Annotated in this window: 61 protein-coding genes (1 of these 61 cut by a window edge); 24 read left to right on the top strand and 37 right to left on the bottom strand. The window is 57.2% G+C overall.

Going from position 1 to position 56,200, the window contains the following annotated elements:
• The 20 genes from LQ231_RS26670 to LQ231_RS26575 form a co-directional block, all read right to left on the bottom strand.
• Positions 1–988, bottom strand: the beginning of a protein-coding gene (locus LQ231_RS26670; RefSeq protein ID WP_230175320.1) for a hypothetical protein. Its footprint begins 1,622 nt before the window's first position; 988 of the gene's 2,610 nt are visible here — the first part of the coding sequence; its start codon is at positions 986–988; the stop codon falls past the left edge of the window.
• A gap of 4 nt (positions 989–992) precedes the next feature.
• On the bottom strand, positions 993–3,377 hold the full coding sequence (locus tag LQ231_RS26665) for a DotA/TraY family protein (protein WP_230175318.1): 2,385 nt from the start codon (positions 3,375–3,377) through the stop codon (positions 993–995).
• Between the two features lie 19 nt (positions 3,378–3,396).
• The gene (locus LQ231_RS26660) at positions 3,397–4,548 is read right to left on the bottom strand and encodes a hypothetical protein (protein ID WP_230175316.1); all 1,152 of its coding nucleotides are present in this window, start codon (positions 4,546–4,548) and stop codon (positions 3,397–3,399) included.
• A gap of 355 nt (positions 4,549–4,903) precedes the next feature.
• The gene (locus tag LQ231_RS26655) at positions 4,904–5,593 is read right to left on the bottom strand and encodes a hypothetical protein (RefSeq protein ID WP_230175314.1); all 690 of its coding nucleotides are present in this window, start codon (positions 5,591–5,593) and stop codon (positions 4,904–4,906) included.
• A complete protein-coding gene (locus tag LQ231_RS26650; protein WP_230175312.1) occupies positions 5,583–6,008 on the bottom strand; it encodes a hypothetical protein in 426 nt (141 codons plus the stop codon). Before LQ231_RS26650 ends, LQ231_RS26655 begins: the two co-directional genes overlap by 11 nt.
• Complete coding sequence (locus tag LQ231_RS26645) at positions 6,005–7,006, bottom strand: hypothetical protein (RefSeq protein ID WP_230175310.1); 1,002 nt, start codon at positions 7,004–7,006, stop codon at positions 6,005–6,007. Before LQ231_RS26645 ends, LQ231_RS26650 begins: the two co-directional genes overlap by 4 nt.
• Before the next feature lie 12 nt (positions 7,007–7,018).
• On the bottom strand, positions 7,019–8,032 hold the full coding sequence (locus LQ231_RS26640; protein ID WP_230175308.1) for a hypothetical protein: 1,014 nt from the start codon (positions 8,030–8,032) through the stop codon (positions 7,019–7,021).
• A complete protein-coding gene (locus LQ231_RS26635; RefSeq protein WP_230175306.1) occupies positions 8,029–8,781 on the bottom strand; it encodes a hypothetical protein in 753 nt (250 codons plus the stop codon). Before LQ231_RS26635 ends, LQ231_RS26640 begins: the two co-directional genes overlap by 4 nt.
• Before the next feature lie 14 nt (positions 8,782–8,795).
• Positions 8,796–9,434 carry a hypothetical protein gene (locus LQ231_RS26630; RefSeq protein ID WP_230175304.1) on the bottom strand — a complete coding sequence of 213 codons (639 nt, stop codon included), beginning with the start codon at positions 9,432–9,434 and terminating at the stop codon, positions 8,796–8,798.
• Between the two features lie 16 nt (positions 9,435–9,450).
• The gene (locus tag LQ231_RS26625) at positions 9,451–9,672 is read right to left on the bottom strand and encodes a hypothetical protein (protein WP_230175302.1); all 222 of its coding nucleotides are present in this window, start codon (positions 9,670–9,672) and stop codon (positions 9,451–9,453) included.
• A gap of 138 nt (positions 9,673–9,810) precedes the next feature.
• The gene (locus tag LQ231_RS26620) at positions 9,811–10,794 is read right to left on the bottom strand and encodes a helix-turn-helix domain-containing protein (protein ID WP_230175300.1); all 984 of its coding nucleotides are present in this window, start codon (positions 10,792–10,794) and stop codon (positions 9,811–9,813) included.
• Between the two features lie 271 nt (positions 10,795–11,065).
• On the bottom strand, positions 11,066–17,083 hold the full coding sequence (locus LQ231_RS26615) for a strawberry notch-like NTP hydrolase domain-containing protein (protein WP_230175298.1): 6,018 nt from the start codon (positions 17,081–17,083) through the stop codon (positions 11,066–11,068).
• An 87-nt stretch (positions 17,084–17,170) separates the two neighbouring features.
• Positions 17,171–18,379, bottom strand: a complete 1,209-nt coding sequence (locus tag LQ231_RS26610; RefSeq protein WP_230175296.1) for a hypothetical protein — start codon at positions 18,377–18,379, stop codon at positions 17,171–17,173.
• Positions 18,380–18,518: 139 nt separating this feature from the next.
• Positions 18,519–19,052, bottom strand: coding sequence for a hypothetical protein (locus LQ231_RS26605; protein ID WP_230175294.1), 534 nt, complete (start codon positions 19,050–19,052; stop codon positions 18,519–18,521).
• The gene (locus LQ231_RS26600; RefSeq protein ID WP_230175292.1) at positions 19,049–19,339 is read right to left on the bottom strand and encodes a hypothetical protein; all 291 of its coding nucleotides are present in this window, start codon (positions 19,337–19,339) and stop codon (positions 19,049–19,051) included. The genes LQ231_RS26605 and LQ231_RS26600 overlap by 4 nt, the downstream gene beginning before the upstream one ends.
• Positions 19,332–20,012 (bottom strand): DUF882 domain-containing protein, encoded by a 681-nt coding sequence (locus tag LQ231_RS26595; RefSeq protein WP_230175290.1) that lies wholly within the window; start codon positions 20,010–20,012, stop codon positions 19,332–19,334. The genes LQ231_RS26600 and LQ231_RS26595 overlap by 8 nt, the downstream gene beginning before the upstream one ends.
• Before the next feature lies 1 nt (position 20,013).
• Complete coding sequence (locus tag LQ231_RS26590; RefSeq protein WP_230175288.1) at positions 20,014–21,231, bottom strand: ATPase, T2SS/T4P/T4SS family; 1,218 nt, start codon at positions 21,229–21,231, stop codon at positions 20,014–20,016.
• On the bottom strand, positions 21,228–22,400 hold the full coding sequence (locus LQ231_RS26585) for a type IV secretory system conjugative DNA transfer family protein (protein WP_230175287.1): 1,173 nt from the start codon (positions 22,398–22,400) through the stop codon (positions 21,228–21,230). The genes LQ231_RS26590 and LQ231_RS26585 overlap by 4 nt, the downstream gene beginning before the upstream one ends.
• Positions 22,388–22,627: a hypothetical protein gene (locus LQ231_RS26580; protein WP_230175286.1), complete on the bottom strand. Its 240-nt coding sequence runs from the start codon at positions 22,625–22,627 to the stop codon at positions 22,388–22,390. Before LQ231_RS26580 ends, LQ231_RS26585 begins: the two co-directional genes overlap by 13 nt.
• An 8-nt stretch (positions 22,628–22,635) precedes the next feature.
• Entirely contained in the window at positions 22,636–23,616 is a 981-nt protein-coding gene (locus tag LQ231_RS26575) for a hypothetical protein (protein WP_230175285.1), read from the bottom strand.
• Between the two features lie 383 nt (positions 23,617–23,999).
• Here LQ231_RS26575 and LQ231_RS26570 point away from each other — a divergent pair, with 383 nt between their 5' ends.
• The 3 genes from LQ231_RS26570 (at position 24,000) to LQ231_RS26560 (ending at position 25,868) form a co-directional block, all read left to right on the top strand.
• On the top strand, positions 24,000–25,016 hold the full coding sequence (locus LQ231_RS26570) for a hypothetical protein (RefSeq protein ID WP_230175284.1): 1,017 nt from the start codon (positions 24,000–24,002) through the stop codon (positions 25,014–25,016).
• Positions 25,017–25,086: 70 nt separating this feature from the next.
• Complete coding sequence (locus LQ231_RS26565) at positions 25,087–25,431, top strand: hypothetical protein (protein WP_230175283.1); 345 nt, start codon at positions 25,087–25,089, stop codon at positions 25,429–25,431.
• Positions 25,432–25,439: 8 nt separating this feature from the next.
• Positions 25,440–25,868, top strand: a complete 429-nt coding sequence (locus LQ231_RS26560) for a hypothetical protein (RefSeq protein WP_230175282.1) — start codon at positions 25,440–25,442, stop codon at positions 25,866–25,868.
• A 112-nt stretch (positions 25,869–25,980) separates the two neighbouring features.
• On the opposite strand, the gene LQ231_RS26555 is transcribed toward LQ231_RS26560, so the two are convergent.
• The gene (locus LQ231_RS26555) at positions 25,981–26,418 is read right to left on the bottom strand and encodes a hypothetical protein (RefSeq protein WP_230175280.1); all 438 of its coding nucleotides are present in this window, start codon (positions 26,416–26,418) and stop codon (positions 25,981–25,983) included.
• Positions 26,419–26,755: 337 nt separating this feature from the next.
• On the opposite strand from LQ231_RS26555, the gene LQ231_RS26550 reads away from it, so the two are divergent.
• From LQ231_RS26550 to LQ231_RS26530, 5 genes are all read left to right on the top strand, one after another.
• A complete protein-coding gene (locus LQ231_RS26550) occupies positions 26,756–27,136 on the top strand; it encodes a hypothetical protein (protein WP_230175279.1) in 381 nt (126 codons plus the stop codon).
• Positions 27,137–27,164: 28 nt separating this feature from the next.
• Positions 27,165–27,770, top strand: a complete 606-nt coding sequence (locus tag LQ231_RS26545) for a hypothetical protein (RefSeq protein WP_230175278.1) — start codon at positions 27,165–27,167, stop codon at positions 27,768–27,770.
• Positions 27,771–27,959: 189 nt separating this feature from the next.
• A complete protein-coding gene (locus LQ231_RS26540) occupies positions 27,960–28,544 on the top strand; it encodes a MucR family transcriptional regulator (protein ID WP_230175276.1) in 585 nt (194 codons plus the stop codon).
• Positions 28,545–28,944: 400 nt separating this feature from the next.
• On the top strand, positions 28,945–29,622 hold the full coding sequence (locus tag LQ231_RS26535; protein WP_230175274.1) for a ParA family protein: 678 nt from the start codon (positions 28,945–28,947) through the stop codon (positions 29,620–29,622).
• Entirely contained in the window at positions 29,619–29,984 is a 366-nt protein-coding gene (locus LQ231_RS26530) for a hypothetical protein (protein WP_230175272.1), read from the top strand. The genes LQ231_RS26535 and LQ231_RS26530 overlap by 4 nt, the downstream gene beginning before the upstream one ends.
• 29 nt (positions 29,985–30,013) lie before the next feature.
• On the opposite strand, the gene LQ231_RS26525 is transcribed toward LQ231_RS26530, so the two are convergent.
• Positions 30,014–30,592, bottom strand: a complete 579-nt coding sequence (locus tag LQ231_RS26525; protein ID WP_230175270.1) for a hypothetical protein — start codon at positions 30,590–30,592, stop codon at positions 30,014–30,016.
• 3 nt (positions 30,593–30,595) lie between these two features.
• The gene (locus LQ231_RS26520; RefSeq protein ID WP_230175268.1) at positions 30,596–30,958 is read right to left on the bottom strand and encodes a hypothetical protein; all 363 of its coding nucleotides are present in this window, start codon (positions 30,956–30,958) and stop codon (positions 30,596–30,598) included.
• Between LQ231_RS26520 and LQ231_RS26515 the strand changes: the two genes are divergently transcribed.
• The 7 genes from LQ231_RS26515 to LQ231_RS26485 all read left to right on the top strand — a co-directional run bounded on the left by LQ231_RS26515 (position 30,941) and on the right by LQ231_RS26485 (position 38,497).
• Entirely contained in the window at positions 30,941–31,489 is a 549-nt protein-coding gene (locus tag LQ231_RS26515; protein WP_230175266.1) for a hypothetical protein, read from the top strand. The two genes, LQ231_RS26520 and LQ231_RS26515, sit on opposite strands and share 18 nt — an antisense overlap.
• A complete protein-coding gene (locus tag LQ231_RS26510) occupies positions 31,486–32,934 on the top strand; it encodes a transglycosylase family protein (protein ID WP_230175264.1) in 1,449 nt (482 codons plus the stop codon). Before LQ231_RS26515 ends, LQ231_RS26510 begins: the two co-directional genes overlap by 4 nt.
• Positions 32,935–32,953: 19 nt before the next feature.
• A complete protein-coding gene (locus LQ231_RS26505) occupies positions 32,954–33,391 on the top strand; it encodes a hypothetical protein (protein WP_230175262.1) in 438 nt (145 codons plus the stop codon).
• A gap of 3 nt (positions 33,392–33,394) precedes the next feature.
• Positions 33,395–34,372 carry a type IV secretion system DNA-binding domain-containing protein gene (locus LQ231_RS26500; RefSeq protein ID WP_230175260.1) on the top strand — a complete coding sequence of 326 codons (978 nt, stop codon included), beginning with the start codon at positions 33,395–33,397 and terminating at the stop codon, positions 34,370–34,372.
• A gap of 54 nt (positions 34,373–34,426) precedes the next feature.
• Positions 34,427–35,782: an IS1380-like element IS1247 family transposase gene (locus LQ231_RS26495; RefSeq protein WP_006473457.1), complete on the top strand. Its 1,356-nt coding sequence runs from the start codon at positions 34,427–34,429 to the stop codon at positions 35,780–35,782.
• Between the two features lie 337 nt (positions 35,783–36,119).
• Entirely contained in the window at positions 36,120–36,950 is an 831-nt protein-coding gene (locus LQ231_RS26490) for an alpha/beta hydrolase (protein WP_230175258.1), read from the top strand.
• A 92-nt stretch (positions 36,951–37,042) separates the two neighbouring features.
• A complete protein-coding gene (locus tag LQ231_RS26485) occupies positions 37,043–38,497 on the top strand; it encodes a catalase (protein ID WP_230175256.1) in 1,455 nt (484 codons plus the stop codon).
• 118 nt (positions 38,498–38,615) lie between these two features.
• On the opposite strand, the gene LQ231_RS26480 is transcribed toward LQ231_RS26485, so the two are convergent.
• A complete protein-coding gene (locus LQ231_RS26480) occupies positions 38,616–38,921 on the bottom strand; it encodes a hypothetical protein (protein WP_230175391.1) in 306 nt (101 codons plus the stop codon).
• Here LQ231_RS26480 and LQ231_RS26475 point away from each other — a divergent pair.
• Positions 38,809–39,273: a type IV secretion system DNA-binding domain-containing protein gene (locus tag LQ231_RS26475; protein ID WP_356637737.1), complete on the top strand. Its 465-nt coding sequence runs from the start codon at positions 38,809–38,811 to the stop codon at positions 39,271–39,273. The genes LQ231_RS26480 and LQ231_RS26475 overlap by 113 nt on opposite strands.
• A 14-nt stretch (positions 39,274–39,287) precedes the next feature.
• Here LQ231_RS26475 and LQ231_RS26470 read toward each other — a convergent pair whose 3' ends face one another.
• Together LQ231_RS26470 and LQ231_RS26465 are read right to left on the bottom strand one after the other, a co-directional pair.
• Positions 39,288–39,614 (bottom strand): hypothetical protein, encoded by a 327-nt coding sequence (locus tag LQ231_RS26470; RefSeq protein WP_230175254.1) that lies wholly within the window; start codon positions 39,612–39,614, stop codon positions 39,288–39,290.
• A 9-nt stretch (positions 39,615–39,623) separates the two neighbouring features.
• Positions 39,624–41,360, bottom strand: a complete 1,737-nt coding sequence (locus LQ231_RS26465) for a hypothetical protein (protein ID WP_230175253.1) — start codon at positions 41,358–41,360, stop codon at positions 39,624–39,626.
• On the opposite strand from LQ231_RS26465, the gene LQ231_RS26460 reads away from it, so the two are divergent.
• Together LQ231_RS26460 and LQ231_RS26455 are read left to right on the top strand one after the other, a co-directional pair.
• On the top strand, positions 41,308–43,410 hold the full coding sequence (locus LQ231_RS26460) for a DNA topoisomerase (protein ID WP_230175389.1): 2,103 nt from the start codon (positions 41,308–41,310) through the stop codon (positions 43,408–43,410). The genes LQ231_RS26465 and LQ231_RS26460 overlap by 53 nt on opposite strands.
• Before the next feature lie 29 nt (positions 43,411–43,439).
• Entirely contained in the window at positions 43,440–43,844 is a 405-nt protein-coding gene (locus LQ231_RS26455; protein WP_230175388.1) for a helix-turn-helix transcriptional regulator, read from the top strand.
• Positions 43,845–43,857: 13 nt separating this feature from the next.
• Here the strand turns inward: LQ231_RS26455 and LQ231_RS26450 are convergent, their stop codons facing one another.
• The 3 genes from LQ231_RS26450 to LQ231_RS26440 form a co-directional block, all read right to left on the bottom strand.
• Complete coding sequence (locus tag LQ231_RS26450; RefSeq protein WP_230175252.1) at positions 43,858–44,385, bottom strand: PH domain-containing protein; 528 nt, start codon at positions 44,383–44,385, stop codon at positions 43,858–43,860.
• Between the two features lie 70 nt (positions 44,386–44,455).
• Positions 44,456–45,490 (bottom strand): hypothetical protein, encoded by a 1,035-nt coding sequence (locus LQ231_RS26445; RefSeq protein ID WP_230175251.1) that lies wholly within the window; start codon positions 45,488–45,490, stop codon positions 44,456–44,458.
• Between the two features lie 68 nt (positions 45,491–45,558).
• Positions 45,559–46,752 (bottom strand): ISAs1 family transposase, encoded by a 1,194-nt coding sequence (locus tag LQ231_RS26440; protein ID WP_230175250.1) that lies wholly within the window; start codon positions 46,750–46,752, stop codon positions 45,559–45,561.
• A 306-nt stretch (positions 46,753–47,058) separates the two neighbouring features.
• Between LQ231_RS26440 and LQ231_RS26435 the strand changes: the two genes are divergently transcribed.
• Positions 47,059–48,534, top strand: a complete 1,476-nt coding sequence (locus LQ231_RS26435) for a catalase (RefSeq protein ID WP_015740141.1) — start codon at positions 47,059–47,061, stop codon at positions 48,532–48,534.
• Between the two features lie 629 nt (positions 48,535–49,163).
• Positions 49,164–50,258: an ISAs1 family transposase gene (locus LQ231_RS26430; RefSeq protein ID WP_044098972.1), complete on the top strand. Its 1,095-nt coding sequence runs from the start codon at positions 49,164–49,166 to the stop codon at positions 50,256–50,258.
• On the opposite strand, the gene LQ231_RS26425 is transcribed toward LQ231_RS26430, so the two are convergent.
• Genes LQ231_RS26425 through LQ231_RS26410 form a run of 4 tightly spaced genes read right to left on the bottom strand, consistent with a single transcriptional unit; the run spans position 50,247 to position 51,420 of the window.
• Complete coding sequence (locus LQ231_RS26425) at positions 50,247–50,657, bottom strand: thermonuclease family protein (protein WP_230175249.1); 411 nt, start codon at positions 50,655–50,657, stop codon at positions 50,247–50,249. The genes LQ231_RS26430 and LQ231_RS26425 overlap by 12 nt on opposite strands.
• A gap of 34 nt (positions 50,658–50,691) precedes the next feature.
• A complete protein-coding gene (locus tag LQ231_RS26420) occupies positions 50,692–51,006 on the bottom strand; it encodes a theronine dehydrogenase (RefSeq protein WP_230175248.1) in 315 nt (104 codons plus the stop codon).
• A 23-nt stretch (positions 51,007–51,029) separates the two neighbouring features.
• Positions 51,030–51,227, bottom strand: coding sequence for a hypothetical protein (locus LQ231_RS26415; RefSeq protein WP_230175246.1), 198 nt, complete (start codon positions 51,225–51,227; stop codon positions 51,030–51,032).
• Positions 51,228–51,237: 10 nt separating this feature from the next.
• Complete coding sequence (locus LQ231_RS26410) at positions 51,238–51,420, bottom strand: hypothetical protein (RefSeq protein ID WP_230175244.1); 183 nt, start codon at positions 51,418–51,420, stop codon at positions 51,238–51,240.
• 323 nt (positions 51,421–51,743) lie between these two features.
• Here LQ231_RS26410 and LQ231_RS26405 point away from each other — a divergent pair, with 323 nt between their 5' ends.
• Positions 51,744–52,133, top strand: coding sequence for a hypothetical protein (locus tag LQ231_RS26405; protein WP_230175242.1), 390 nt, complete (start codon positions 51,744–51,746; stop codon positions 52,131–52,133).
• Positions 52,134–52,157: 24 nt separating this feature from the next.
• Here LQ231_RS26405 and LQ231_RS26400 read toward each other — a convergent pair whose 3' ends face one another.
• From LQ231_RS26400 to LQ231_RS26390, 3 genes are read right to left on the bottom strand one after another with little or no spacing between them, the layout of a single operon-like run.
• Complete coding sequence (locus LQ231_RS26400) at positions 52,158–52,412, bottom strand: hypothetical protein (protein WP_230175240.1); 255 nt, start codon at positions 52,410–52,412, stop codon at positions 52,158–52,160.
• Between the two features lie 18 nt (positions 52,413–52,430).
• Positions 52,431–52,655, bottom strand: coding sequence for a hypothetical protein (locus LQ231_RS26395; RefSeq protein ID WP_230175238.1), 225 nt, complete (start codon positions 52,653–52,655; stop codon positions 52,431–52,433).
• Positions 52,656–52,664: 9 nt separating this feature from the next.
• Positions 52,665–54,140 (bottom strand): protelomerase family protein, encoded by a 1,476-nt coding sequence (locus tag LQ231_RS26390; protein ID WP_230175236.1) that lies wholly within the window; start codon positions 54,138–54,140, stop codon positions 52,665–52,667.
• Between the two features lie 161 nt (positions 54,141–54,301).
• On the opposite strand from LQ231_RS26390, the gene LQ231_RS26385 reads away from it, so the two are divergent.
• Genes LQ231_RS26385 through LQ231_RS26375 form a run of 3 tightly spaced genes read left to right on the top strand, consistent with a single transcriptional unit; the run spans position 54,302 to position 55,334 of the window.
• Positions 54,302–54,580, top strand: a complete 279-nt coding sequence (locus LQ231_RS26385) for a type II toxin-antitoxin system RelE/ParE family toxin (RefSeq protein ID WP_230175234.1) — start codon at positions 54,302–54,304, stop codon at positions 54,578–54,580.
• A 14-nt stretch (positions 54,581–54,594) separates the two neighbouring features.
• The gene (locus tag LQ231_RS26380) at positions 54,595–54,882 is read left to right on the top strand and encodes a HigA family addiction module antitoxin (protein ID WP_230175232.1); all 288 of its coding nucleotides are present in this window, start codon (positions 54,595–54,597) and stop codon (positions 54,880–54,882) included.
• Between the two features lie 59 nt (positions 54,883–54,941).
• Entirely contained in the window at positions 54,942–55,334 is a 393-nt protein-coding gene (locus LQ231_RS26375; RefSeq protein WP_230175230.1) for a hypothetical protein, read from the top strand.
• A gap of 264 nt (positions 55,335–55,598) precedes the next feature.
• Here LQ231_RS26375 and LQ231_RS26370 read toward each other — a convergent pair whose 3' ends face one another.
• Positions 55,599–55,775: a hypothetical protein gene (locus LQ231_RS26370; protein ID WP_230175228.1), complete on the bottom strand. Its 177-nt coding sequence runs from the start codon at positions 55,773–55,775 to the stop codon at positions 55,599–55,601.
• Positions 55,776–56,200 lie beyond the last annotated feature (425 nt).

Genomic DNA, 56,200 nt, shown 5'->3' with positions numbered 1-56,200 from the left:
GAACCTGTTCCAAGCTCTGGCAAGCCTGCTTCAGCCGAAGGAAATCCTCATGCTTGCCCTCATCCGGCAAGCTCACGACGCGGCCATGCTTATCTCTGAAGCGGCCGAACCAGACGAGATTTTCAACGTTATTGAGCTGGAAGAACTCGGTCAGGAGACGGGGATTGTAGTCAACGTATCCTTTCTCCTGAAGAAAGGTCAGCGGGCGGGGAAGCGCCTTATTGAGCTGCATAGCTCTTTGCGCAAATACGCTATTGGAGCCTTCCGCTGGCGGAATGAATGTTTCCATCAACGTGCTTTTTTGGTCCGACGATCCCATCGAAAAGGGATTGAAGGTGTTGGTCAGCTTGACCTCGGAATGACCATAGAAATCCTTCGCTCCCATCATGAAATTGAGAGTCAGGAAGTCCTCATCTCGGCCGAATAGACGGGTGGTTTTTTTCAAGGAGTTGAGGGTATCGGCAGACGCCTTACCATCAACCATGATCGCACCGCTATTGAGGCAGAGAGCATTGAACACAAGTCCGAAAATCTCTTCAGACTTACCGGAACCAGTGCCACCCAACACCATTCTATGCGTCTGGATATCCTTGGCGGCCGACCAGACTTCCTGCCCGGCATAAGCCCCTCGCCCAACCCCATGGTAGATGACGCCAGCGCCGAGATCGCCGGTTGACTTGTCTTTGAATCCTTTCCGGCCAAGGTCCATAGGTACGCGGTATGGGGCGTCCCAAAGCTTCCGCGCATAGCTCCCCTGTGACAGAGCGAGGAAAACCGCTCCGATAGCCAGAAGCTCTGGCCAGAACGGTGCCCATGACAGGATCAATGCTATTACTGCCAAACCAAGGTAGGGCTTGAGAACGTCAGCCGGATCGTTATGGCAGTCCTTCACCCATTCGGTCAGGCTTTTCCTGCGTTCGCGTCGGGAGGCAAGACGAACAACGTCTGTATGCTCGACGCCTTCAAACTCTCTCGTGCGTTTCGCCATTCACCTACTTCCCTGTGCCACCAAGACGACGAGGCGGATTCTTCCCGCCGTTGCCGCCACCGAGGCCCCCGCGAGGCTGGTTCCGCATACGAGCAATCTGACTGCCGGTTCCGGCCAAGGACCCACGACCACCAATGGCAATCTGTGATGCCGCCGCTGCGGCAGGGTTTCCGAGCATCCCTTCGCCGCGCTGCGCCTGCGATCCGAGGAAACGGCTCATGCCAGCCTCAACGCCGTCCATGACCGCATCACCAACGCCGTCGATCAGCCCGCAGCAGATCGAGACGAGCGCAACTGCGGCCGAGGCATAGATCATGAAGCCACCAATCGCCAAAGCGATATTGCCCAACTGCCCCCCGGCGCTGATCGGCCCGGCATAAGCCATGGCTGCATAAGCGTTCCGGGTGAGAATGTTGAGGAAGTCCAATCCCACGCGCATGAGGATCATGCAGAAGATCAGACCGATGATGATGAGCGCCGGGCGCACCAGCAAGGCCAGCAGCACCATCAAGGCCCGCGCGATGCTGGTGCCCTGTAGGCCACCTTGGCGGTTCGGATAGAACATCTGCATCAGCCAGAACGGCGCAGTGATGATCGTTTGAACGGCCAATATCAGCCACGAGAGCGCGGCCAAAAAGAAGTAGATCAGCGGCATGTAAGGTACGACCACGGCCAGCAGAAAGCCGATGGCGACAAGAAGCCATCCCAAAGGCCCGACCATTTCGAGCAGCTTACCACCGATGAATGTCAATGGGTTCACCGCTCCCACCGCTGACTCTGAGGCAATTTCACCAGCCTTCGCGGCGGCGACAAGAGCGCCGCCGGCGCCGAGCATCGCGCCGCCGGTCGTCTGCAATTGCGGGATCGGATCGGCCCAACCTTCCCCGTTAAGGGAGTTGCCCTCATTGTTCTGGCCCATCATGCCAAGAATCCAGTCGGTCAGGCGACCCCAACCCATGCCTGCGCCACGAATAGCCGCAATATCAGACGAGTTCGTACCCAACCCGCTGTCGCGGTTCGCGTTGTTCAAAAACGTGCCCGACATCTGATCGAGGTTAGCCATATCCGAGGAATATTGCTTGAAGAACACTTCCAGCTCATTCGAGCATGTAGACCTCCAGAATGCCCATGAGCTGGACACCACACAGCCCCATGCAGCCGCGAGATCGCGCGAGGCAGGTGTCGCCGAGACGGATATTCCCTTTCGGATACCATCGCGGGCCGAGGTCGCATTCACCAAAATGCGCTGATACAGCACCGCATAGAACCAGCCGTTCCGGTTTGAAGCGGACATCGCCTGCGCTGTCGTCTGGCGCAGCTCAGGTTCCGATTGCTGGAATTGTGTGTTGATGGCTTGCTTCGCCGCCGCCACGACCGCTGCTATCGATTTACCGATAGCATCTACTTCGGTCGGGCCGCGCTTGCGCAAGCCGTCTGCTGGATAGAGGATATCCGTCAGCTTCTGCGCTTCCGTATCGAGCGCCGTCAGGATCGCGTCGGCACCGGCCTTGCCCGTCCGGGCGGCGTACTTGCTGATCGTGTTCGCGATCTGGTTCTGGATCGCCATATTCGCCGGATCAGCGTTCGCGTTCGCCTGCGCATTCGGCACCGACTTTTCAATGGAATAGGTAGCGGTCACGCCACCGCAAAGCCCGATACTGTCGTTGAGGGATGCAGGCGCTTTGAAATAGATGCTTCGCTGCGCAAATCCCTCCTGTGTATCCTTCACTTCAGTTCCCGAAACCGGCGTAATCTGCCCGTTTGTCGTCGCCATCGTCGCAAGGCTTTTGTTCAGAGAGCGCTTGCAAAGCTCGCCGCCAACACGCGCTTGCAAAGCTTGCGTAATTGCCGTTCGTAAATCGGACTCTGTGCCGTCCCCGCCATCGCTCCACCAGCCGCTATCATTCAGGTTCGTGAAGGTCTTATTGACGGCGTTGGAACTCGCCATCTTGTCACCAGCGATCCGCCACATCGAATCCCCTAGACCCGATGACCATACTGCAACCTGCATCGTCCCGATTTGCAGAGCGCTGTAGCCGTTGAAGGCAGGAAAGCAGAGGATCGCGCCGAGACCGGCCAGAACGAGCGTCCAGCTCGGGTTCATCGAACGCCCGCCCGCCTCACCATCATTCGCCGTATCTTTTAGGGCTGCGAAAATGAGGTAAGTCGCCACAACTGCGATCACTGCCAGCATCGCCCAATTCAGCGTGGTCACGAGCTGCGCGAGAATATCGTTCGTATTGTCACATGACCCACCAGCGGCAGCAGCCTGCCCGCCCGGCACCCATAGGTAATCGAACGTGCAACCGAGAATTCGGCGCAGGAATACGAGTCCCGCGCTATAGTCTTCGGGAGTGAAAAGCTCAGTGATATCCGGCCGATCAGCCATTAATGCCCCCTCAAGACCGTTAAATTCCTATCGCCGGCATCGATGCCTGCCGGTGCGGCGACCGGCGAGCATCGTCGGTAATAATGGCCTTTGACCTGTTCTCGAGAACGACGGTCTTCATGTCAGCCATAAATGCCGCAAGCTCCTCACCAGTCGGCGTAAGGCTTGGGACGCCCACGCTCGACAACGACCCTCCCGTCTGCGCAGGCGATTGCAGCGCCGTGACGCTCGCGTCGAAAGCTCGCGCAAAAATCTCCGCTGGATGGGTGAGATAGTCCGCATACTGCGGCGGGATGATCCCCTTCGCCTCTAATTCCGAGACGATGCGCCGCGTCGATTGCGCGAATTTGTGCTCGCCGACTGCTAGCAGGATCGCATCCCTGTCGCCTGCATTGTGAACCTGATGCCCAATCTCGTGCAGCAGCGCACCGGGACGGGTTGGGACAATGTGAATGGCGAACAGCTTCACATCGTCGCCGGCCCGATAGAGAGTTGCAGATCCTCTATCCGCGAAACCGGCACGCCCCATGTCAGGAGCGAAGAAGAATTTCACCGAATCCTCGCCGAAAAGACGATCCCGGCCGATGCCGAAACCTTTGGCGGCGGCCGACAACGCCAAGGTCAATCGAGCCTTGGCGTCTGTCGCCAGATCGAGAGAAACCCCCTGCTGAACGGAGAAGGTATTCGATCCGAGATCAGGCGCTCCCTTCGGTTGGAAGCTCGCCCCATCATAGGCCCGATAGTTGATCCGCTCGCCAGCAGCTTCAACAAGTCGCCCACGCAACGCTGTTGCAAGATCAATGCTCGCGAGGCCCGTGCCATTTACGATACCGACTTCGTTCGCGATGGCAGCAACCAGCCTTTTTATCGAGCCATCAGCTTCTATATCCGGCTCTCGACCACCTGCATCTGCCTCCATCAGGAAGTCGAGCTTTTCTTGCCAGCCCCGTGTGCTCATTGAGACTGCAAGCAGGACCGTGCCCCATATTTCAGCGGCACGAACCGGCTCTACTCTTCCGACGAGGCGGTCAAACACCCCGAATGCATCTCCCTCGAACGGCAGTTGTTTCGCCACAGCCATTCGCGCGCCCATCACTGCATAGGCATGATCGATAGACCGGGCGATGTGCTGCATCAAAGGAAGGGGGGCATCAGCCGAAAAGACCGACAACACAGCTTCCGAGACATCCGGGGCCGAACGGGAGGGCGGCGCTATATCAACCGGCGTCCGCGATGTTTCTCGAATGGCGGATGTAATCCGTCCCTTATCGAAAAACGCTTCCAGTCGTGTCGCCACGTCGCTCAGCGAACGAACATCATTCATATGCTCGTAGACCGCTGGCTGACCATCTTGGCCGCTCTGGATGACAGCCCATCTGGCTGCGAATGCCCGCTCCGCAATGGCAGGCGCTGGCTTATTCGCCAGCTCCAACCGAACGAGGTAACGCCCGCCACTCTGCCTCAAGGAAAGCGAGATGCCGGGGCCGAAGTCGAACCACTTCTTTGCATTTTGCTCCATTGCCCTCTCACCTTTCATCGAAACTGAACGGATTGACGCCGAATTCTATGTCGCTCACACGCCCGACAAGCTCTTGCTCATTGATGACGCCGGCAGGCGAAAACTTCGTTCCATCGTGCGTCACGAGGCAGCATTTATCGAATTTCAGCTTCTCCCCGTTTCTGTCTTGCGCCTGCAACAAGGCGCACGCCTCCATCTGGATTTCACCGGCCTTTTCTTTGCCAAAGGCGAGTGTCACGCGATAACCTGACTGTACCGCCCCCTTCTGTTTGGGTGCGATGATAAACAGCCATCGGCCAGAATCTGGCCCATCACCTTTGAACCAAAGTGCGCTGCGGCCCGGTGGAACCGCGTCACAGCCGATCCTCGCTACATACTCGCCAACCGGCATCCCGCCCGGCTCGCCATTGATGAACGCTTCTTTTTCGGCTGCATACGCAGCGTTTTTGAGGGTAACATTCAGAGCCGTCGATTCCTCGATGGAGAGGCTTTTCACCTCCGCGTGCGAGGTCTTTGACGACTGCCGCTCTTTCAGGTCAGAAGATTGCGGGCGAGGCTTTTCCGGCTCCGATCGATCGAATTCACCAATCTCGTCCTCGTCTGAGTAACCCACCTGATCTTGCGCTTGCTTCTCGATCACGGCAGCGCTCGGTGCGTCGTCGTCGTCATCCAGACTGGTATATGCATCAGCCGTCATAGTCGCTCTCCGCTCGATTTGGTCCACCAGTGGAAAGCCGCTCGTCAGCCTGTCTTTCGACGGCCTCCTGAATTTTTTTTGCGGCAATAAGCATCTTCGGCATCCGACCTATCCGGCCTTGCGCCTCTTCGATTGCCGTCCGCATCCTATCGAGGTCGAGCCTCACATCAGAGTGGCGGCGTGCTTCCTCATGCTTCGCAGCACTGGCAAGCTCTGTTACGTAGATATCCCGTGCAGCGGAGGGCCGTGAAGGATCGTCAACCTCATAGGTTATTTCGATATCGCCTTCGCCGACTTCAAAACCCTCATCATCGAAATAGCCATCGCTTTCAGGGACAGCCACATCTACGTCAACCGTCGCAACCTCGTGCGTTTCTAGGTGATCCGCCTGATCGGCTGACTTCTTCCCGTTCAATTCGATCCCTGTGCCTCTGCTGCGAGCATCCCTGCAACGACCGCGGCCTTGCGAGCTTCTGACTCTGAGTGGTAGGTGCGGAGCCGCATCGAGAGTGCGCGCAGGCGATTCAGTTCAATCATCAGACCACGCTCTGACTGCATTTGCAGAGCGTTGGTCCATTTCTCATATGCCGGGCCACCGCCATAGTTGTTGATCAGCGCATCCATCGCTTGAAGAACGCTACCAGCACCATCGCCGTCGCCGCTGGCCTTATTCGACATGGCCGCGACCGCAGCCAAAGATACGAGCGCTGGAGAACGCCATGCCTCAGCCTCTCGCGCCCGCAACATGGAGAATTCGCCGCCGGCAGTGCCTGTTTCCGTACCAGTTGGTTTTGCGACCGCAAAACCCGCAAGCTGCTGGATGACCTTCCGTTTGTCTTCTTCGGATGCGCTCACGTCCAGCAACACCGAGGCATCGGTAGAGCGCGGATCGCGCCGGTCAGCCGCCTGCTGCGTCACACTCGGCACCGATCCCGGCGACACGTCGATCTGTTTGTAGACCCGTGATGTTGAACTGCCGGTGCCATCGATAGCGCCGGTCACTTTTTGCAAGAATGCCACCTGCGCGCACGCATTCGGCCCCTGCCCCGTTTCATACGAGTAGTTCTCTTTGATCGCGACCAACCTCTCGCGGCGCATCTGCTCCGTGACCGTATTCGCGTAAGCCTCTTGGCTTTTCTTGGTTGATTGCTGCAACCTCTGGCCTTCGCCAGAGGTCTGCCGATTGAAGACTTTCAGTGCCGCCAGAACCTGTTCAAGCGTCTCCGATCCTTCCTTCGCGACATCATTTTCCAGAATCTGCGTCTCTTCGATCAGATGCTTTTCCACCTGCTCGTGTGTCGCAATCCATCCCGTGCTGACGACGCAGTAAGCAGCGAACGCGCTATTCGAGCCGATGAGAATGCTGCCGCTAAGAACCACTGTCCCGAGGGCGAGGCGCATATGCTTTTTCATCGTCGCGGCTCCTTACCGAAGATCGGCGCGGCGTTGGCCCGCGCCCACTGATACGATGCCCTCATTTCCGTTGAAAACGGCCCGGTTCACCCGAGACAAGGCATAGGACGCCAACGCGAGTTCAGTTCTCGCGTTGTCTTTCACCTGAAAAGCCATCAGAGCGATGTTCGCAGCTTCGATCCGCACGGCATCGAGCAGCGTGGCGCGCAACGGCTTGTCGGCGCTGGCCTGCGCCCACTTGATACCGCCGTCGTCGCCGGTCCAGTGCTTCGTCAGCTCCGCAAGCTTCTCGCGCGCGCCACCCGGCTCGTTCTCGGCAGCGATTGACGACAGCACGTTGACCACGACTGATCGGCGAACATCGTTCCGGTTCTTTTCGAACGTCTGCAACTCCGCAGCCATGCCGCCCCCGGCCTGCTTCTCAATCGGTGGACCAGCCACGAAATTGATATATTCCGCCGCCGCCGACGAATCGCCGCTGAAGATCGATTCAGCGTCGAAGTTCGACCCGCCCTGCGCCAAAGCCGCCCATTCCCTCGGCGATCCGTACTCCCCCGGCTTGAAATACGTGCCATTGCGGTAGGATGCGGCTTTACCCTCCATCGCCATGTTGGCCGAATAGAACGACTGCCCCTTCGTCTGTAACCCGCAACTGTCATAACCGGTGACGCCATAGCGCTCTTTCGCATCGGCAATCTGATAGGCTTGCCGCTGTGCGACATTCGTGCTGGCAGCGGCTTCAGCAGACTTTTTGACTACGGTCGCGGTCTGTTGACCGGAACCAGATTCCTGCTTTGTAAGAACCTTGAGCGCCGCAAGAAGTAGCTGGCGCTGCCTCATCTCCTCCGTGATGAGTAGGGTTTTCGATTTTACGATCTGCGCCGTCACGGCAACATCGAGCTGCAACGTCCGCTGGATTACATGGCCCTCCACCGCGCATGTGATCGCATACGCTGGCGACGATGCGCCGGCAGCTCCCACGGCTGCAAGGTAGAGGGCGAGCCTCTTCTTCGATATAATCGTCATTGCAAATCGCCTCCCATCCCCGATACCGCGACACCCATCATGGTCGAGCGTAACGCGGATAGCGCCGCGCCGCGCATGCGGGCATTCATGAGTTCGAGCTGATCCCCAATTACTTCCGCCTCTGGCGTAATCGTCGGCAACGGAGCGAGCACGTCGATATAATCCGCAGCGGTAACGACTTCCGCCCCGCCATAATTCCGGTTCACCAGAAACGGCGCTGCATTAGAATCGCCCGCGTTCCGCTCGCTTCGAACCGTCGATTGGCAATACGTGGGGCCGAGGGCTCCACGCTCCTGATCGGTGCAGTAGTGTCCGATCCGCTTGAGCAGCGAGTTTTTGATCGTTGCTGCCGCATTGCCGCCGCTGGCAAGATATTTTTTGTCCGAAGCTCGATAGGCCGAGAGCATCTTTTTTTCAGAATTATCCACTCCAGACAGGCCAGAGCGCGCATCAACAACCGCACAGGATGTCTCACCCTGTCCGGTTTCGTATGAATACCGGTTCTTGATATCCGCCAAGCGCAACGCCTGTTCTTGCGCCAGCTCCGCATTCACCGCAGCCTCTTCAGACTTTTTGATCACTTGCTGAGTCTGCGAGGCCGAACTGGAGACCTGCCGGTCTACCGTTTTCAGGCCAGCCATGAAACGTTCAAAGCTGGTCGCCCATTCCATAATCGTCGCGTTGGCCGCGACCGGCCCTATGACGACGAGGCCGACACCGATCAACAATCCTGTTGCACGTTTCCGCATCCGTGATGATCCCTCTACTGCTGGAAGAGATTCCCGAACGGGTTGTTTGTCGTGCCATTGCCCCCGGTGCTGTTGCCCACGGCATTGTCGCCGGCCTGTACGCCCGGAGGCGTGAAGATCGGCCCATCAATACCGGTGCCGGTGCTCACCGAGGCTAGCGTGAAATCGTACTGGCCGATGCCCGGAATGTTCGGCATCTTGAGTTCGGTTACGCTGTTGCCCGATCCGCCGAGCAATTCGTTCAACTGTCCGCCCATGACGGAATCGAACTGGAACATATTGTTGTTGATCTTGCCGACGACCTTCTGCAGTTGGTCGTTCAGCACTTGGCAAACCTGCTGCTGCGCCTTCTGCATCAGCCCGTTGATCAGCTGATCAGCAGCGCCGCCCAAGAAATCGAAGCTGGTCGGGATAAGGTTGGATAGATCGAGAGAATCCAGCAGGTTCGCGCCGAGGCAACTGTTAGCTCCGTTGAAAAACTCTGAGCTATCGACTTTTGCGGCATCCAACAGCGCGATTTGCCGCTGAACAGCCGCGTCGGCCGCTTGAGTGATCCCGCATCCGCTCGCCCCTTGCGCGGAAGCCGGAGAAGCCGCGAAAACCGCAGCCCAAACTACCAGCCCTGCAAACGTCGCCTTCGTTGTGGCACGCATGTCCGTCTCTCTCCTCTTAGCCTCTTTCCCACGCGGCTACCGCCGCCAATGCTATTTTCAAATTCTTGACTGACAGAACTGCCGCCAGATGATCAGCTCCATAGGCAGCGGTCTTCTCGAAACCTTGTCCCGTGCGGTCTTCGGCAGCGAGCGGCTTATAAAGGTCAACGAGGACGGCACCTTTCAGCGGGTTTACCGCTAGTTGCGCTCCGCTTTCGGTGTTGGCGTTCTCTGACAAATCGCTCGACCTCTGAATTTCACTGTGAAATCAAAAAAAGATTTACTGCATAATACGAAAATATCCAACCCCCCGCAGGCTCGCAATGCACACGATCCCGCAGAGTTGAACGCCGCGCAGTTTCTGACGAAATTCCCGCTAAATCCGGAATTTCTGAACGATTTTAATAAACCGATCCTCGATTTTGGGAGCATCAAGCGGGATGTTCTTGTCCTTGCAGAACTTTCGGAAGGCATTCGCCACAATATCAGCGTCGGGCGTTACCCCTGTCGAATGCTCTTTCACCAGATCGCGCCACCGGCTGAAATAGATAGAGCCGGTCGCGGGAAAGGCGATGGTCTCCGTATCCCGAACAGCGCCGCTGTTCGGTTCTTTCCCCCCCAATCTTTTATTTAAAAAATATGAATCTGATTTCTGCCTGACTTTTTGTGTACCCCCCGGAGCGGAAATCGAGCCATCCGATTGAGCCGTTTTTTTCTGCGCCCGTTCCAGCCGCTCCCGGCACCAGTTGATGACTTTGACCAAGCATGACAACGCTGGACGGATGATGGATGTCATCCCCGACGCCTTGCCGCTTTCGATAGAGATGAAACCCGAGGCTTTCAGTTGCGCCAGCGCCTGTTCAACCGCTGACCGGCTGCATCCAGCCTTATGCGCGATTGTTGCGATGGCAGCGTCACAGCGCCCACGCGACAACGCGCAAAGCTCGCAGATCGTATGAAGAACCGCGCGAACGCTGGCGCGAGGAAGCTTTTCGTAGATCTCGGCTACACTCGCACCGGCCTTTTCGAGCTTCGCTGAGAACCAACCTGCGCAAATGTTGCGCGTTCGCGCGTTCGCTCGCCTTTCTGTCAAGGATAGCTTGGTGCCGGCGGTTAAGGGAGTGCCCCATTTTTCCGGGCGACGCGCCGCCGATTTTTCTGCCACAGCGAGCACCGCGCGGCGCTCGTTGACCGCATCGTAGACGGATTCAACGAACCCATCACCAAACAGGCCACGGGCATGCGCCCCGAGAACATTCTGAATGCACTTATCCAGCGCCGAATTGGACCATGTGTTTTTGACGCTGGATAGTATGTTTCTTTCACCGAGTTGGCTCAATGCCAACGCTGAAACGCTCATCTTTCTCTCTTTCCGGTTAGCCGGAAATGCCGAGAAAAAAGACAAAAAGACTTGCATTTCGCCTCGAAGGAATTTACCTTCTGAGGAGAACGACGCCCGACCAAAAGCGTTCTTTTCTATCTTAGTTTTCGACCCCGGACGGGAGACCGTCTGGGGTTCGGCATTTCTGGGGTTAGCTTTCTAGTTCTTCGCTGATTCCCTTTTCTAAATATTTCACAATGAAACCCGGTTGAAAAAGTATGTCAAACTTTTTAACGCCGGGTAACTCGACCTACATGGCTGCAACCGCTGGTGCCGTTGCTCTGTCCGAGCGCACCGACGCTGTTACTTCCTTATTCGCTCCCAAGTGCTGATTGATCAGCTCGCGAGAGAGATTCGTCATCACCTCATTGTACACGACCAGCGCTCCTTTGAGGCCAATCATGCCGTCGAGGGATTTGTCGTTCGCGGCTGCGCAAAGAACCTCTGCGGTGTCGATTGCGGAGCTGATCTCCTTTGCAACCGTAGAATTGCGGACCACCGCCGAGCCGAGCTTGTTGCTCCATTCCGCGCAGAGTGCGTTCTTCTCCTTATCGCAAACATCGTTCTTGGCTTTGACGATCACTCCGAAGGTTTTGCCGCCGAATGCGGCCAGCGCTCCCTTTTCGCTCAATGACGCCGAGCACCTGGCTATCTCCTTTTGATCCCAATGCACCCGGAACCCGCTTCCAGCATCAGACGCTCCCTCCCGCACTCTGATCGACGCGCCGGGGGTGAACAGTTTCTGTGTCGAGTCTCCGAAAGGATCGGTGCCGACGAACAGACCCGTATTGATCGATCCTTGCTGGCGAACCGCTTTCACCACTTGTTCGTGCAGGTGTTGGAGGCGAGGCCGAATCAGATCGCGAACCTGATCTATCTTCACCTTGCAGCCGCCATGAACCATGCGCGTCAACATGTCCGAGGCTATGTATGCCGCCCGAGCGTCATCGTCTGCACCGCTGATAATTCCCGTCATGCCCATAAGCAGGCCCGAGACGGAATCCACATCCGCCTTCATGAAGCCGACCCGGCTTGCCACGCTCGATGTCAATTGATCGAGCACCTTCTTGTGGCCGTCACGCTTGAGCAGAAAGCAGTGGCGGATAGCGCCCGTATCGTCCGTATACATCGCTTTCTCACCCATCCGCTTCCCGGCCAGCGCCGAGACGGCGGCGAAAAGATTGCCTTCCACGGCATAGCGCGACCGGTTCACGGTCCCACCCTGAACGTTCTGGAATAGCGACATCAAAACGCTATCCTCTGGACTGCCGTCGCCCAAGAACGGCTTCCAGTGAAGCCGCTCATAGCCATTCCCGAACGCAGGTGCCTTGCCCTTGGCTTCCGCCTCATCGAGCGCGACCGCGAGCGGCTGTGACCACAGCGGCGCGATGGCGCGCGCAAGGCCGATCCCGTCATCATCGAGCCGAGCGCTTTTGAAAGCCCAAATCTTCGTTACGCCCTTTGCCTCGATAGTCGCTTGATGCTCTTCCCGCAGGATCGCGTATACCGATGCCATCGGCATATCTATCAGGTGCTCCTCACCGGGCACCGCGACCCGCACGCTCCACTCGCCGAGGTTAAGGGGCTTGTCTTCATTGAAGCGGACATCGGTGATCACGGCAGGCAAGCCGATCTCCCTGTCGCTGTGGTCCGTCCCGTCGATATAATCCACCGCTGCATTGAACAGGGTTGAGTCCCGTAAGCGGGACACCAGTTTTGGATAGACGGTCACGATGGCGCCCGGCGTCAACACTGGCGCTATATCGAGCAGGAAATTTACTTTGTGCCCGGCATCGAGCACCATTTTCTCAAGCCCTTTGATTTCCTTTTCCGCATCACGCGACCATTGATTGTCCCAAAATTCTTGCGCGATCTCCACCGGATGCTCTGTCGCGCCGAGACTACGAAGATCATCCGAACGGTTCATCACGCGGTCGAAGATCGGATCAGAAAAGCGAATATCGTGACCGCTAGGCACGAGGCTTTCAAGCCGCTCGCTGATCGACATCTCGCGCCCGAGGGTTGGGTCAACCATCCATCGCTTGCCGCGTGCAACGGCTTCCTCAACAGCGAGAACGTCGATTGGCTTGATCGTCTCCTTGTATGTCAGCTTGTTGAGCACAAGAGGCCGTTCAGACATGCGTGCTGCTGCTGCATTGCCGCTGATGAGGGAGGCAACTTCCTTGACCTGTGCGCCCCAATCGTATTCCCGTAGCCGCAGCGGATTTTCTCCGAGGGCATCGAGCAATGCCACGCGCATCTGAAAAGCCGTATCCAGCTCTCCCATGATCGTGCGCTGCATGCCTGATGGGAGCGCGATCATGCGCCCCATTAGCTTCTCGGAATACTTTGTTTCAATGTCGGATTCCGGGTCGATATCCAGCGTAACCGCGATATCGGGATTGTTCTTCAGGTACTCCCGACTGACGAACTGGCCGACCTCATTGAGAAGATCAAGGGTGTCCTTGATGTTCGATTCATTCTCACGCGTGGCCGTCGAGGCCGCTGTCAATGAACGATTCTTGCGGTTGAACAACTGCGCCAGTCGATCAGAGCTGGCCAGCCCTTGCAGCGGAACCGTGTAAAGCGGGGGATGGATTTGCCCAACCCGGTTGATACGGCCATCCATCTGACGCTCTTGCGTCACATCACCCTGCATCTGCGCCTTGATCATCTCCCGTTGCCGAACGTCGAAACCATTGGCGGGTGATGCCTGAGCAGATAGGCCCACAGCGGCCGACTGGTTGAGGATCAACACGTCCACCCGGCCGTTATTGAAATCCGACACGACATCGTGCTTGAGCGGTTTTGACCGTGCGCTGATCACGAACCCGCTTCCATCCTCTGCCGGCCGCGACATGAAGGTGCGGCCGGTGATCTCGCCCAACGACAAACCGTGCTTTTCGAGCGCCACGGCCAAATCGTCGATGACCGTCATCGACAGCATGGAGAAGTCGGCCGCGTCCACCCGCGCGTTGAAGTCAGCCAGCCAGTCTTCATACTCATGGAGCCGGATTTCCGTGACAGCACCGAAACCGTTGCTCTCCTTCACGGTCAGAAGGCGATCAGCAACACGCTTTACGACATGCCCGAGATGCGGCTTTTCAGGCAGGACGTAGGCCGAGCCTTTCATAAGGCTCGCGTTGTCCACGCTATCGGCATCATCGTTGTCCCAATGGCTTGCGATCAGATCTCGCATCAGCGTGTCGCCCGTGTTCGCGACCGCCACCAACGGCTTCCGGCCCTCCGCGATGGACTTCAACACGAGGTCTTCCAAGAACACCCCGTTGATCGCCAGCGTCAGATAGTTCGACAAATGATGGAATCGTGAAGCCGGTGACTGATAATGGACACCGACCGAGCCTAACGCCCGGTCCCGTTCCGCGCCCTCTGGCATCCGCTCGATGTCTTTCTTCAGCTCCTTTTGTCGGTGCTGCGACCAGTCTTTCACTTCGCGTCCAAGCGAAAGCAGTTCGGACATCTTGTGCGCGAACAGATCGACCTTTTCGAGCACCTGCGCAAATCGCACGGGATCGACATCTTGCAGCGATACCGTCTCGCGAGCTACTTCCGTGTTGTCGAGTTCACGGGCGATCAGCCCCCCTGACCGGGCCATCTCGTAAGAAAGCGCTTCCTGAAGAGCCAGAGGCTCTTTTTCGATCAGCTCCACCAGTCGATCCGGGGGAATACCGACATCCGGCAACGCAGAGCCGTAGACGCGCAGATTGCGCGCGCCTTTTAATGCAGTTCCTGACGCATATGCAACGGACCCACCAGCCGCCTTCACCCCTTCGACCAGAGCGGTCATTGAGGTGCCTACATTGGACCCTTCGCCGGCTGCTCGATGGGACTCGTCCATGATGAGCAATGGCGGCTTATCTTGCTTGCTCAACCATTCCATAAGAGCCGCAAGCTTTGCCTCCCGGCCCTGTGCCCCGAGCTGCGAGTACGAGGATAGGACCATGTTCATCGACGGATCGATGGCCTTTTCCCGCTTCGCAGACGATGCCGCAGCTCGAAATACGAAGCCCTGCCCGCGCCGCCGCTCCCCCTCATAATCGGGATCGAGGATCGAGGCGTCCTTGCTGCTGTTGACGATATAGGGCCGGATTATCTGCGGCAGCTCATTTGCTGGCTTCCGCATAACAGTTGCGAGATCGCGGGCAACAAAATCCGTGAAGAGCGAAGCGTTGTCGGTGAAGAACAGCACAGGTCGATCTTCTTTGAGCGCTGCGCGGGCCAACGCCGCAAGCTGGCGTCCTTTGCCTACGCCCATCAAATCCCCGACAATGATAGATTCCGTGCGCAGCGCCTTATGCAGCGCCAGCCCCACGCCGTCCACCTGCCCGGCGTGCAACAGATTTCCGAGTTCACCAACATCAACGCCGAGGCTATCGGCTACGAAATTGTCTACGGGACCACGAACTCGCTCCAGCTCAGTCAGCGCCAGCGCAACGGGTTCGGCGAGCGCCTTTTGGATTTTCAGGACAGGGCCGCCGACGAGGGAGGCGGACTCGTAGGTCACTTGGAACGGATCATTCTCGACCACCAAGTCATCGACCAGCACATCTGGCGATACCACAAAATCGGCCTCGTCCTCCGGCATCGCCACTTCATCCTCAGTGGCATCACCGGATATCAGCGCCTCTACATCCTCATGCGGATCGAGCGGGGGAGCCGCTACGGCCGATGTCGCCGGCTCCTGCTCAACCGCTCCCTCTTCCGTCACGATATCGTCGTCTTCAAAATCAGGTGCCACGAATGTCCGTGCCACCACCCGCGCATCTGGCCCGCTGCGCCGGGCCATGATTTCGTCCATGGCAATACGAGCTGCATCGCCCCATGCGTAAAGCTGATCCGTTGTATGCAGGTAGGGCAGCTCGTCGGGGAGTTTCTTCGCGCTTTCGGCGGAAAGCGGAGTCTCCAGACGCGGCCCGAGGGCGTAGACAATCACCGGAAATTCAGCACCGGACTTTCGGTAGAGCCTGCCATCAAGCATCGCGGCTCCAGCTACCTCGAACGTGGCGTGAAGGTAATTGTTGAAGAAGCGTGTCGCCCCTTCAAGCTTCCCTTCCCCCATCATCTCGCCCGGTAGAACTAGGAACGAGCGGCCGCTATCCGCTCGCACCTGGTTCAACGCATCATAGACGATCCGATGGTCGAGGCGCGAGATCGAGAGCGTGCGCCCATCTCTGTCAACGACCTTCTGTGCCTTGATGGCCTCAAAGGGCGGGTTTGCGAGAACTGCATCAAACGCGATGCCGCCAAAGCCGCCCTCTGCGTTCACCTCGAACGCTCGCGGCCGGATATTGACGAATTGCGCGCCAGCCTCCTTCAGCACCCGCGTACCGCGTTCAGCGCGATTTTTATCCAGCTCAAAGCCTTCGATGCGAGCGCCAACCGCCGCCGCGCCGAGCGCAAGCGTTCCGTTCCCCGCTGTCGGCTCTAACACCAGCTCGCCATCTCGAATGCGCAATATGTCCTGCGCGACGGCCGAGATGGTCAAAGGTGTCGAGTATTGCTGCAACCGCAGTCGCTGTGCATTGCGCTCGCCGTGAGCTGCCGACCGATCTGTCAGCTCACGGGCAATGTTGCGGAATGTCCCGCCATTGCGGACGAGGCTCGCTGCCTGCACCGCCAAAGCCGCTTCGATTTCCTCCTGAAACGCGAAGACGCTCAGCAGCGCCGTCCCATCCTCCGCAACGATGTCCTTGTGGAGCCGAGCGATCGATCCTCTGTCGAAGCTCTCTCCCTGCACTATTGCCAGCGCGACACCAGCCGCACAGCCAGCCAGTTCCGAAGACCGAAGCGCACGCAGAAAACGGTCTCTATACTCGCCCTTCTCACGTCCATTGCTGAAGCGGTCGTACTCGTAATGAGCCTCATTCGATTTGTTGACCGCTACCCGGCCACCAATCGTCTCGAAAACCGTCGAACCAGCGAGGTTAAGACCGATCTGGCGCGGCGTGCTCATCTCGCTCATACCGGTGCCGTTCATGCACTCAAGAAACCGCTTCGACAGCGCCGCCCGATCCGTCACATCGACGTTGAAATCATCCTCCCACACGCGCTTTATCGGCAGACCACAGGCCACCCACAAGTCGCTTGGATCGAGATCGGCGGGAGGTCTGACAACAAATATCGTCGCATCGCCCTTCGTCACCGTGTTGAGGAGCGGGACATTACAATGCTTCAGACCGGCACGCACACCGAGCGCGCGCACGTCATCTGGCGCAGCGATCAAGAGATCGCCCGCGTTGCCGTGCATCCTTGATGCTCGGGGAATGTAGGCGGCCCCTATGCCATCGACAGAGAGGATTGGGAGTGGAACGGAAGGCATACCCTCGCCCCGGCCCTAGAAATCACGACCCGGAGACGCAAAACGGGCCGGCTGGCGAGTTTCGGGAGCTTTCTCCCCTCCTGCCGACACCAGCCGTTCATGAGCCTTTATCGCCTCCTTTGCGGGCGTCGGAGTGGTTTCAGGTGCCGCCTTTGGCAGAGCAGAATAGCTCGTGACAGCATAAGCGGCCGGCCGTTCCAACGCGCCGCCATCTGCGCCGCGCACAGCTACTGCAACCGCCCCGGCAAAAGCGCCGGAATGGAAAAGCTCCTGCCGCTTCGCTAAATTCTCCATTGATTTCCGAACGATGGGAATTGTGTATCCCGGCGTGATGGCGACTGATGCCTTTCCTGACTTCACGGCATCGTATATCCGCTGCACTGCCGCCCGATCTTCGTTGGTGGCATCCTCTGCCATTCGGTCGAGGACCATCTGAACCGGAACACCAGCCGCAGCCGCGATGCCGGCCGCAGCAGCGCCCGAATTGCTGTCGAGCTGGCTGCGTTTGAGAGTGTCGCCGAAGCCATTCGATAATTGAAATTGGACACCGTTCCCCGCATCCGCTTCAAAACTCGCGCTCCGCATATAGAACGCCTTGTTTTGCGCCTCGGCATTGTCACCGGTCTCCGAGATCGTGACGATTACCGTGCGGGCCATAACGCCTGAACCGACAGGGGATCGAACGTCAAAAGCCGCCTTTACGGCGTTTTGAGCCTCTTCCTTGGCAGATGAGGACAGCAACACAGCCTTGTCAGGCTGGTAAACCTGTAGGCGCATCGACCCATCGGCAAATTTTGAAAGTGATACTGTTCCTGAAATCGCCGCCTGAAAATCGGGATCGCTCACAAACCCGTAGGCCGCTTGCGCATAATACTGCCGGTCGCTGAAATCGAGCCGCGTATTGTTCAGCAGGATCACCCCGCCCGGTTTCACGCCATGCTCGTTTGTCTTATCCGCGAACTCAGCAAGCTCCCGTCGATTTTCGAAGCGCTCTTCCCAAATCCGGACACGCTCACGATCATCGACATCATTGCGCCCCTTCATCATGTTCGCGGCGCGGGCCGGCGACATAAGTTGAACGCTTAGCTCGTCGCCATTGTGAAGTTGCGTGCCCTTGACTGTCATCACGCCGTCTCTTGACGTGTATGCGCTGACACTGAGAGCGACGTTGCCAAGGGTAGCGGGAAGCTTTGGACCAGCGAATTTCTTTGCGCTTTCGGCCATGATCATCTCCAACCAACTAAATCACCGGCTGACAGACTCGCCAGCACTCACCGTCAAATAACAGACAGCAAAAAAATTGATTGTCAAGGCGATGAAAAAAACACTGTCGAATCACAAGCGGCAATGGCCGCATCAAGCCTCACAAAGCCGCGAGTTTCCATGCATTGTCGAGTCCGATCGACAATGCGTCTCTGTCAGAAAAAATCTCTCGTGTTGAATGCGCGACCACCTGCCCATAGGCCAAGGCCGTCGCTTTCCGCAGCTCTTCCGCCGCATAGATTGCCGATTTGGAAAAGCGAACGTCGAACCAGCCGCCGCGTGCCAAGTGCACAGAAAATAACGGTCTTTCACTTGGCAACATCCCGATTATCTTCCCAACATGCTCGGAGTGTCCCATAATTATCGGCATGATGAATCCATCTTCCAGCCATAGGCCGGAAGCGAAATCGGGAAACTCGGGCGTTGCCATAGCCTTGCGTAGCGCCGCATCGGCATCAGCGCCCATCTTTGTCATCGCCCGCTCGATGATCGCCTCGTATAGCTCTCGCTGGACATCGTAGGGATTTGGTCTTTTTGCCAAGCGCGAGGCGACGACATCTGCAAACGCGCCTTCGACAACGAATCGCGTAAGCTGCGAGACTGTGAACTCTGCTCGTTGGTCTGGTCCGTTCAAACCTTGTACCTACCCTGAAACAGCTTCAAGATCACTTGCCGTTCAATCATGTCGCGCGGCGTATAGCCCTTCCGGGCGGCATAAGCTGCGAGCGCGATGTACACGACCCAAAAAATCACGAATGGCCAGAACAGGGGCAGCTTCGTGAACTGCCAAACCATCCCGGTTGCTATCGCTGACGGTATGAGCAGCATCACCGATCCATGCAGGCCCAAAACACCATTGATCGGCTCGCCGGTCCATCGCCAGCCATCACCGGAAAAACTCACTCGCTCTTCGTCAGCCATTGCGATCTCCCATGAACTGCTTGCAGGTATAGGGCCAGCAACGGATTTGACCGACATCCAGATGGGTGAAGCGCGAATAGACGCCCACACCGCCACCCTTGAAGGTCATAGCCGCTATAGCCAAAGAACGGGGAGGATAGCCCGGCACTTTCAAATCCCCGGCAAGCCCGTCCATATGCAGTGAATTCCTCGCCGCTGTCTCGATTGCCGCATTGTGCCGTGGAGTTCGATAGCCGCTTGTCAGGATGAAGGGCAGCATAGACCCGTGGATCATTGCCATGGTGGACTGGACCGATGAAACGAAATCGAAAAGTGCGGGATCGATCCAAAGTGCTTTGTCGTCGTCCTTCACATCGCGCCAAAACCACGACAGCTCCGCGATTGCGCGCCGGTCAATCTTCCCATCAAATCGATAGCGAGCGGCGATGCTCTCCCCTGTGGCCTCACGATAAAGCTGCAACGAACCGAAACCCGAAGTACGGGGGTCTGTCTTCGGTGCCGCTTTCTCAACCTCCTTTGTAAAGGCTCGATCATCGGCGTCATCAGCAGAGGGGACAAAAGGAATCCTCCCTTTTTTCCCGATGACAGCGTTTTCCTCTGCGGCATAGGCCGATGCTCCTACCGCCCAAATGCTGGAAAACGCGCCGATCAAAAAGGAACGCCGGGCAATCATCTCAAATGATCCGTTCTGAGCGGCTGTAGCCATACCGCTTCAGCGCCAGACGCGCTGCATCTTCGCTGATGTTTCCGCTTTTGAATTGCTCAGCGACGGTCGCCTTCATTGGCTTTCCGTGCCCGCCACGGCACATCAGGTCGTAGAGGAAAGCACGCGATCCGAGGAACCCGACTTTCGTAAGCTCCTGCCGCGCGTCGTCATCGAGAACAACCCATTCACGCAAACAAACACGCCCGCCACTCGTGTTCCTCACCAGTACCTGGCTGACAATCATATGCGTTGTCGCCACCGCCATTTCGAAGGCTTGGCTTTGCATTTCGCGCGGAAACTTCCCGACAATACGCTGGATCGCCAGCGACGAAGTATTCGAGTGAACAGTCGTGTAAACCGCGTGGCCGGTGTTCGCTGCTTCCTGTGCAGCCGCCATCGTCTGATAGTCGCGCTGCTCACCGACGACGATGAGACGCGGCACTCGCCGCATCGCCTCCTCAATGCCCATTTCAAAGCTGCTGAAATGCGTCGGGATTTCCGATTGAGCTATCACGCAGCGATGGGATTTGATCGAGTCGAAAGAGAATTCGATAGGTTGTTCGAGCGTTACGACGTTGCCTTCAATTGCAGTCTCTTCCTCCATGACCCGCCGAAGGAGCGCCGCAAATGTCGTCGTTTTTCCCGATCCTGTCGGACCCGACAAAATTACAGAGCCCATCTCAGGGGTGGATTCCCCGATGATATCTTCCTCAAGACCAATGTCCTTAACAGTCGGAGGGTGTTCGGGGATGTATCGGAGGACCATCTGTCCCCCGAGAGCAGCGCCATATGCGCAGGCTGTCACATTGGCCCGGAAGCGATAAACCCTCGGCTCACCATATTCATCACGCTCGGAAAAGTCGCGAGCGTCAATACGCTTGTTGAACGCTCGGCCACCAGCAAGGCGGGTTTCTACATCGCCACCGGAGCCGCTGATGTGCTTCGCCGCTCGCATAAAGTCGGTCGTATCGTAGGTCCATTCCGTTAGCGCCACCAGCGAACCGAGCTGGTTCATCAAGATTGGTGCACCAGTCTGGAAAATCACATCCTGACAGCCGCTACGCGCCGCGTAGCACAGCACCTTCATCACATCTTCGCCCGACTCCGTCATGCCGAAGTTCTGCGAGAGATCGCGCCTGCCAGTCCAAAGACCGATACTCGCCTCGCCTACGCGCGCATCCATCATTTATCCTTCGCAACTGGCACCGGAATGTTGCGCGTGGTGACATCAGCCGACCCAACCGGAAAAGCGCCTGCGCCTGCCTTGCCACGGAAGGTCGGAGACACGACGATCTTGATCGTCTTGCTTCCTCGCAGGGCCACGCGACCGTCTCGACTGATCTGGAGCGCTTTGCTTTTCTGAGATGCGATGGGCATGGTTATGGCACCGCGAGATGCCAGATCGTGATACCGAGCCATTCCTTCGAAGTCTCGACGCATTCGGCGTTCGGCCTCTTCAAAATAGGACCGTGCCTCTGCAATCCCGATGCTCTGGCCTTCCTTATATCCCCTTTTCCAAGCCCCATCGTCCGCTTTCGAATGAGGCCGAAGGTCCACACCATTCTCAGGATCGGATTGCATAAAAAGATAAGTGCGCCACGAAGGGGCTTGCGCGGTCACGCGAGCAGGCGTGGCGATCTCGAACCGACCAAGCGTCAGCTCAAGGATCTGCGGACCATTCTTTTCCACTCGGCTATTCGTCAGGATAACGACCGGAGGAACAATGTGCTCATTGATCATCAACGAAGGGAATGGATATGTCCGGTCCAGCCAGTTTGCCATCTTGTTCAAAGATGCATTTATGCGCTGGGCTTCTTGGGCATAGCCATCCCGAATACCGGCAGTCCGCGCGATCTTGCCGACCATCTTATTCCGTGCCTGCCCTTGTCCCCCAAGGCCCGAACCCGGAGTGACTTGAGGACCGTGGCGGTCGGGCGTTTGCCCGCGCAAATACACCGATGGATCGACAACAACATTCGAACCATCCCCCGTGGGAGCCTGTAGAACCTGCCCTGTTGCTGGATCGCGAATAACATTCTGTCCAGCAAGCCCCTGCGCATCGAGAGTCGTGCCCTGTTGACCGGGGTAAGCACCCGGATATCCCATGGCCGGATAGCCCGGATAGACACCCGGATAAGCGCCCGGATAAGCACCCGGATAAGCGCCGGGATACATTCCGGGGTAAACCATCGTTTGCTGCGGATAGTATCCGCCGGGATACGCTGAAACTTGGTTTTGATAACCCTGATTTCCGTAGACGTTCTGGCGAACAGGCAACGTGTCTTCCTGCGCATGCGCTACGGACACTCCCGCCATCAATATTGCCGCCGCAAAAGCGCCGTTCATGCGAACCATCTGATAGTGCCTCCTAGAAAATCAACCAAGGCAACATTCCCCGGTGGATCGCCCAAGCCTCGCTTGGCAGTTGCAATCTTGTTTTTCTCAAATCCGATTCGAGCGATCCGCGCTATTGCATCAGGACGCTTCTCAACCGGCAGAGACAGAAGATGAGCAGAAAGCTTCCCTTCCAGTATTCTCAGGGGAACGACGATATTGCCATCACCCAAAGTCTCGTCGTCCATTCCTAGCTTCACCCCTGCACTCCCCAACGCCTCGCGCTTTTGAGAAGGCCCTTTACTATACTGGTTTCACAATGCTTCGCAATCTGGAAATCAATGTCCTTTGTTGACGCTGACGCCTCCCTTAGAAGCGTTGCGTTCCCCCCGGCCGCGTACAGGGTTGAAGCGCCATGTCTCTTGAGCTGATCGACCAGAGAAGGTCCGAAGCGCGCCCACGTCTCGCGTCTGGCTTGTGCGATATGCATGTTGACATCGCGCTTGGCACGCTTCGCTAGGTAGATACCCGTCTCGAACATTTCAGCCACGCCGGATACGGTAACATTCAGTCGTGATTCAACGATCTCACAGGCACGCCGTTCAACTTCCATACCTGTGGCAATTTCTGACGTTGCAAACCCAATATCCTCGCGCCGGGCTCCATCAGTCACGAGCGCAACTCGCCATGCAGCACTGCCGAAATCGACCACTGCGAACCGCCCTCTCTCTTCCCTGCCTGCTCTCAATGAAACGGCTGCGTATTTATCAAGGCAGAAGTCAGCGAACGCCGCTTCAACCGACCCCATGGTGCCCACACGGTCAACGCTCACCGTTGAACCATTTGAAAGGACGCAACGTGATAAGGAGGAGCGCAAATAGGCAGCGTCATTGTCATTGATGGGAGTTGACGAGCCCACCATGAGAACCGCCGAGCCAGCGATACCCAATCGCTCGAAAGCAGCAGCGATCAAGACAGCAGAGCAATGAATATCCGAGAGAGCTTTGGGTAGTTCCGTTTCAACAAAGCCCGAACGAGATGACCGGTCGCCGACGCGAACATGGGCATCACCGAACCTCACAACTTGCGGCGCATCCTCACGTGAGAGCAAGGCACGCGATCCCATGGCGAGACGAGTTGGAAATGTTGTTTGCCGAGTCCCACCGGGTACAGTTGCCAGAGCTTTTACCCACATTGAACCGATATCAACGGCGCATGTCCGTGCTTTCATCGCCATCGGGAAGGATCAGGAGTTAGGGGCTACAGGAAAATCGCCGTCAACGGACGTTGAAACGCTTGGGGTCATCGTCGTCGCATTGTTTTCCAGAGTGCGTTTTACAAAAGCGTCGGTAGGCTGATTGGATGCGGTCTGGCATCCCGCAAGCGCAGCAGCAATTACGACAATGGCGATCATCTTTCCATGCATGTTCACAACCTTCTCCGAGTGGAATTCAATGTCCTTTTATGCCAGTTGATAGGAGAAATGAAAAGCGCCAAATCGCCAGAGCGCGGGCGCAATGCGCAGCTATCCGATGATAGCACGTGATATCACTTGATGGCGCAGTAATGCTGCAATACATCTGTTGATATCACTGGTCCGTAAACGTAGGGGATATGAACTTGCCGTCGCAAAGAACCGAAAACGCATATCGGCGCGCTGCCGCTCGTTTCGATGCGGAATTGGATCGGTGCGGGCTGGCACCTACTCCCGAGAACTATGTTGTCGTCGCGACCGCTGACGATCCTTATCTAACGGACGCAAGTTGGCGATTTATCCGTGCGTCAATAAAATGGTGGATATCGATATCTCAAGGTAATGATAAAGCAGAGCATTTTACGCGTCTATTCCGCGATATGAGACGGGACGTTAAACCGAAAACAAGATTGGCGAAGGGCGTAAGTAAGCAGCTCGAAAACGACCTTATCACCATTCTTAGGAGTGGAAAAAATGGTAGGTTTAAACGCCTAGCCGCTGACATGCTAGAAGCCGGAATAGCGACGGGCTTGAGACCCATAGAATGGAAAGACGCTGAATTAATAGACGATGTGCTTCACGTTACGAATGCGAAATTCCGGCCCGGCATATCGGGGAACGGGAATAAGCGCGAACTGATCCTAGTTGATGACTGCATAACAGCCGATCAGAGAGCGGCGATTGATCGTGTTTTATCTGCGTTAAATGGTGTGGAATGGGACGAGATCGGTACGCATGTAAGGCGCGCACTTCGGGGAGCTAAAAATAAGCTGAAGAAGATGAGCCTGATATCCGGTAAGGAGATGAGAACTCGAATTTATGATGCACGGCATCAGTTTGCGGCAGATGCAAAGATATCATTGGACTATGAAGGTGGAGAGGTAGCCGCCGCCATGGGGCATAGGAGCGCAGTTACAGCGCACTCAGCCTATGGAAATAGGAAGAAAGGAAGGGTTGGATTGCCGGTAAAACCGTCGCGCGTTAGCGTGCAAAACGTCGATCAACTATCGTTGGATAGATTGTCTAAATCGATTGGTAAAGCCGCTAATCGTCGTGTCGATAATACCGTTCATAGCCGCGTCGTTAATCCAATCCGTAGTGGTGATAGGCAGCAGCCGACAAGCAAGGCCATTCCTCCACGCACTTTACGGCCGGAACCATGAATTAGATGGTTTTGTATTGCATTATATGTCGTGTTTGGTAACTTCTTGCCTCTGTAGTAGTGAGGGTTACATGACGACGAAGCGCACAAGAACGGACCGCGACGATAATCCCGGTTATGACGCGAGGAAGGCGAAAGAGATTTTCGCGAAAAAACTCGCGGATGATGCGGGCGGCCGGCGCACTAATTCACAGATGAAGCGTGACGCTGATTTGATATTGACCTTGTTACGGGATGGAGATGTCCAAGGTGCGAGAATGTCGGTTTTTGCCGCGACGTTTCAAGACCTGTTCAATATCTCCCGTGATAGTGCCGGCGCACGATGCAGAGCAGCGATGAAATTTTTAAGGGATGGGAACCATGTTCATCCCAATGGAGACAAACATCCTGTATATTCTCTCAAGCGAGAAGAATGAGGTATCTAGTGCGCGATCTTGCCGAAGCTCAGAAGATGGATCATTTCCGGCCCGCTGGTATGGATTGCCGGGGGGTGGCCAATGCTAACACTGGTGGCGTCAAGCATCTGCCGAAGCGCGCAACCTTTCCCGCTGACCGCCTAACCGTTCCCGCAAAGGGCGTATTGGTCCGCATACCTGTGGCTATCGATATGTTCGATGATTGCGCCATCCGCGAGAAGCACATTCCGCAACCAGACCTTGAGATTTCCATTGCGGTGGATGCCAAAGACGAATTGCTGAAGGCGCGTCTTAACGGGGCAACATTCCGTCGAACAATGCGTCGTGTTCGTGAAGATCAAGCCGCTCAGAGGCCGCTTGGAAGGCTGTTTATTGTCGGGAGAATTGTGACGCCGGGCGTCATCACTGATCCCGGTATTCAGTACGAGTACATCTGAACCACGCTGTTCATTATTTCTGGCGAAGCAGTTGTCATTGAAACGACGTACCAAGGTGCTTTTGCACCTTTGATAGGGCTTGAAGAGCTGTGGGATTTTAAGGCGCTCTAGCCTAGTGATCCTTTACCAAGCTTAGCGTTTCGTAATCGATCAGAAGCCGCGTGTTACCGTCCTTGGCGATCTTCGCGTTATCCAGCATGAAGATCAGCATTTCGCCGACCGAAAGCCGGTGGTTTTTCTTGAAATTCTTCATTCGGTCTGACTGCTCGCGTGGCAATCGCATCGACGAGTTGTCGATTGTGGGCCTCACGTCATCGTCTGCATCGAACCGGGCGTAATCCACAAGAACGCGGTTTGAGCCGTCAGCGTCGATGCCGGTGATGTTCATCAGAAACACGTAAAGATCGCCAGTTGGAAGGCGATGGAGCTTTTTGAAAGTCTCGACACGTGCTGCCTCTTCGCGCGGTAGCCGAAGCGTGTGCATGTCGATGATCGGGCGCTCTGCCATCACCTCACTGGCTGTTGTCTTCGATCCTCGACGTGGAGGCATATTCTCCCCTTCCCGGCTGGTGCCGCTACCGTTCCCTAGCCCGGCGCTCAAATGTTACATCTAATATGGTTCCATGGAAAGTGACATATGGCCTTTGCAATGAGCCTGCATCTAAATGACGCTATATATATCTCTATCACATACACGCGCTCTGGATGTTCTTCTATCATTCAATTGATATGCTTTTCAATGACGCGCGTGCAGCCTATAGCGATGTAACGCAATATCATGTGATAGCACGCGATATCACATGATGGATATCGCGGTATTATGCCGGCCTTGATATCAGTTCTCGATTCGATTAGTCTGTGCTTGTGTGGATAGGGAGCGTAAACCGATGGCTGAAATTGCAGAACAGGATCATATGCCTTCGCGCCTTCCCGTCGCCGTTTGGCAGACGTTTCCCTCCCCGTATTCGATGAGTATCGCAGGATCGATGGCGCATCCTGCCATCAAGAACCTTTTCGATCTTTGGGGATCGGAGGACGGCGAGATAACTCGCGGAGAGTACGTTTTCACGGTCGATTCCGGCGATCTCTCTGTTTCAACCGACTTCCAGAATGGCGATGGCGACTGGTGTTCCCTGTCCTTAACCGGGGACGGGCTTGTGTTGGCAATCACCAACAACGGCGAGCGGCTAAATCTCGCCGTGCCGGCTGATCGGCTGGATCAGGTCGAGTTGTATGAAGATTGGTTCTCGCACATCCAGCTCCATTGAACGATCTAATGTAGCGAGCTGATTAGCCATGAAATTCTTTCGCCGAGGCCGCAAAGCGGCACAGACGACCGAGGATAACGCTGCGCCTGTAGTGGATAAGCGCGGCTTTCTGCGTTGGCCCGGAAAAGTCATTCCCCGACCTATCAAGGATACGCACCGAAACGCCCTCAAGATGACTGTGGCGGCATTCAGCGCTGATCGACCAGACTGCCCGGACTGTAGGCGTGAAGGCCGGGCCGGCGTCTTGCTGCCGGTTGCTGGACGGCCGAACGCGCGGCGATGCTCTGATCCAGATTGCGGCATGGAGATCACGCTGCGGGAATTGGCGGATATCAATGGACCGGCGATCCATTACGCCCCGGAAGCCCGGCGTGCTTATTTTCTGCGATCTGCTAATATAATGTTTGTTGTCGCCTGTGTCGTGCTATCTGGTGCCGTACTTTACAGTGGCTGGATGGGATCAGGTCTGATGATGTTCGCTGCCTTTTTGCTCTCGATGCCGCTTTTTATGGGCTGCTTCGCTATGCGCTATCGTGCATGGCAGGTGGCGGAAAATCGCTTCTATGAAGAAAAGGCTCCTCTCGGAGATTTCATACAAGCGGAGCTTGCGAGCATTTTTAAGAAACAATCGTGAATACCGAATGTTGGGCGGGGAGGCCCAAATAATATGCTGCGAAAGGATTAGTCTGACTATCTCGTTATGACGCTTTTTATTAAATTGTGGCAGGATGAAAAATCACCAAGAATTGATCGCCACAGCGTACCGACAGGAGTCTATCCCCCTAATGAAAAAGTTAGTTCTGCCGCGTGAGGAGGTTCACCGATGACGCGGAAGACGCAGAAGCGCGGCAGTCATCGTCCAGCGGAACGGCGATTGCGAACGCGTCTACGCGCAGTCATCGAGAAGCAGCGCGAATATATCGCGGAATTATCGGAGTTGATGCGGCAGGAGCAGTCGTTAATCGCGGAGTTGGATCACACCCCTCCCCGTGCCGAGGAAGTGAGCAAGTTTGATGCTGCGGCCCGTCGTAAGGCCCATGACACCCTGACCCAATATATCGTCAAGCTCACTCAGCTTCGCGACTATACCAAAGATTTCATGACGGTGATCGATGAGCTGGACGAGCTGGATAGCCGCCCTCGCCTTTTGCCGGTCAGAGATGTGGACTCGGCCACTACCACCGAGCATATCACGAGCCTGCTCGACGGCTCACAGTTTCAAATCCTTACTCGCAGCCTCGTCGGCTACAACATCACTGCGGACGATTATCGCAGGCTGTTCGGGTTGCCCGACGATTATCTGCTGTGGACCAAGAAGGTTCAGGATACGCGCCGTGGCGTGGTTTTGAAGCACCGGGTTTGGGACAAGCGCCGAGTCAGCAAAAGCCATGACAGCGATGAAGACTGAGAAATCGCCATAGAGGGCCATGCAGCGCCTTTGAGCTTTTTCGCGTAGCTTTATCGTCGGACCCCATAGATGCTCTTCAGCGGGCATTTGTGGGGTTTTTTTTCCTGGCTGTTGACGAATTCACAGTCTTGTATGATCGCTCCCGTCACCTACGGCGCAATGTGGGAGCGCGGTTCCCGCTCTCGATCAGACTGCGTTCAGAAGAACGCAAGTGCACGCATAAGCGTGACAGCAACAGCACGTAAAAGAACGCACACGCACGCAACAGACAGCGAACGCACGCAAACGAACGCGAAAGCTGTTTACAGATTGTAAAAGATTGGTAACGTATATGAATGCAACCGAACGCATTTAAACGAAAGAGCGTGCTTAGGAACGCAAATGAACGAAGGAGCGCTATATGCCGGTAATTGCAGCATTTAATTCGAAAGGGGGCTCAGCAAAGAGCACCACGCTGATCGTTCTTGCAGACGCCTTGGCGCGACAGAAAGCGTCAGTGACAGTGATCGATACCGATCCGCAGCGCAGTATCGCCAATTGGCGGGAGCAGGCAACGACTTCGACCATAGATGTGATCGAGCAAACTTCCAGCACCGGCATTCATAAGGCCATCAAAGACGCATCTGCGAAGAGTGCTTTCGTGTTTATCGATATGGCTGGTTTCACTTCGGACATGCGCACGCCGGTTGTCAGCCGCGCCGATCTGATGATCATCCCCATGCAGGCCAGTCCCGAGGATGCGCGACTCGCCGCCAATGCTTTCGCGTTGATCACCAACGACGAGGAAACGCTGAATAGGACCATCGACAAGCGTATCCTTTGGGCGAGGACGGTCCCGAATATGATCTCCCGCGTCGAGAGGAAAATCATGACTGAGATCAATGCCAACGAGGTCCCGGCCTTCTCAGCTCACCTGAACGAGCGCTCAGCCTACAAGGCGATGATGCTGGAAGGCGTTCCGCTCGCGGAGCTGGATCGGGAGCAATACAACGGCGTGGATAAGGCGATTGCGAACGCCGATGTATTGGCGGCCGAGCTGGTCGAGTACATTCTCAACAAGCAGGAGAAGGCGGCATGACAGGCAAATCTCTAGGTTTTGGAAACCGCCATATCGAGCAGAATCCAATCGACGTGAAGGACAGGCTCAGCGTCGCGGCGAGCATGAAACCTCAGCCCGTTGGCGATGATCTGCCGAGCACAAGGGATGTCGAAAAGATCGTGGAGGCGCAGGAAGGCACGATCCGCCAGCAGCCGCTCAAGATTGCCAGCAAACGCAAGAGCAAGGGGATCGTCCAACCTCTGAACATGCGAGTTCGGCTTGCAACGCATAATCGCTTCGTGGAGCTGTCCAAGACGTTGCGCTTGCCATACGACGAGACCTTGGAGTGGGTCTTGGAGCGGGCAGGGGTCGATGAGGATGGTAATCCGCCAGCCGCCTGATCACAGTGGCTCTAAGGTCGGCCGGGAGCTTAAGCCCCGGCCATCCCGAATGCCTTGCACATGTTTTCCAAGCCGACTTCAAGCCCAATAGTGTTGGCAACCATCGCCGTGATGCCGTTCACGAAATAGCACATGATGCCGCCGATCAGATAGTAGACAGGCGTGCTCCATGGGACCATCTCGCCGTTGGATTTTCTGTATGCCGAGCGTGCGGCATTGAAGAGTGCGACGGTCCCGATAATCATCCAGATCAGCGTCACAGAATACTGGAATTGCTGGCAGTAGGTGCCGGTTATTGACCCGGATTGAGCATAGTCGAGGACGTTGCTCGTAGTGGGATCGTCAGCGAGGGAGAAGGTGCCGGCCATACGGTAGAAAACAACCGCGCCCATCGCCGCAGCACTGCCCAAGGCCAGCTTCATTATCGCGCCAGTGAATGTTGCGGCACGGGTAGAGAAGCGCGAATTGCCACTCGTATATTGGTAGCCCTCAAGCAGCCCCAATCCGCCTACGATCACGCCGAACAGCGTGATAGACAGGATCATGATGGAGAGAAGGACTGAATTGGCTTTGAATAGGCTTATTATGATTTCGGTGAGGTCGGTCATCCTTTACTCCGTCTTTTCCCGTTCCTTCATCAGCGTTTCGTTGTGCGCTTTCAGTCGCCGGTTCTCCATCCGTACTTCCATCAAGGCGTTCTCAAGTTCGCGGACCTGATCACGAAGGATGTCCACTTCGCTTCCGAAAAGGTCAGTATCGGCGCCAGAGGGCGGGGCCTTGTATTCCAGTGTTGGTTGGCCCTCTGGAGCATACTCGTATCGAGACACGTTACCTTCGCCGCCCGGTTTCGTAATTATCGGGTCCGGTGAGCGCATGTCCTGCGCCACCGCCATTTGCGATGATGCCGCACAGAGAATTGATGCCGATATCGCGACGAGAATCCGTGGGAACATAACTTGATCCGTGACATGCATTGGGTTTCATTCGACAATGTATCCTATCACGGAAACATTGTCATATCGCCTTTCTTCTGGCAAAACTGTTTCCAGTCAAGGGCGTCGGAAGGAGAGGCAAAACCGATGAAGTTGAGGCGAAGGGCGAGATTTCAAGCTTTCTCGGTAGCTGCGGCGCTATGGGCGACAGCGACCTCGGCGGCTCCGTTGACCTTCACAGAGCTTTTCAATCCGGTCGAGATCAGTAATCCGAATAATGTCGTTGCTTCGCTCATGACGCGCTTATGGAGGGCCGATATTGAGGAGGTGATGGGGGCGAGCTACGAGTTCATGTATGCAACCTTCGAGGCAAAGGGCAACACCTACCTCGTCTCCATGATGGGATCGCCCCTCTGTGGCGCAAATTCCTGCTCTTGGTACGTCCAACGGGTTTCAGCAGATTTCAAGGTGCAGGCGACGAGCGAGCGGATCAACGCATGTCGAGACCGCAGCACGGTCGATGTGACCGATGACAAGCTTTCAATTTGCGGCAAGCCCGTGGAGCTTCCATGATTAGATCCCCGCGCATTCTGTTCACCGCCGCGACCATCATGCTCGCGGGCACGATGCTCGCACATGCGGCGAGAAATCCGCAGCCTACCGCAACCGACTGCGTAGCGATGCTTAACAACATCAGGCAGAGCGAAGGGAGCGGGAACTACAATACCAACACCGGCAATGGCTATTACGGTGCATACCAGATGGGCCGGTCTGCATTGATCGATGTCGGCTATATGCGCGGCGATGGCTCATGGACTGGCAAGAATGGCATCAACTCGCTTGAGGACTACCTGAACACGCCATCGGCGCAGGATGCTGCCTTTCTCGAATATGGAAACCGAAATCTGACCTATCTTGGGAACTACCAGCAGTATGTCGGCCAGACCATCAACGGTGTCCCGATCACGATAGGCGGTTTGGTCGCCGGCAGTCATCTTGTAGGGGCAGGGGGGCTGAAGGACTGGCTCACAAGCGGCGGCTCCTGCACGGGCAGAGCCGTGGATGGAAATGGCACCTGCGCGGGGACATACGTCGCTGAAAATCAGGTCAGCGAGGCGTGCAGCGGCGATGAAGTAGCAGCCGGCGGGGGCTCTTGCTTGACGGCTCACCCGGTTCAGAGTCCTGTGGTATTCAGTGAATACGGTGCCTGGAATCGTCCCGGTGCAGGCGCGGGCAACGGTTGGCACCGGGGCTCAGATATTTATCCGAAGGGCAAGGAAGGGCAGGCGTCCGATAACCAGCCCTTGTTTGCATCACATGACGGCAAACTCAGCGTCGGTTCGATGGGGGTGAAGGTCACGGGGAGCCAGTTCCGAACACTCTATCTTCATTCGTATTCCCGGCCCGATCCAAAGGACGTAAGCGCCGGGGAAGAGATCGCGAAGATCGGCGACAATAAATCCGCTGGAAAGCCGCATCTTCATTTTGAGGTTCAGGTTCCCGCGAGCGCTGTAACGGCGAGCAAATGCGTGCCGGGTTCGAGCACAGACGACTGCGTGTTCCCTGCCAGCGGCGGCAAGCGCGATCCCAACGGCTATGCAACAGCCGACGCACTGTCGGCTGCATCGCCGAACACGTGGTACTACGTGAACCCGGAGCGATACCTGAAAGAGCGTGTGCCGGTTGTCGGCATGGCCGCTGCTCGGGCAGGGCGCAGTCAGTCGCTGCCTAATACCTGCACGCCGGGGCAGGCCGTCGCTGAAACGCCCACCAGTTCCGGTGATAGCGATAACTCGGCCGCGATGGCAGGCGGGGAGGGCACGTACATGACCAGCGGCGGCAGCGCTGCCGCGAACGCCGACAAGGATTTGCGCTCACTGGCCATCAACATGACGCGGCAGAACGCCCTAGAGCTTCGCGCGGCATCCTCGCTCGCGCAGAACCTCCAAGGCCGTACAGATAGCGCGCTGGCTCATATGCTTCTCTTGATGTCGCGCACCGAGTCGGGGCAGCAATGACATGGGGGCGCGGTAGGCGATGAAGGGTCATTCTGCCGTCGCAGGGCTAGCCTTTGCTCTCACCGCTCCTGCTTTCGCTATTGCTGCACAGAGTTCACTGGATGGCCGCTATGCCTTTTATCAAGCGCCAACTGCGGCCGAGCAGACCAGAGGGCCGCGAAACGATAACGATTGCCGGCAATATCTAGCATCGGACTTGTATATACCCGATTTCACGGAGCACCTGACCATCGCAGGGAATAGATGGGACGAAAATCAGGACGTTTCCGCTGTGACCGGCAATATCGTTCGACAGGTGACGAAAGGCGATTTCACGTATTTTACGATTGATGTTGAAAGCGAGGGTGGCGGCGGCGTTGCGACAGGGACCGTGACCCGGATTGGGAAACTTGCGATTACCATTAGTGTTGACAGCGAGCAGGGCTTGAGAGTGCTGCACTACTGCAAGGTGTTTTGAGCGGTGAACACTGATCTGGTGTCAGAGAAACTTCGCGCCAGCAAGCTCATGCGCGACTTCCGCAAAGAGCCCCCTTTCCGGCCATCGTCGGTTTCGCGTGAGTACCTTAGAGGAGCCCATTTTACGACCAAGGAAAACTATCTAGCGGAATTACAAGAACGTTGTTCTACTCTAGCGCCTGTGGCGGAAATTGCTGGTATCCCATTTCCTCCCGGACACGAACGTATGCATACCGCAATTGCTGCCTCGACTGGCGCGGGCAAAACAGCGGCGCTGCGGTGCCTGCTTGCCACGATCCGGGCGCGAGGTGATCGCGCCATCGTCCTCGACAACAATAGCGAGTTCATGCGCGATTTCCGCCAAGAAGGCGATATCGTCATGTCGCCGTTCAGCACGGAGACTGATGGCTGGCGCCTCTCGAACGAGGCGCGCGATCTACACGATTGGGACCGGCTGGCTTCCGGGTTCGTGCCGCTAGGCACCGGCAGCGCCATCGAATGGCATGACATGGCGAAATCTTTTTTCGCCGCGGTCGGGGCAGGGCTTTCTGTAGTTCATCACTACAGATTTTCGAATGTGGAGCTGCAACGCCTCTTGATCGCGGCCGAGGCGCGAGAACTGGCCCCGCTAGTCGCCGGGACCACTGCCGAAGTGCTGGCTGCAAAGGACGAGTGTAACGACCGACGCCTGCAATCTGTGCGCATGAGCTTCATTGCTAGTCTGAAGGCGTGGCGCTTCCTCAAGGATGGGGATTTTTCATTTCGGGCATGGATTGAAAAGGATGCGCCGGAATGGATGTTCCTTCCTTATTCCGATTATGAATTGAACCTTGCCCGCGATCTTCTGGCCGCGTGGGTCGATATCATGGTGACATCTGCGCTCGCCCGACCTGAAGGTCCAGCGCCGGAGCGCACAACATGGATCGTCGTAGATGAGTTAAACCCACATTTCCCAAGTAAGGCGCTGATTTCGCTGTCCTGACCATTATATTTCCTATATAAAACATGGTGTTGAAGGCTGCGAGGGGCGCGTTTCATGGATCACCCAGAGGGTGCGGGCTTGCAACGGGCAGATCGGGTGGATTTCGACCCTCGCGTGCGGCTGGAATTTCGCGGCACGCAGCTCAGTTCCGACGGCGGCCTTCTGGTGATGCGCGAGCTTGATGACGCGCTCGGGTTGTCCGATTTGGCGTCAGCGGCGCTGCGCGATACTCGCTCTGGCAAGAACACGGTCCATCGGCTCGACGGCCTGTTCCGGCAATCAGTCTTTGGGCGGCTGGCCGGATACGAGGATGTCAACGACGCCAACCGTCTCGCCTGCGATCCGGTCATGCGCCAAGTTGTCGGCGGCAGAGCGGTCGATGCACAAGCGGCCTCGGCATCGCAGATGGGACGGTTCGAGACCGAGACGCTGGCTCTGGCCGGGAACCGTGCCGCGCTGGCCGACCTGAACGGGCAATGGATCGACCGGTTCCATGACCGTAACGGGCTGAAGTACATCGTTCTGGACATGGACAGCTCGGTCAGCCCGACCCATGGCGACCAGGAAGGGTCTGCCTGGAATGGCCATTTCGACTGTAGCTGCTATCACCCCAACTTTCTGTTCAACCAGTTCGGGATGCTGGAACGCTGCGCCCTGCGCCATGGCAACGTCCACAGCGCCGATGGCTGGCGTGATGTTCTCGACCCCGTCATTGCGCGCTACGCGGAGCGCGACCTTGGTGGCAGGTTCTTCCGGGCCGATGCTGCCTACGCGATCCCGGCGATCTATGAGCGATTGGAAGAAGCGCGGTTCTTCTACGCCATCCGGCTGCCCGCAAACGCGGTCCTCAAGGACAAGATCGCGCATCGGCTAACGCGCCCTGTCGGGCGGCCGTCACTGACCAAGGTCAAGCGGTTCTTCGAGGAATTCGAGTATCAGGCGGCGTCCTGGGACAAGGAACGCCGGGTGATCGCCAAGATCGAATGGCATCCGGGCGAACTGTTCCCGCGTGTCGGCTTCATCGTCACCAACCTGCCGATGGAGCCGGACTGGGTGGTGCGGTTCTACAACCAGCGCGGCACCGCCGAGCAGCACATCAAAGAGGGCAAATACGCCTTTCGCTGGACGCGGCTGTCGTGCCGGAAGTTCCGCGACAATGAGGTGCGGCTGCAACTGCACGCCCTGGCGTACAACCTGGCCACCTTCTTGCGCTGCATCGAGCTGCCCGAGGCCATGGCCGACTGGTCGTTGACCAGCCTGCAACTGAAGCTGATCAAGATCGGGGCACGTGTGGTCCGTCACGCCCGCACCATCACCTTCCAGCTGGCCGAGGTCGCTGTCACCGGCACGATGGTACGCGCCATCCTCGCCGCTATCCGCCGATTGCGAGCGCCACCGCTATGCGCATGATCGCGATCCACGCTCAAACTGAACGAAAGCGGCTGGACAGATCTGTCCGCTGCGCTGAAAAACGCCGCCCCTGGGCAAGGAAACAGCGGCTTCGCGGTCTGATCCGTCCAGATCCAGCAGTCTGCGCGACCGCAGGTGCCGCTTGCGGCAGAAAATCCTTGTCTAGCGCTCGGATACAGGCGATCTTCACCTCAAACGACACGCCACTTGGGGAATGCAGGCTTAAATGTTAGCGTGAACGGGCACTTCGGCGAATCGAGCGATCTGCCAGCTTGGCGCAGATCGACCCGATCCGAAGGGGTGCGCAGTTGACACACGTACCATTGGAGAACAGGACATGGCATACGTTACGACCGACGATGGGGTCCAAATCTATTACAAGGACTGGGGCCCGAAAGATGCGCCGGTCATCTTTTTCCACCACGGCTGGCCGCTGAGCGCGGATGACTGGGACGCCCAGATGATGTTCTTCCTGGGTGAGGGATTCCGCGTCATCGCCACTGATCGCCGCGGACATGGCCGTTCGGAGCAGGGCTGGGACGGGCATGATATGGACCATTATGCGGACGATACCGCAGCAGTGGTCAAGCATCTGGGTGTTCAGGGGGCCACGCATGTCGGCCACTCGACCGGCGGCGGCGTTGTCGTTCGCTATATCACCCGCCACCCCGAAGATAAGGTTGCAGGCGGCGTTCTGATCAGCGCGGTCCCGCCGTTCATGGTTAAAACCGCCGACAATCCGGACGGCATCGACAAGTCTGTTTTTGACGATTTCCAGGCGAACACCAAGGCCAACCGTGCCCAGTTCTTCCACGATGTTCCGGCGGGGCCGTTCTATGGCTATAACCGCGACGGCGTCGAAGCGTCCGATCCGGTGATCGACAACTGGTGGCGTCAGGGCATGATGGGCGGTGGCAAGGCGCATTACGATAGCATCGTCGCCTTCTCGCAGACCGATTTCCGTGATGAGATGAAAACCATCACCGCGCCGATGCTGGTCCTGCATGGCGAGGACGATCAGGTGGTGCCGTTCGAGATCGCAGGCAAGAAATCGGCAGAGCTGCTGCAGAATTGCACGCTGATCACCTATCCGGGCTTCCCGCATGGCATGCCCACGACCGAGGCCGAAACGGTCAACAAGGATCTGCTGGCCTGGCTGCGCCGCTGATCTGATAAGTGGTCAGCAGTTTCGGCTGCTGACCACATTTCTTATTCCCTATTTTTTGACCCAGGTGCTGGCCCGGCCCCCAGGAGATTGATATGTCCGACAAGCCCAAATTGACGACTGCCTTTGGCGCGCCCGTTCCCGACAACCAGAACACCATGACCGCCGGCCCGCGCGGTCCGGTGCTGATGCAGGACGCGTGGTTTCTGGAAAAGATGGCGCATTTCGACCGCGAGGTGATCCCGGAACGGCGCATGCATGCCAAGGGCTCGGCGGCGTTTGGCACCTTTACCGTCACGCATGACATCACGCCCTATACCCGCGCGAAGATGTTTTCCGAAATCGGCAAGCAGACCCCGATGTTCACCCGCTTTTCGACCGTCGCGGGCGAACGCGGCGCGGCCGATGCCGAACGCGACATTCGCGGATTCGCGATGAAATTCTATACCGAAGAAGGCAACTGGGATCTGGTCGGCAACAATACTCCGGTGTTCTTTTTGCGCGACCCGCTGAAGTTTCCGGATCTGAACCACGCGGTCAAACGCGACCCGCGCACCAATATGCGCAGCGCAAACAATAACTGGGATTTCTGGACCAACCTGCCCGAAGCGCTGCATCAGGTCACCATCGTCATGTCCGATCGCGGCATTCCGGCCAGCTTTCGGCATATGCACGGCTTTGGCAGCCACACCTACAGCTTCATCAATGCGGATAACGAACGCTTCTGGGTGAAATTCCATTTCCGCACCCAGCAGGGCATCAAGAACCTGACCGACGCCGAAGCCGCCCAGATCATCGCGAATGACCGCGAAAGCAATCAGCGCGACCTGTATGACAGCATCGAAAACGGCGATTTCCCGAAATGGACGCTTTACGTCCAGATCATGCCCGAAGCCGAGGCTGGCAGCTATCACCTTAACCCGTTCGATCTGACCAAGGTCTGGCCCAAGGGCGACTACCCGCTGATCGAGGTCGGCGTGATGGAACTGAACCGCAACCCCGACAACTATTTCGCCGAGGTCGAACAGGCCGCTTTTGCCCCCACCTCGATCGTGCCGGGGATCAGCTTTTCGCCCGACAAGATGTTGCAGGGGCGGCTGTTTTCCTATGGCGACGCGCAGCGTTACCGGCTGGGCGTGAACCATGCGCAGATCCCGGTCAACGCGCCCAAATGCCCGTATAACGCCTATCACCGCGACGGGGCGATGCGGGTGGATGGCAATTATGGATCGCGCCTGCATTACGAACCGAACATGTTCGGTGAATGGCAGGAGCAGCCCGATTTTTCGGAACCTCCGCTGTCTATCGAAGGCGCCGCCGATCACTGGAATCACCGGGTCGATGACGATTATTATTCGCAGCCCGGCAACCTGTTCCGCCTGATGACGCCCGCGCAGCAGCAGGTTCTGTTTGACAACACCGCCCGCGCCATCGGTCCGGCCCGGATCGAAATCAAGCACCGTCATATCCGCAATTGCCTGCGTGCCGATCCGGCCTATGGCAAGGGCGTGGCGGACGCGCTTGGCATTGATCTGGCGGATGTCGGATGAAGGTGTTGTCATGAGTTTGCCTTTGATGAGCCAGGTCAATGCGGCTGCAAGTGACCGTATGCATGCAGAAAGAGATGCAGGGCGTTCGGCACTAGCGCGCCGGCTGCGGTGGAGGGCTTTATTCTACGTCTTCTACGATGAGGTCCCGGCCGTTGAACTGCACGGTCTCCCCGGCTCGGGCACCCTCGATCGCTTCGAAGATCGGCGCCATCGTGGAAATGCCCATGAGCTCACGCCCCTGACAGGTAAACTTGCTCGTTGACACCGCGATCACAAAGTGGCGGCCGGACAGCTTGACGACAGCGCCTTCGTTGACGGCCAACTTGGGGCCGAAATCGATCGTCCTGAGCTTTTCGAGTTTATCGGCATTAAACTCCCTTGGCGAGATTCCCGCTTTAGTCGTCGGCGCAACTAGGTTACGCAAGGCAGGCGTTGCTATCGTCGTCGCAGTGCAGGACTTCGCTCAACTCCGCGACACATATGGCGGGAATCGCGCCGAAACTCTGATGAACAATTTCAGTAACAAGCTGGTGCTGCGGACGATTGAGGGCACTGCGGCCGAGTATCTGTCGCAGCAACTTGGCGACCGGGAGATGTACCAGCATCATACGAACTTCTCCACGGGCGGCGGCGGTAGCTATTCCTTCTCGACTAACATCGTCATGGAACGGCTAGTGCTGGCATCGGAAATCCAGAATCTTCCTGACCTTGTGGGCTATCTTGTTTTCGCGGGAGACTGGCCGGTTATCAAGGTCGATGTGCCACTACCGAAATAGTGCGAGCGTTTGCGCTAATGTTTCTCGTAAAAGGGCCGCAGCATCAGGTAGACCGGATGAGCTACGACCGAAATTCTCTCAACAAGCTCATACTCGGAGGTGGCATCCGCCAGCCTTTCCATTTGTTCGGCCGTTCCGAATAGCCCGGCTAGGGCGAGCATGATGCCCGCCATCAGAAGCGTTGCAAGCAGCACGGAAAATTGCCACGGAAGCGTCAGGGCGTCTGAGGAATGTGCGATCAGAAAGACACTGGAACCGCCCCCCAAGAGGCCACCAAGCGTCACGAGATAGCTTCGGCAGTATGTGCCCCATGAGGCTTGTGATTTGTCCGATCTGGTCATGGTGATCCCTTACCGCTGCGGCGTCAGTTCTGGTGCTGTTGCTCTGTCATCGTTCCATATTTCGGACGACTTGATGATCATCTCATCGACCGCGTTTGTTTGGTTCCGCACCTTCGCCACCAGCTCATCGAAATCACGCATCGTGAGCGCGTCTGGCGATTGCTTGCGAGCTTCTTGAACGATGGCTGTTATCGTGCTTTCCGCAATTTCAGGGCGTGTTCGCCCGGTTTTCAGGATAAGCTCTGTCTGCCAATGATCATACATGCCGGCTGCTTCAGGGCAGGGGGTTTGCATGCCGATGTAGTTTAGGAAGCGCCACATGCTTCTGTCGGCGAAACGCAGCCAGAGGAATGTGTTTGGTGCCATCACGCCGGCAGAGCGCGCAGCCTTCAGCGTGCCGTCCTTTCCGTCCGTGAGAGATGATGCCAGCACGCCGAAAACATAACCATGGCGCTGTACGATTCTGTCGATCACATCGACCGGCCGCTTGGGATCAATGCCGGCAGAGGGTTTCACGATGATTTTCGCCAGTTCTTCCTTTGCCCGTTTTGTGGTCCTGAAATTGGGGCCGACTTTGGCGAGATGATCGGCGAGGATTACCATGTTTGCTGGCTGGTCGATGCCGAGACCCACATCAGAGCCTTTTGCCTTCTTCCATGCCTTTTTGGGCTTTCCGCCCTTCTTTTCGGTGTCAGGGTAGTCGTAAGGGCCGATCACCAGACTGTCGCCGAGCTTGGCCTTTTCGCGGTTGATGTCCCGCCAGACCTCCCGAAGAAATTCTTCGCTCGCCTCCAGAACATTCGAGAGTTTGGTGCTGCTGTCGTGCAGCGCGTTCACCCGCACGAGGGACGAATAAAGGATGACGCTCGCATACCATGGCAGCTCGTCTATCGCAGCGCGAACAGCCGCATCGTTGCGGAGGTTCACGTTCAGAAACGGATTGAGGGGGCCAAACGGCTTTTCGAGCGCTTTGCGCAAGGCCGTGCGGTTAATTGCGCGCTCGCCGGCCTTTTGCTCATCATCGACTTCTTCAGGCTTGAGAGACGACTTTTCCTCTTCCTCGGCAGGCATCTTGAATTTGTCGGCGACGATAGCGCCGCTGTCGATCAGCAGCTCAAGCGCCGACATTGGCTGTGATGCAGGTCCTGTGCTCGCAGAATACCGGTGCATCGGGAATTTCAGGAAGAACTCGCAATGGGGATAAAACGGTGCGAAGCGCTGCATCAGCTCTTTGTGGCTCATCGCATACTCTGCATCCTTGTTCGGTCGCAGATAGGTGATGATGTGTTTGCCTTCGACCTTCGCCTTCATCAGAAGGCCCACAAGCAGGATGATCCCTGCGCTCACCACGCCGAAGGGCAGGGATGAAAGAAATATCGACTGGATGCTCAGCTCTTTGCCCGGCGTGAAGGTGAAATAGTCGCCCCATGCGGTCAGCTTCCAGAGCCCGCCTGTTTCGGCCGTGCGAGCGGCGCGATAGAGAAGGCCGACTGGCGCGCGGAAAATCACCCATACGACGGTGAGGATCGCCAAGCAGAAAAACAGCGCCGTGCAGATTTCCAGCCATCCGATGCTCTTCTGTTCCCTTGGTGCCATTTTCCCTTTTCCCAATCGATTATTGACAGTAAATTCATTAGCGGAAACGTTATCAAATGTTTCAGCGATTTGCCATCTGGAGGGTGCCGTGAAACTGATGATTGTCGAAAGCCCGACGAAGGCAAAGAAAATCGGATCATTGCTTGGCACCGGCTGGCGAGTAGAGGCCAGTATGGGGCACATTGTCGATCTGCCAACCGACCAGATGGCTGTCGAGCCGCAGACCTATCAGCTCACCTACGTTGCATCAGAGCGCGGCCGATCTGTCATCAGCCGTTTAAAGCCGCTGGTGGCCGAGGCCGAGGCCATTTTTCTAGCGACCGACCCTGATCGCGAGGGGGAAGCGATATCCGAGCATTTAAAGCGCTTTCTGCGCATCGAGCGGTATCAGCGCGTGACCTTCAACGAGATAACGGACACGGGCATCAGGGCGGCGCTCGCTGCACCTCGTCCGATCGATCGGCGTCTTGTCGCGGCGCAGGAAGCACGCAGAGCGGCGGATCGATTGATCGGATATCGCGTTTCCTTCCCGATCTCGACGGCTGCGGGCCAATCCTTGACGGCTGGCCGCTGCCAGTCACCAGCCGTTCGACTTGTTGTGGAGCGGCAAAACGAAATCGACCGCTTCAAGGTGACGGACCATTTCTCTGCTCTGGCCGAGTTTGAGAACGGCGCGTGGAGTGCCGAATGGCAAACGAAATCCTTTCTGCAGGGTGATGACGAATACATCCTCGATCAGAGTTTGGCCGAGCGTGCAGCGGCTTGCCGCAGCTTCACAGTGATGGGGGCATCAGAGAAACCTGTCGCCAAGGGACCGCCTGCGCCGTTTACCACGTCCGCGCTCTTGCAGGCTGCGGGCGCTACCCTCGGATACCCGCCAGCTCTGACGCAGAAGATCGCGCAGAGCTTATTCGAAGCCGGTTTGATCACCTACCATCGGACGGATAACCCGAACCTCTCGGATGACGGCATGGCGGCTATTGCTGACTATGCCGAGGGACAGGGCTGGATGCTTTCGGAAAAGAAACGCCGATGGCCCTTGCCTGAAGGGGCGCAGGAGGCCCACGAGGCTATCAGGCCGACACATGTCGAGGATCGTGACGCAGGCGAGGATGACAAGCAGAAAGCGCTATATCGCCTCATCTGGCAGCGCGCCGTTGCCTCGCAGCTCACCGATGCCATCTATAAAACCGTGACGCTCGATCTTGCTGCCGAGGCCGGCGCTGAACGCTTCGCGTTCCGTGCACGTAGCGCCGAGCTGGTTCGGCAGGGCTGGAAAGTCGTCGCTGCGGACGAGAAATCCGACGATGACGACGATGAAGAAGCGACCAACGGTCGTGTCCCACTGCTACAGCCAGGTACTTCCGTGACCGCCACGGGTGGCAAGATTTTGCGCAAGGCGACAAAGCCGCCACGGCGCTACACGGAAACCAGCTTGATCCGAAAATTAGAGCTTATGGGCATCGGCAGGCCATCGACATTCGCCGCCATCGTATCGAACATCTGCAATAAGAAATATGTCGTCGTGGAGAAGCGCTATCTTGTCCCGACGCAGAGCGGCCGGGCCATCGTCGGGAACCTCGTCGGCCGTTTTGATTTCGCGGAATACGACTTCACCAAAGACCTCGAAAAGCGCCTCGATCTCATCGCGGAGGGCAAAGAACGCTATCTCGATGTGATCACCGATCTTGATCAGCGCCTCGATGTCGAACTTGGCAAGCTGGCGAACGTCAAGCCAGCTCACCCTTGCCCGAAGTGCGGGAAGGCACTGCGTCTTGTCAGCGGCAAGACGCGGAGTTTCTTCGGATGCTCTGGATATCGCGATGGATGCCCGGTCATTTGCGAAAATGACAACGGCAAGCTGGGCGCGATCATAGAACGGTCAGACAAGCCCTCTGACAAGCAAACGGCCTTTGCACGGAAGATTGCTGAGGAGAACTGCTTACCGCTGCCTGACGATGTTCTGGCATCGGCAAAGGCGCTTTCGGAATGGATGGATAAGGCCCTCGCAGCAGCCCCGCCGCGCCCGGCCAGTGACAAACAGCGGGAATTCATCGCCACCTTGATCGAGCAGAACGGCTTGGAGCCACCGTCAGGATGGCCGGATAACGTCACGAGTGCTGTAGCAAGGGCGTTCCTTTCAAAATATGAAAAGGGCAAAGGAAAAGCAAAGTCGTCGCGTAAGCGGAAAGCTTCGTAGTGAAGAAGATAGCAATAGGGGTGAGAGATTTGCCTGATCGAACAAAACAGCCGAACCAGATCGACATTGAAGTGGGTAGCCGGATACGGTTACAGAGGCATCTAAGGGGTATAAGCCAAGTAGCCTTTGGCGAAGCCCTTGGCGTGACTTTTCAGCAGGTCCAGAAATACGAGAAGGGCACAAACAGGGTGAGCGCAAGTCGCCTTTCGGATGTCGCCCGTATCCTTGGCCAGCCGGTCTCCTACTTCTTCGGTAACGAGCAGGGCCAGCACAATGTCGATCAGGAGACCGGTGACGTGGCGCAGTTTGTTGGAAGCGGCGAAGGTCTAGCGTTGAACCGCTACTATACGAGAATAACAGATGCTCGCGTCAGGCGAAAATTCCTCGCGTTGGTGACGACTCTGGCCGATTTAGATTCGGCCGACAGCAGATAAGGATTCGACGGGATTATAGCGGATTTGCGCCGTGCTTCAGGGCCATAATTGTCCGTGAAGCCTGCGGTGCGCCGCTGATCAGGTCCGCTGTAATCTGGTCATCGCCGCGTGTGCTGATCGATATCGACCCGAAGCCAAGTATCCGGCCGATCATGGATTGCGTGAATTGGACACCGATGATCTCACGCACCGAAGTTGTGAAAACGTCCCGACTGATAAAACCCGTTCGCCAGAGCACGCGGTTGCTGAACACCCGAAGTTCTGTTGTCATATACCGGATTAAGCACGCGAGCACGTTCGTTGCGAAGCCCATGGCGATGATCGCGGTCAGGATGCGCGTGACGAGGAAGAGTGTAGGGTAGGCGCTCTCATATCGTGCTAACCCCATCACCATCGGGCCAAGATTGTTCATCAAATTGAGGTTCGAGGTCCAAAAGTACCAAAGTGCTGCCGTGCCAAGTCCAGCAATCAGGATCGGTCCAATGAAAATGACTTTCGAGAGACGATAGATCGTCAAGGGTTCTTGCTCGTCGTCTTCCATCCATCCGATCTCGCTGTTTGTTTCACAACGAAGTCATACCATTTTTTGTTGTCGTTGATAAAGGTGGCCGTCAGGATGTCTTGGTCCGATTTTTGACGAGACGATAATCCTTGGAGACCATGCCGGTCTCACTCGCCGCACCAACCATGGCAGCTCTCACCCATACAGTCTTATCAGGAAGTCGCCGCAGGTGGCCTCGTCGAAGGTGAAGGCGAGGGCTGGCATGAGCGCCGCTCCCGCTTCCAGCACCACTCGGCATCGCCCGATCAGCCGCCAGCGCCAGAACTTTGTACGAGAAGAACGGTTCCTTTCCCTTCGCAATCCGAGCTTTGTTGAGCTTGGCAGGGGCTTCAATATCTGTCGTGGCGATGTTCTGGCAGTTCAGCACGGCGCACGCCTGAATCACCGCCATACCCTCATCTCGGGTGTCGTTCATGATATTCGCGAAGCCCGTTTCTCGGTCGTAATTAGCCGCGACGGCATCGAAATGTTCTGGTTGGAGAATGAATGGTTCAGCCGCGAATTGTTGAGGCTTTTTCGGCAGTAGGCCAGCGCTGTTCAGAGCTTCCATCGCTCGTGCGCTGAGCGGACTGATGTTTTCCTGATCGACCTCTGCCAAGCTGTTTTCGTAAGGCACGAATGCCCCGCCGATGCCCATATTCCAAATGCCGGGATTATCGAGCCACGAAATAGGAAGAACGAAGACACCTCCTTGCGGGAAGCGTTGCAGAACGATGTTCAAATGCGCCAGTTGTGGCGGGGTTGCATCCGGCTCCCAACATAGCGCTATGCGCCGCGTTGATTTGTAGTGGTCGAGAAAGCCAGCGTCCTTTGCATCGGTGTTCTGCCATGGAGCCTCGAAGGCCACCAAGGGGAACGGAAGCTTCAGCAAGTCGATATGCGCTTGTGACACGTGCAATGGATCGAGCAGCTCCGCGCAGTTGGGAAGGATGAATTTCACCGATCTACGCAACATATCGCTGACGACGCGGATCGCCGTGACGGATCGGACAAAGTGCGGCGGTAGGCGCTGCACAATGACCTTCATGTCCTCGATGGCATGGGCGCTATAATTCAGCGCCGTAACGTTTTCGCCTGTCTCCATTCCGTGGGTCTCTCCGCTTACGACTGGCACCATTGGTTTCGATCACGGTCAGGGCAATCGCATATGGCTCACGCGAGTAAGCCATTGAGAACGTTTCGGAGAAAGTCGTCATCCCAGCCTGCCCTCTTGAGCTTGATGGAGAGCGAGCCCTTCGACGTGTCCCTGCGCATGACGTCGAGAGCACGGCGACGCAGGATGGCGATGTTGCCCGGGCTGTTATCCTTGCGGTTGCATGCCGCGTCTTCGCGGAACGACACGTCCAGCTGCCAGTGCAGACTGTTCTCGATAGCCCAGTGGGCGCGTACGGTCGCCAGCAGGACCTCCGGTGTCGGCACCCAGGACAGCGCGAAGTACCTCGTTTCCGAGGTTGTGCCCTCGGCTGTTTTTCGGGTGGCCTCGACCCGTCCAAAAGCCTTCAGGCCCGGGAATTCATGATGCTCTGCCAGAGCCTTGCTCGAAACGACGGTCGCCTTTCGGGTTTCCGTCCGGCCGTGGCCGATATCCTCGGAAAGCGCGCTTGGGTGCGCGTCTGGCTCGGCCCCGAAGCTGGCCCGGGCATCGGACAGGAGCGAGTCCTGGTTGGCCTTGAGCGCCAGGCACCAGTCGCCACCACCCGCGTTAATCGCAGCAACCGTACGGCGATTGCAGTGCAGGGCATCGGCGGTCACCACCTTCCCCTTGAGCGCGATCAGGCCAAGCGCTTCGATGGCGGCCTCCAGTTCCGTACCCCGATCGGCCGGCACGCTGGCCAGCGTCAGGCGCAGCCGCGCCGCATAGGCCGAGACCATCATCCGCGTCCGGCCGCTCTCTCCCGCATCGCGGGCCCCGCGCAGGGCCTTGCCGTCAACGGCGATCACGTCGCCATCACGAAGGAGGGCCGCGACATCGGCCAGCACGCGCCCGAAAGCCGCATCGAGCGCCTTGGGATCGATCATCCGGAACACGGCCGAGAAGGTGTCATGCGACGGAACCGCGTGCTTGAGCTTGAGGAAACCCCTGAAAACGCTTTCCTTTGCGCGCCCGAAGGCCGCCATCTCGGCGCAGGAGGTCGCGCCGCAAAGGACCGACACAAAGGCGATGACCAGCAGCTCACCCAAGTCATGTCGCGTGTTCTCGGCGCGGGGATCGGGGACATCTTCGAAGGCGGACAGGATCGGCACGCCTTTGATCAGCGGATTGTCCGAGATCACGGTGATAAATGCGTTGAATGCCTCGGATCTGGCGGCGATCCCGTCCAGCCAAAGCAGAATTGCCTCATCCATGCTGCTCATTCCCTCTGCCGTTGCGCTTATGTCTCTCCTTTGTGGCCTTGCGACCGCTGTCCCGCGCCTATTGCGCGCCCAAGCTGCACAATATGCAAAGATTTTGTGGCAATTTGGCGGCGATTTCCACCGCCCCGATCTCGCAGGCCCTCGCAGAGCCTCCATCACAGCCGTTCTTCGCCATCCACGGCATTAGGTTTTGACAAAAGGCGCCGGTTGCTTAGGATCGACATGTAACACTTGGCGATGCGCGCGGCATCCGCGCACAGCACCGGGTCAGTTCACGGGCACTATAGGAGGATTTAGATGACCGATATGAATAAGAAACAGGGTGGAACGGGCTCGACCACGGGCACCGGCGCACCGGCGGTAAGCGACCGCAACTCTCTGACCGTGGGCCCCGATGGCCCGATCCTGCTGCATGACGTGCATTTCCTCGAGCAAATGGCCCATTTCAACCGCGAGAAAGTGCCCGAGCGCCAGCCCCACGCCAAAGGTTCGGGCGCGTTCGGCACTTTCGAGACCACCCATGACGTCTCGGCCTATACCAAGGCGGCGCTGTTCCAAAAGGGCGCAACCACCGAGATGCTGGCGCGCTTCTCCACCGTTGCCGGCGAGATGGGCAGCCCCGACACATGGCGCGATGTGCGCGGCTTCTCGCTGAAATTCTACACCGATGAGGGCAATTACGATCTCGTCGGCAATAACACCCCGATTTTCTTTGTCCGTGACCCGATGAAATTCCCGCATTTCATCCGCAGCCAGAAACGCCTGCCGGACTCGGGTCTGCGCGACAATCATATGCAGTGGGATTTCTGGACCAATAACCCCGAATCCGCGCATCAGGTGACCTATCTGATGGGCGTGCGCGGGCTGCCCCGCACCTGGCGTCATATGAACGGCTACGGCTCGCACACCTATATGTGGGTGAACGAGGCGGGGGAGCGGTTCTGGGTGAAATACCATTTCCACACCCATCAGGGGATGGAGTTCTTCACCAATGAAGAGGCCGGCGCGATGGCCGGTGCCGATGCAGATTTCCACCGCCGCGACCTGTTTGACGCGATTGCCCGTGGCGAGCATCCGGCCTGGACGATGTCGGTGCAGGTGATGCCCTATGAAGAGGGAAAAACCTATCATATCAACCCCTTTGACCTGACCAAAACCTGGCCGCATGCGGATTACCCGCTGATCGAAGTCGGCAAGATGACCCTGAACCGCAACCCCGAGAACTTCTTTGCCCAGATCGAGCAGGCGGCCTTCTCGCCGGGGAATACAGTGCCGGGGATTGGCCTCTCGCCGGATAAAATGCTGCTTGGCCGCGCCTTTGCCTATAATGATGCGCAGCGCAACCGGATCGGCACCAACTTCCACCAGCTGCCGGTGAACCAGCCCAAGGTTCCGGTGAACACCTATATGTTCGACGGGCAGATGGCCTATCACCACAGCGGCAGCGCACCGGTGCATGCGACCAATAGCGGCGGCCGCAGCTGGTCCGACGAGACCGGCGCGGTGCATGACGGCTGGGAGGCGGACGGCGATTTCGTGCGCAGCGCCTATACGTTGCGGCCGGGTGATGACGACTTCTCGCAGCCGGGCAAACTGGTGCGCGAGGTGTTCAATGATGACGAGCGCCGCCAGTTGGTCGAGACGGTCAGCGGCGCGCTGCTCGGCGGGGTGCGCTCTCCGGTGCTCGAGCGGGCGTTCGACTATTGGAAGAGCGTCGACGCGGAGGTCGGCCAGCGCATCGAAGACGCGGTGCGCGCGGGGCAGGCGGGCTAAGCCCAGCGTTCCGGGATGAACACAGACGCCGGCCCTCACAAGGGGCCGGCGTTTTTATCTCTGCGTCGCCCGTGGCCCCCACGGGCCGCGCCCGACCCTCCCCCAAGGAGGGGGCGCCTCGGCGCTGTCTTTCACCGCACACCCGACATCAGTGCTTTTGAGCGCAGAGCTTCGTGGCAAGGACTGGCGCCCACCCAAGATCGGGCGCGTCCCTTATCGCTTCACTTTGAGTGGAGGTGTGAGGATACCGTTGGCAGATGCCCCTGAAAATCTCAGCGAAGCATGTCCCAACTGCAGGGCCCGGCGGCACCGCCGGGCCGCGCCCGACCCTCCCCATGGGAGGGCGCATCGGTGATGTCTTTCACCGCACACCTGACATCAGTGCTTTTGAGCGCCCGCGTTGTGGAGCGGGTGCGCGCGCCCACCCAGGGTCGGGCGCGGCCCTTCGTGCTTTGCTCACAGCGATGCGGAAGCGGTGCGGGGGCGAAGCACCGTGAGAACTCTCAGCGCTATGAGCCCCGACATCAGGGGAATCGCATATGGCCGTGACGCACTGAACGGGATGGCTTGTGGCTGGGCTCATGATGGATTCTGAAGGTGGACTCGTCCTCCTGGAGCCCATCACCGTCATGCATCTGTTCCTGTCCGCCTTCGAAGATGTCCCCGATCCCCGCGCCGAGAACACGCGACATGACTTGGGTGAGCTGCTGGTCATCGCCTTTGTGTCGGTCCTTTGCGGCGCGACCTCCTGCGCCGAGATGGCGGCCTTCGGGCGCGCAAAGGAAAGCGTTTTCAGGGGTTTCCTCAAGCTCAAGCACGCGGTTCCGTCGCATGACACCTTCTCGGCCGTGTTCCGGATGATCGATCCCAAGGCGCTCGATGCGGCTTTCGGGCGCGTGCTGGCCGATGTCGCGGCCCTCCTTCGTGATGGCGACGTGATCGCCGTTGACGGCAAGGCCCTGCGCGGGGCCCGCGATGCGGGAGAGAGCGGCCGGACGCGGATGATGGTCTCGGCCTATGCGGCGCGGCTGCGCCTGACGCTGGCCAGCGTGCCGGCCGATCGGGGTACGGAACTGGAGGCCGCCATCGAAGCGCTTGGCCTGATCGCGCTCAAGGGGAAGGTGGTGACCGCCGATGCCCTGCACTGCAATCGCCGTACGGTTGCTGCGATTAACGCGGGTGGTGGCGACTGGTGCCTGGCGCTCAAGGCCAACCAGGACTCGCTCCTGTCCGATGCCCGGGCCAGCTTCGGGGCCGAGCCAGACGCGCACCCAAGCGCGCTTTCCGAGGATATCGGCCACGGCCGGACGGAAACCCGAAAGGCGACCGTCGTTTCGAGCAAGGCTCTGGCAGAGCATCATGAATTCCCGGGCCTGAAGGCTTTTGGACGGGTCGAGGCCACCCGAAAAACAGCCGAGGGCACAACCTCGGAAACGAGGTACTTCGCGCTGTCCTGGGTGCCGACACCGGAGGTCCTGCTGGCGACCGTACGCGCCCACTGGGCTATCGAGAACAGTCTGCACTGGCAGCTGGACGTGTCGTTCCGCGAAGACGCGGCACGCAACCGCAAGGATAACAGCCCGGGCAACATCGCCATCCTGCGTCGCCGTGCTCTCGACGTCATGCGCAGGGACACGTCGAAGGGCTCGCTCTCCATCAAGCTCAAGAGGGCAGGCTGGGATGACGACTTTCTCCGAAACGTTCTCAATGGCTTACTCGCGTGAGCCATATGCGATTGCCCTGCGATCACGGTATCCGCCGCGATAAGCGCGGCCGAGGCCGAGTCCGATCATCTGATCTGCAATGTCGCCTTGCGGCGTCATTACCCGCGTCAGCGTGCGACCATAGCGGTCTTCGCCTTGGACTTGATACTGGATACCGGGCGCGCTCATGAGGTGCTGGAGCTGCTGTGTCGCGCGATCCGCGAGCGCTCGTTCCTGACCGCATCGAGCGCCATCGCCCGCTTCCGGTGCATCGTAACCAACGATCCGGTGCTTAATGCCTTGTAGCCAGAACGTGTCGCCATCGACAATGCAGGTGTTCCGCTTGCCGCTTGTGCAGACGGGCCAATGGTCCTGAGCGGCCGGGGCCGATGACGTGGCAAGCGCTGCGAGAGCTGCCATGATTCCGGTTCTGATATGCAATCGTCTATCTCCTTCACTCGCCAGCAAAATAGCCGGGACGGCGTGCAATCTCTTCTTCTGCCAGCATGTCCGCGAACAAGGGCATTTTCTTTTCCAGCCGTCGCCGCAGGTTCCGCTTTCGGGCGGCACCCTTCGCTTCAGCGCTCCACCGGCGGATCGGCTTGACTGTCAGTGAGTTCCAGCACACGGCATAGCCCGCACCGGGTTTCCAGAGCGCCATCACTTCTGGCGGTACTGGTGATCCGGCTGGAACATCGACGGCGATCAGGACGCGCTCTCCGGGGCAAGGAACGTGCGGGAGACGCCATTCGAGGGAATATCGGCACATCTCCTTTTCACGAACGCTGGATTTCATTGTGCGGCCCGTGCTGCTGCGTCTCGCAGTGCTTCCGCTGTCTCGACGGCTTGTGTTTCAGCGAGGCGTTCAGATTGCGCATAACCCCATGCCATGAATCCGTCGCCATCCAGTTTGACACAAACGGCTTTCTCGCCCGCGTGACGAGCTGCTGTCATGGGCACGGTGCGTCTGGAAATGATCGAGTATGTCATTGGTATCCCCTTAGATCGAGCAGCTACCAGCGCGGCACGCGATCATGCGATCGATCGCTGCTTGCGCTTCCGCCTCGCGGACAAGGTTTATGGCGGCTTCCATGCTGTCCAGCGGATCGCCGTAGGGAGCCTTAGTTCGGGTGTTGAGGACTGCCCATTTCCGATCCGGCGTCTGTTCGACGGTGTAAAGCATAGGGGGTTCTCCCTGCTATTGCATCAATCGTGTATATGATTGAAGTGATAACGTGTATATGTTATGTAGTCAATATCATATACACGAAAAGGTGCTTTTGTGGCTGCAAAAGATATACACGAAACTCCTGCCAAGGGCGGGCGCAAAAAGCAGTTCACGGAGCGTCTACAGCTTCCTTTGGCCGAAGGGACCACGGCGAAGATAGATTCAGTCCTCGACGCTGGCGAGGTGCGTTTGGACTTCATTCGAGGGGCTATAGAGCGTGAATTGAAGAGACGCGCAAAATCACGGACTCTGACCGGCGACGACAGCTAGGGGGAAGGATGAAGACCGGCGATATTTATTACAGGGCTGGCGTCGATGAAACCGGCAAAACCTACGTCGATGAATGGATATTGCGAACGATCCGCCAACCTTACGGATATTTGGTCATCAAGCTGAAGGCCGTCACGTGGGGAAAGCGCAGCACCAAGAACGGTGATTTCGGATGGCTCGATCCCATCGATCCCCTGTTTCGTACGCGGTTCAAGGTGGTCGATGGCGTGCCGGGGGGATATGCTCGAACCAAGTCGGCCGCTTTTCGCAAAGCGCTGGCCGAGGCCCGAGCATCGCGAAAAAAATGGCCGGATGATCCCGAGATTGTCGCTGAAGCTGATGCCGAAATTGCCGCTCTTACGAAGCGGCTGAAGCGGGAAAGCTCAGCCGCTCAATGAGAGCCAGGTCGAGTATGGACAGGATCAAGCGTCGTGTTTGTCCCAATCCTTCACTAAGTCCTTTTCCACCAAGGAACCGGCGAAATAATTATAGTGCTCCTGATCGTCGCCGTTGTTGTCAGCGCCAAAGAGATAGACGCTGTGACCAACGCCGCTGCCAAGGTCGCCGTCCTTCTGGCTTAACCGGCTGGCGCGCGATCTCGCGGCCGAGGCTGAAATCTCGCCGAGGATGATGGTCTCTTCCTTGCCATCCACATAATGCTCCATGCGATAGATCATGGCAGTTCTCCCACGTGATTAAGCGTAGCGGTTTTTGGTGAGGAAATTGACAAGCTCGCCGAACGAGCCTTCTCGATATTTGCCGCCCTGCGGCCAGACATAAAAGATGGTCTGACCGTCCCGGCACAATTCGCCGATCATGGACTCTGCGGCCTGTTCACGGCGTTCCATACGATCCAGCATGCGGCCTTCCGCCTTCATGCGCCGGGCCTGTCTCGCTTCAAGTTGATGTTCGATCTGCATAACGATCCCCTATTCCTGATCAGCGCTTTCACGCTCGTCGGCTGCTGCCTCGATCTTTTTGGCCAACTGCTTTTTGATGCGACGTGTCGCGCCGGCATCCTTTTTGTCGGGAAGATAGTATTTCATGTAGGAGGAAGCGGTCTCGATGTCCTTTTCAGTGTGACCGAGGGCTTCTGCGAAGAACGCGGCTTTCGTCCGCGACTTTGGCCGGAAAAACTGATCGGCGATCTCGGCATAGAGTGCGCGCACGTTATGGGCTTTGATCTTCTTGGCCTCGATCACATTCGGAGTGTCTTCGGGCGCGACCTTCGGCCAGAACTTTTCAAGGATTTCATCGCGGATCGCGGGATAGATGCACTTGGGATTTGGCGCGCGCAGCAAGTCGGCCTTAAATTCGTCGCTCGTCATTTCACGCCAGATTTGCCCGCTTTCACTATAGCGCAGCACCATCCATGCAAAAATGACTTCGCGCGCTTTCGTAAGTACGGGAATAGGGAAAGACTGATCGAATTGGGTTCCATCGTTCCCCCTCGTCTTAGCCTGTCCAGAGAAAAGCACGCGCCATGTCTCATAGCCGCGACCACGGGAATGTTCGGTGCTGGTAGGATCGGCCATCAAGGGCAGCGGCGCAAAGACGCCTTGGCAGAAAATCTCGAACGGTCGACGGCCGGTAAGGATACCGAGCGCCACGCCGATCTCCACGGCGCGCTGCCTTGTGATTTCCGTTGCTGCTTTGCTCGCCGCCTGTTCCAGAGCGCTCCATGATGCATCCGAGGCGGGAATAAGCTCCTTCGCATGGTCTAGGATTTCTTGCCAATGGGGCATAGGCACCAAATCGCGGTGCTGTTCCACGATTGCATCCCGGTATTGGATTGAGCGGGCTTTTTGAGCGTCCTCTGGCGGTCTGACAATCGATAGTGTCAACTCATCGTCCATCCCGCGCCTGCGCAGCTCGTTCCGGTAGGCGGCGGTCGTCGTCAGGACAGTATTGCTCTTGAGGGTCTGGAGCATTTCGTCCAGCTCCGATTTCCAGATTTTCGCGAGGCCACGCTTATAGATGGCGCTGGCCTGCTTATCGGTTTTTCCATCTGCGAGCGCCTGATCGTGGGCTTCCTTGAGCGTTTGTGCGGCAGTACCGAACATATCGATGCTATCTGCGCGGGTCGCCTTGCGCCCGCCTGCACCACGAGACTCGACCGTGCGAAGGGGATCATCGGAGCGGTCGAGCACCTTGACGAAATGAAGCGCGGGGTGATTGTCACCGTAGGCTTCACGAATAGCGTTGCGGTAACGCGAGGCGTAGATGTTGCGGGTCGATACGGACTTATCCGCGAACGTCTCCCATTCCTTTTCCCAAAGATCGGCATAGTCGTCGGCATCAGCCGTCAGGTTGGCGACAAAGGTAGCAATGGCGTCCTTGACCACCGGGCGGCGGCCGGTCTTCGCGCGCTGCTGATTGTCGGTATCGGTCTTCTTCGCATTCATTGGATTGCCTCATCTGGATGAATATTGAAATAGCATAAAATAAAAATAAGCGCGCGGCAACATAAAAAGTAAAAATATCTCGCAAATATTTTATGAAACGACATACTCATATCAGGCGATTGAGGCTTGTAGCGTGTAGCGCTACATGCTACATACGTAGAATGATTATCAGCTTTCGTCACAAGGGACTTGAGACCCTTTATAAAACCGGCTCTGCTCGTGGCGTTCAGGCGGCGCACGTACCGAAGCTATCACGCATTCTCGCATCATTGGATGCAGCAGCATCGCCCGCCGAATTGAGCAATCCCGGCTTAAAATTGCACCCTTTAAAGGGTGAGATGAAAGGGCATTGGTCTGTTTGGGTGAATGGAAACTGGCGAGTGACATTTCGGTTTGTCGGTGCCGACGTGGAGCTGGTCGATTACGTGGATTATCATTGAAGGAGCACATGATTATGATGAAGAACCACCCCCATCCCGGCGAGCTGCTTCGCGAAGATGTTTTGGTGCCTCTTGGTATCGAAGTGACGGAAGCCGCCCAGCGCCTCGGGCTTGCGCGCACGACGCTCTCTCGGATCATCAATGGAAAGTCGGGCATTAGTCCCGATTTGGCGATCCGTCTTGAGCGTGCTGGCGTGAGCACCGCACGTTTCTGGATGAATTTGCAGTCCAATTATGAACTGTCAAAGGCCGAAGAGCGAGGTCAGCCGCAGGTGCAGCCTTTGCAGACTGTAGCGGCTTGAGAAAATAGGGATAGATCGTGCTTTGAGGGCGCGCTGGTTAGAATATGGAGGGTATAACGATGCTCCACCCCGATAATGAAGCTGACCAGCTTCTCACGGCAGCGAGCCATGCCTTGCGGAGTTATCAGTACCACAACGCCAGTCCAGAGCTGGCCGAAGGCATTGCCGACGACATCGATGCCTACCTCGCTCGATTCGAGGAACATCCTTTGCTGCCGATGACGGCGGAGCAGGTTCAGAGCGCACTGGTGGACATGGGATCGATTATCCGGGGCGATGAAGGCGAAGTACCGTGGAAGCGCCTGCGGATTTTGCTCGATCATGGTTTCGCGGTGGTGCGGTTCCCTGTCATGGCTCAGGGAAGTCGAACGTCTGTGAGCATCACCCATAAGGGGATGCAGTTTATGGACCATGCCGTATTCGATAGCGAAAGATCGCGGTCACAAAACTGACCTGGCTCTCGCCCGTTAAGTCGCCTACCGCCGCGTAGGTGTGGATTGAAACACGATCAACGTGGAAAGCGAAGCGGCTGACGCCTCGCGGATTTGCCGACCGTTCGGGCTTAACCGGCGCTTCTTCCGCCGCGTAGCGCCCCTGTGGGGCGTTTCCTGCCCTCTGCCGGCCTCGGTGCCGTTGCAGGTCGAGAGTGAGGCCGTAGGGGTTCCCTACGGCCTTTTCTGTTGGCTTGCTGCGCCGGCACCGGCCACTGGCACCGCTCATCGTTTCCGTTTGGCTTGGAAGGTGTGTTCGACGGTGAGCTTGAGGAAGAGTGGGATTGAGATTTCGAGGGCGATTTTGGTTGAGCCGTTGGGCTTGAGCTTTGCGATGATGCGGGAGAAGGAGGCCATGAGGCGGCGACCTGTTGCGCGGCAAAACTGGAACGTCTGGAACATTCGCGGACCTTTCGTTTGGCATTAGCGCCATGGAAAGAGGATAGGCCGGGGGCGAAATCCGATCAAGCAGAAACGTAAAAATAACGACAAATAATTTTACATAAACATGCGCGAGAGGGCTTGTGTTTAGTAAAAATAACAGGCATAGTAAGACCATGAACAACGGGAGAGCGAGGGGATGGGGAAAGCGGCGAGAAAAGTAAAAAATATGGGAGAATAGTAAAAATAACTGTTGACATAGCTTGCGGATTATGCCATAGTAGGATTGGAAAAGGCTCCGATATTGGCAGAGCGCGCAAGTTTAGTAAAAAAATCGCGACATGGCGATAAAAAGTAAAAATAATGCTTGCGATTAGTAAAAATACCCGATAATATAGTAAAAATATGTGTGGCAAAAGGGACACAGGCGGCGCGTTTAGTATAAA

Origin of the sequence: Rhizobium sp. CECT 9324 (assembly GCF_918741265.1) — a bacterium.
Lineage (GTDB): Bacteria > Pseudomonadota > Alphaproteobacteria > Rhizobiales > Rhizobiaceae > Allorhizobium.
The sequence above is the reverse complement of the archived record's forward strand: the minus strand, read 5'-3'. Positions and strand labels throughout refer to the sequence as shown.

What these genes read in the sequence shown, in the direction of transcription:
- LQ231_RS26550 (WP_230175279.1), top strand. Translation starts at nt 26,756, where the DNA reads ATGGCTGAAATTGCAGAACAGGATCATATGCCTTCGCGCCTTCCCGTC.
- LQ231_RS26370 (WP_230175228.1), bottom strand. Translation starts at nt 55,775, where the DNA reads ATGTTCCAGACGTTCCAGTTTTGCCGCGCAACAGGTCGCCGCCTCATG.
- LQ231_RS26410 (WP_230175244.1), bottom strand. Translation starts at nt 51,420, where the DNA reads ATGCTTTACACCGTCGAACAGACGCCGGATCGGAAATGGGCAGTCCTC.
- LQ231_RS26490 (WP_230175258.1), top strand. Translation starts at nt 36,120, where the DNA reads ATGGCATACGTTACGACCGACGATGGGGTCCAAATCTATTACAAGGAC.
- LQ231_RS26445 (WP_230175251.1), bottom strand. Translation starts at nt 45,490, where the DNA reads ATGGAGACAGGCGAAAACGTTACGGCGCTGAATTATAGCGCCCATGCC.
- LQ231_RS26545 (WP_230175278.1), top strand. Translation starts at nt 27,165, where the DNA reads ATGAAATTCTTTCGCCGAGGCCGCAAAGCGGCACAGACGACCGAGGAT.
- LQ231_RS26505 (WP_230175262.1), top strand. Translation starts at nt 32,954, where the DNA reads ATGAAGGGTCATTCTGCCGTCGCAGGGCTAGCCTTTGCTCTCACCGCT.
- LQ231_RS26575 (WP_230175285.1), bottom strand. Translation starts at nt 23,616, where the DNA reads ATGGCGATGAAAGCACGGACATGCGCCGTTGATATCGGTTCAATGTGG.
- LQ231_RS26405 (WP_230175242.1), top strand. Translation starts at nt 51,744, where the DNA reads ATGAAGACCGGCGATATTTATTACAGGGCTGGCGTCGATGAAACCGGC.
- LQ231_RS26395 (WP_230175238.1), bottom strand. Translation starts at nt 52,655, where the DNA reads ATGCAGATCGAACATCAACTTGAAGCGAGACAGGCCCGGCGCATGAAG.
- LQ231_RS26535 (WP_230175274.1), top strand. Translation starts at nt 28,945, where the DNA reads ATGCCGGTAATTGCAGCATTTAATTCGAAAGGGGGCTCAGCAAAGAGC.
- LQ231_RS26585 (WP_230175287.1), bottom strand. Translation starts at nt 22,400, where the DNA reads ATGGTTCGCATGAACGGCGCTTTTGCGGCGGCAATATTGATGGCGGGA.
- LQ231_RS26460 (WP_230175389.1), top strand. Translation starts at nt 41,308, where the DNA reads ATGATTGTCGAAAGCCCGACGAAGGCAAAGAAAATCGGATCATTGCTT.
- LQ231_RS26510 (WP_230175264.1), top strand. Translation starts at nt 31,486, where the DNA reads ATGATTAGATCCCCGCGCATTCTGTTCACCGCCGCGACCATCATGCTC.
- LQ231_RS26665 (WP_230175318.1), bottom strand. Translation starts at nt 3,377, where the DNA reads ATGGCTGATCGGCCGGATATCACTGAGCTTTTCACTCCCGAAGACTAT.
- LQ231_RS26450 (WP_230175252.1), bottom strand. Translation starts at nt 44,385, where the DNA reads ATGGAAGACGACGAGCAAGAACCCTTGACGATCTATCGTCTCTCGAAA.
- LQ231_RS26565 (WP_230175283.1), top strand. Translation starts at nt 25,087, where the DNA reads ATGACGACGAAGCGCACAAGAACGGACCGCGACGATAATCCCGGTTAT.
- LQ231_RS26470 (WP_230175254.1), bottom strand. Translation starts at nt 39,614, where the DNA reads ATGACCAGATCGGACAAATCACAAGCCTCATGGGGCACATACTGCCGA.
- LQ231_RS26620 (WP_230175300.1), bottom strand. Translation starts at nt 10,794, where the DNA reads ATGAGCGTTTCAGCGTTGGCATTGAGCCAACTCGGTGAAAGAAACATA.
- LQ231_RS26425 (WP_230175249.1), bottom strand. Translation starts at nt 50,657, where the DNA reads ATGGCAGCTCTCGCAGCGCTTGCCACGTCATCGGCCCCGGCCGCTCAG.
- LQ231_RS26375 (WP_230175230.1), top strand. Translation starts at nt 54,942, where the DNA reads ATGCTCCACCCCGATAATGAAGCTGACCAGCTTCTCACGGCAGCGAGC.
- LQ231_RS26440 (WP_230175250.1), bottom strand. Translation starts at nt 46,752, where the DNA reads ATGGATGAGGCAATTCTGCTTTGGCTGGACGGGATCGCCGCCAGATCC.
- LQ231_RS26600 (WP_230175292.1), bottom strand. Translation starts at nt 19,339, where the DNA reads ATGGCTGACGAAGAGCGAGTGAGTTTTTCCGGTGATGGCTGGCGATGG.
- LQ231_RS26495 (WP_006473457.1), top strand. Translation starts at nt 34,427, where the DNA reads ATGGATCACCCAGAGGGTGCGGGCTTGCAACGGGCAGATCGGGTGGAT.
- LQ231_RS26430 (WP_044098972.1), top strand. Translation starts at nt 49,164, where the DNA reads ATGCATCTGTTCCTGTCCGCCTTCGAAGATGTCCCCGATCCCCGCGCC.
- LQ231_RS26420 (WP_230175248.1), bottom strand. Translation starts at nt 51,006, where the DNA reads ATGTGCCGATATTCCCTCGAATGGCGTCTCCCGCACGTTCCTTGCCCC.
- LQ231_RS26400 (WP_230175240.1), bottom strand. Translation starts at nt 52,412, where the DNA reads ATGATCTATCGCATGGAGCATTATGTGGATGGCAAGGAAGAGACCATC.
- LQ231_RS26595 (WP_230175290.1), bottom strand. Translation starts at nt 20,012, where the DNA reads ATGATTGCCCGGCGTTCCTTTTTGATCGGCGCGTTTTCCAGCATTTGG.
- LQ231_RS26540 (WP_230175276.1), top strand. Translation starts at nt 27,960, where the DNA reads ATGACGCGGAAGACGCAGAAGCGCGGCAGTCATCGTCCAGCGGAACGG.
- LQ231_RS26645 (WP_230175310.1), bottom strand. Translation starts at nt 7,006, where the DNA reads ATGAAAAAGCATATGCGCCTCGCCCTCGGGACAGTGGTTCTTAGCGGC.
- LQ231_RS26380 (WP_230175232.1), top strand. Translation starts at nt 54,595, where the DNA reads ATGATGAAGAACCACCCCCATCCCGGCGAGCTGCTTCGCGAAGATGTT.
- LQ231_RS26615 (WP_230175298.1), bottom strand. Translation starts at nt 17,083, where the DNA reads ATGCACGGCAACGCGGGCGATCTCTTGATCGCTGCGCCAGATGACGTG.
- LQ231_RS26640 (WP_230175308.1), bottom strand. Translation starts at nt 8,032, where the DNA reads ATGACGATTATATCGAAGAAGAGGCTCGCCCTCTACCTTGCAGCCGTG.
- LQ231_RS26630 (WP_230175304.1), bottom strand. Translation starts at nt 9,434, where the DNA reads ATGCGTGCCACAACGAAGGCGACGTTTGCAGGGCTGGTAGTTTGGGCT.
- LQ231_RS26435 (WP_015740141.1), top strand. Translation starts at nt 47,059, where the DNA reads ATGACCGATATGAATAAGAAACAGGGTGGAACGGGCTCGACCACGGGC.
- LQ231_RS26390 (WP_230175236.1), bottom strand. Translation starts at nt 54,140, where the DNA reads ATGAATGCGAAGAAGACCGATACCGACAATCAGCAGCGCGCGAAGACC.
- LQ231_RS26555 (WP_230175280.1), bottom strand. Translation starts at nt 26,418, where the DNA reads ATGCCTCCACGTCGAGGATCGAAGACAACAGCCAGTGAGGTGATGGCA.
- LQ231_RS26385 (WP_230175234.1), top strand. Translation starts at nt 54,302, where the DNA reads ATGATTATCAGCTTTCGTCACAAGGGACTTGAGACCCTTTATAAAACC.
- LQ231_RS26590 (WP_230175288.1), bottom strand. Translation starts at nt 21,231, where the DNA reads ATGATGGATGCGCGCGTAGGCGAGGCGAGTATCGGTCTTTGGACTGGC.
- LQ231_RS26580 (WP_230175286.1), bottom strand. Translation starts at nt 22,627, where the DNA reads ATGGACGACGAGACTTTGGGTGATGGCAATATCGTCGTTCCCCTGAGA.
- LQ231_RS26655 (WP_230175314.1), bottom strand. Translation starts at nt 5,593, where the DNA reads ATGACGGCTGATGCATATACCAGTCTGGATGACGACGACGACGCACCG.
- LQ231_RS26635 (WP_230175306.1), bottom strand. Translation starts at nt 8,781, where the DNA reads ATGCGGAAACGTGCAACAGGATTGTTGATCGGTGTCGGCCTCGTCGTC.
- LQ231_RS26415 (WP_230175246.1), bottom strand. Translation starts at nt 51,227, where the DNA reads ATGACATACTCGATCATTTCCAGACGCACCGTGCCCATGACAGCAGCT.
- LQ231_RS26520 (WP_230175268.1), bottom strand. Translation starts at nt 30,958, where the DNA reads ATGCATGTCACGGATCAAGTTATGTTCCCACGGATTCTCGTCGCGATA.
- LQ231_RS26610 (WP_230175296.1), bottom strand. Translation starts at nt 18,379, where the DNA reads ATGGCCGAAAGCGCAAAGAAATTCGCTGGTCCAAAGCTTCCCGCTACC.
- LQ231_RS26485 (WP_230175256.1), top strand. Translation starts at nt 37,043, where the DNA reads ATGTCCGACAAGCCCAAATTGACGACTGCCTTTGGCGCGCCCGTTCCC.
- LQ231_RS26530 (WP_230175272.1), top strand. Translation starts at nt 29,619, where the DNA reads ATGACAGGCAAATCTCTAGGTTTTGGAAACCGCCATATCGAGCAGAAT.
- LQ231_RS26525 (WP_230175270.1), bottom strand. Translation starts at nt 30,592, where the DNA reads ATGACCGACCTCACCGAAATCATAATAAGCCTATTCAAAGCCAATTCA.